Below are 57,671 nucleotides of genomic sequence, written 5' to 3'. Positions count from 1 at the left end.
AATGTATTAGCAAACATTCAAGTAATGGGAGACATAACTATAAATGGAGATTTGATTTTTGTGAATACTTCTGAAACTCAAACAGGAACCTTAGGTCCGTTACAACCAAGTTCTACTATATCTGGAGTTGCAACCGTTGAAAGGTTTATTCCTGCCAAAAGAGCGTTTAGATTTCTGTCTAGTTCTGTTAATGCTACGAATTCTATTAAAACTAATTGGCAAGAAGGAGTTAATAATACCACTACCATTCTTGCTAATAATCTAAATCCACACTCTGGATATGGAACTCATATAACAGGTTCTACAACTGGAGCCAATGGGTTTGACGCAACAATATCTGGAAATCCATCTATGTTTACTTTCAATAATAGTACACAATCATGGGGAGCAATAGCTAACACAGATAATAATACATTACAATCTGGAGCTCCTTATAGAGTAATGATTAGAGGCGACAGAGGAATAAATGTTAATGATAACGATGCTACACCTACTAACACTCGTTTAAGGATGGTAGGTTCCTTAGTAAGTCCTGCAACTAATGTTGAATTTCTAAATTTAAATACTACAAATACAGCATTTAATTTATTAGGTAATCCATTTCAGTCTAGCGTAGATATGACAAGTGTTTTAGCAGCTTCTGCAGGAGTAAGTAATAATCAATATTATGTATGGGATCCAAATATTAATGCACGCGGAGCTTATGTAACGGTAGATTTACCTTCGGGTACAAATTCTAGCTCTGGAAACTCAGCCGCTAATCAATACCTACAACCCAACCAAGCTTTCTTTGTGACATCAAACGGGGATCCATCTCCTTCTGTAGTATTTTCTCAATCGCATAAAACCTCCAATAATCTTACTGAGGTTTTTAGAAATCAAAATAATCAAGAGGATTTGACATTAAGCGTTCAATTGTATAGTAATGAAAATACCAGTCCTCTTTATGTAGATGGTTTTGTTACTAAGTTCAATTCTACTTACTCTAATACAATTAATAATCAAGATTCTAGAAAACTCGGTAACTTAGATGAAAATATAGCATTACTTAACGGAAATGATTATTTGAGTATAGAAAAAAGAAACCTTCCAACCACGGGAGAAACCCTTCAGTTTTTCAGTAACAGTTATAGATCGACGAATTATACATTTAAAATTAATTTATCAGAATTTGAAAATGTTGAAGCTTACTTGGTCGACAATTTTCTACAACAAGAAACTATTCTTAACACAGGAGAAAATAATATATCTTTCTTAATTGATGAGACTATAAATGCAAGTGTAAGTAGTGATAGATTCTCTATCATTTTCAAAGAAAAAACCTTAACTGTTTCAAATGAAGAGAGTATTTTCTCAGTTTACCCGAATCCAATCAAAGAAGATCATCTAAATATAGTTTCTACTCAACTAAAAGGGAGCGAAGTAAATATTACGATAACCTCAATGTTCGGACAAATTCTTTTAAAAGAAAACATGACTTTTTCAGGAAGTACATTAACTCTTCATAACATCTATTCTTTAAGTTCTGGTGTTTACATTTTGTCCCTTGAGAAAGATGGAAAAGTATATACGAAAAGAATTATAAAAGAATAATATTTCTTTTATAACGTTAGATAATAACTAACTAAAACTTACATCATGAAAAGACTCACTTATTTATTCGTTACTGTGTTTTTATTTTGCTTCAGTTGGATGAGTAACGCCCAACAAAAAACAATAATTATTGATGCCGGTCACGGAGGAAAAGATTCTGGACAAGTCGCAGAAAGCCTAAACGAAAAAGATATTACACTGCAAGTTGCGAAAGTTTTTCAACAAGTAGCTGAAGAAAAAGGATATAACGTAGTGCTTCTTCGGGATAACGATAAGTTTGTTTCTTTAAGTGAAAGAACTGAAAAAATAAACGAAATTAAGCCCTATCTTGTCATAAGTCTTCACGCAAATGCTACGACAAACACTAACAAAAGCGGGATAGAACTCTATTTTTCTAAAAATGAAAAATTGAAAGAACAAAACTCAAAATTTATTTCAAAAATGAGTCAGTCTTTAATTGCTCAAACAAAATACAAAGATGTAAAGATTAGAAATGCTAATTTTAAAATATTAAATGAAAGTGAATATCCCGCTATCTTAATAGAGTTAGGATTCATGACAAATGCTAGTGATTTAAATTATATTCGAAGTGAAAAAGGACAAGGTGAAATTGTAAATGCGCTTATAACTAGCTTATAGTCTTCTTTGCAATTAAACATAAAAAAAGCATCAGAAAATAATTCTGATGCTTTTTTTAGTAAAAGATGTTTTTATATTATCCTTTAGTTTGTTGTTTCATCATCATCGTTTGAAGCTTTTGTTGTAAAGCTTGATCTGATTGAAGTGCTGCTCCTATCTCTTGGTAACGATCTAAAGTTAATCCATTATCTGTAATAATATCAGACATTTCTTTTTGCAATTCTGGTTGCATTTTCTCTATCTCAGTAATAACTTTTTTGTAGATATCCATTTCTTCTTGAGTAGCTTCAACTTCTTTATTAGGATTCACTGAAGCTTGCTGAATGGTTTGAAAGCGACTCAACTCTAAACCTTCTTTCTTAATCATTTCTACCATTTCTTGCTGTACTTCTTGATTTTCAATCTGAACTGCTTTATAAGCATCAGCAAATTTATTTAAGTCTGCATCACTCACTTCTGTTTGCGCAAGGGTTACTGCACTAAATAATAAGGTTAATGCAAGGATGAAATTTTTCATGTGATTTGATTTTAACATTAATACATTTTTTATAGTTCGTTTTAAAAATTCAATACTAAGCATAAATATTCTTCTATCCCAAAAATCATTAGTTAAAGCTATTTTTTTGTCAAATTATTAACAGAAGGATAGAAAATTTTAATATTTACTACTCTATTATCGTATATAGAACAATTACAATACCAAATATCCTACTTCGTTATAAAGGAATGTTGCCATGTTTACGATTGGGTCTTAGTACTTCTTTATTTTCTAGCATGCTAAAAGCCTTTAGAAGTTTTCTTCTCGTATCTCTGGGCATAATCACTTCATCAATAAAGCCTCGTTTGGCTGCTTCAAAGGGATTGGCGAATAACTCAGCGTACTCTGCTTCTTTCTCGGCTAATTTCTGTTCAGAATCGTCGGCTTCTTTAATTTCTTTTCTAAAAATTATTTCACTAGCTCCTTTTGCTCCCATAACTGCAATCTCTGCAGTTGGCCAAGCAAAATTTAGATCAGCTCCAATATGCTTTGAATTCATTACATCGTAAGCTCCACCATAAGCTTTACGTGTAATTACTGTTACTTTTGGCACTGTAGCTTCACTTAAAGCGTATAAAAGTTTAGCTCCGTGAAGGATAATTCCGTTCCATTCTTGATCGGTTCCTGGTAAGAAACCTGGTACATCTACTAAGACTAATAATGGAATATTAAAACAATCACAATAACGAGTAAACCTAGCTGCTTTTTTTGAAGAATCTACATCTAAAACTCCTGCTAAACTCATAGGCTGATTGGCTACTACTCCAATACTTCTTCCGCCTAAGCGAGCAAAACCTACGATTATATTTTCTGCATAATCTTTATGAATCTCAAAGAAAGAATCTCCATCAATAATACCACTAATTACCTCGTGCATATCATAAGGTTTATTAGAACTATCTGGAATTAAGGTATCTAATTTCTCCCTAACTTCATCCCCTAATTCATAGGGAAGTTTAGCTGGCTTTTCCTTATTGCTCTGAGGCATATAGCTTATTAGCTTTTTAATATCTTCTAAACAAGCAATATCATTAAAAGAGGTAATATGAGTAACACCCGATTTAGTTGAATGTGTGCTTGCCCCTCCTAACTCTTCTGAAGTAACTTCTTCGTTGGTAACTGTTTTTACAACATTAGGTCCCGTTACAAACATATAACTTGTATCTTGAACCATTAGTGTAAAATCTGTCATAGCGGGAGAATACACAGCCCCTCCAGCACACGGACCCATTATTGCTGATATTTGCGGAATTACACCTGAAGCTTTTACGTTACGATGAAAAATATCGGCATAACCGCCTAAAGAGCGTACCCCTTCTTGAATACGTGCACCTCCAGAATCGTTTAAACCAATCATAGGTGCACCTACTTTTACAGCTAGATCCATTACTTTACATATCTTTTCTGCGTGAGTTTCAGATAAAGCTCCTCCAAAGACCGTGAAATCTTGTGCAAAGATATAAACTAACTTTCCGTGAATTGTTCCGTAACCTGTGATGACTCCATCGCCATAATATTGTTGATTTTCCATACCAAAATCGGTAGTACGGTGTGTAACCAAAATACCAATTTCTTCAAAAGAACCGTCATCTAATAAATATTCTACACGTTCTCTAGCGGTGAGTTTTTTCTTGTCATGTTGCTTTGCAATACGCTTCTCCCCTCCTCCTAAATGTGCTAAAGCAATTTTTTCGTTTAATTTTTCTATATTTTGACTCATACTTTTGTATTCTCTTTTCGACTGAATTTATGCGTTGGGTAATCTAACTTGCTTTTCGTCTTTTAAATATTGCTTTAAAGCGATAAGCGCAGCTAATTGAGCTTCTTCTTTAGTTTGTTCTTCTAATTTTTCTGGTGCGTAATAATTTTTGACAAAATGAGTATCAAAATCACCCGTTCTAAAAGCTTCATGTTCCATCACAAATTTCCCAAAGGGCAAAGTAGTCATTACTCCTTCTACTTCATAATTTGCAATGGCTTCAATCATTAATTGTATAGCTTCTTCTCTAGTATTTCCATAAGTGATAAGCTTAGCTAGCATGGGATCGTAATAGATAGGGACTTCCATTCCTTCTTCAAATCCATTATCAACTCTTATATTTTCCCCTTTCGGAAGTCTATATCTTTCTAAAGTACCTACACTTGGTAAGAAATTATCTAATGGATTTTCTGCATACACTCTCAATTCTACCGCATGTCCACTAATTGTAACGTCTTCTTGTTGAAACGCTAAAGTTTCTCCTCTAGCCACACGAATTTGTTGTTCAACAAGGTCGATTCCTGTCACTAATTCAGTAACGGGATGTTCTACCTGTAAACGTGTATTCATCTCTAAAAAGTAAAAATTCTTTTGCTCGTCTAACAAGAACTCTACAGTTCCTGCTCCCACATAATCACAAGCTTTTGCTACTTTTACTGCAGCTTCTCCCATTTTCTCTCGAATTGATGAAGTTAATACGACAGATGGAGCTTCTTCTACCACTTTTTGATGACGACGCTGTACACTACATTCTCTTTCAACTAAGTGTATGACGTTACCGTGGGTATCGGCTAAAACTTGAATTTCTATATGACGAGGAGAACCTACATATTTTTCGATAAAAACAGAACCATCACCAAAAGCAGATTCTGCTTCACTAATCGCTCTTTTCATTTGGTCTTCGAGTTCGGTCTCTTGTTCCACCACTCGCATCCCTTTTCCTCCACCTCCTGCGGAGGCTTTGATAAGAATTGGAAAACCAATCTCTTTTGCAATTTCTTTCGCTTTATTAGGGTCGGTAATGGCTTCATCAATACCTGGAACCATAGGAATATCATAAGCTTTTACAGCATCTTTTGCTGCTAGCTTACTTCCCATTACTTTAATAGCTTTAGATTTAGGACCAATAAAGATAATGTTGTTATTTTCCACTTCTTCCGCAAAGCCTGCATTTTCACTTAAAAACCCATAACCAGGATGAATCGCATCTACGCTTAATTCTTTTGCTACATTAATTATGGTATCAGTTTTTAAATAAGATTCATTGGAAGGCGCAGGTCCTATGCAAACTGCTTCATCTGCAAATTTTACGTGGGGCGAATTTCTATCGGCTTCAGAGAAGACTGCTACTGTTTTTATTCCCATTTTTTGGGCTGTCTGCATTACTCTTATAGCAATTTCACCTCTATTGGCTACTAATATTTTTTTAATCATCTTGTTCTTAAATTTCGTTTATTTCCGCGAAAGCGACTGGCTTTGCAAAATTATTCCATTTCAATAAGTAATTGATTTTTTTCAACTGTCTCTCCATTGGCGATAGAAATAGATTTTACCACTCCGTCTCTTGGCGCAGTTAAGGTGTTTTCCATCTTCATCGCTTCTAAAACCAACAAATAATCTCCTTCTTTTACCTCATCACCTTCTTTTACATTTACTTCTAAGATAAGTCCTGGCATAGGAGCTTTAATATCATTTACCATTTGTGCATTACCAAGTGACAGTCCCATTTCTTCGATTAACAAATCAAGTTCCGTCGCAATGTCAATTTGATAAGTATTGCCATTAATTTTTACTGTGTATTGTCGTTTTAAAATGTCTTTATCGATAATTTCTGTTTTAAAAGATCGGTGGTTTTTTAAAACATGATATTTATTTTCGGAAATTTCTTGTACATCAAGATTTTGAATGTTATCTAAGGTGAAATTTAGTTCTATATCTTCGTTTACGTTTACACGATAATTTTTATCCATAATAATAGTTGATCTATAATAATGATTGTGGGGTAAATATATAAAAAATGAAAGTTTTTGAGTTGCTTGACTTTATTTTAATTGATTAGAAGGCATGTTTTGAGCCTTAACACCTTAATACTTTAATTTATCGTAACTTTAGCGAAACTTGAAAAACCCTAGAAATGACTTTAAAAAACACAAAATTATTTTCGTTTGTTATTCTAATAGCATTAGGTACGCTCACACTTTCTTGTAAAGACGATAAGTCTAATCCTGAAGAGGTACAAAAAGAGGAAACAACACCACAAAAGGAAAATACAACGCCTGAAAATGATGCTGCAAATCCACCTCATGGTGAAGCTGGTCACAGATGCGATATTCCTGTTGGAGCTCCTTTAAACAGCAAACCTGCAAACCAACAACAACAAATTCAGGTAAATGGAAATCCTGTACAGCAACAAGCTAGAAAAACAGAAAATACCAATCCTCCCCACGGAGAACCTGGTCATGATTGTGGTATTCCTGTTGGTGCTCCTTTGAAAAAATAAATAATAATTGTTTTTAAATAAAAAAAAGCCCAGAATTTCTGGGCTTTTTTTTTTAGAGTATTCAATATTTAATGTGGTAATTTTCCTTTTAACAAACCGTAAAAAAAGGTTCCTATAATTGCTCCTAAAAGGATTAAGAAAATTGATACAAAACCTGCACCTACTAAGGTATACATAGGCCCTGGACAGGCGCCGACTAATCCCCATCCTAAACCAAATATTATACCGCCAAAAAGATAGCGCTTTACACCTTTATCTTTGGGTGTTAATGAAAGACTAGTTCCATCTAAAGCTTTCACTTTTTTCTTTTTGAGCCACTGCACTCCTATCATACCTATGACGACTGCAGACCCCATAATACCGTACATATGGAAAGAACCAAATTGAAACATTTCATAAATTCTAAACCAAGAGGCTGCTTCAGATTTGTACATGACAATTCCAAAAATAATTCCGATAAGTAAATAAACTAATGTTTTCATATTAAAAAATTAAAGGATAAAATAAATGTACCATCACTAAGCCTCCTATAAAAAAACCTACAATGGCTATTAAAGATGGTAACTGAAGATTGCTTAAACCAGAAATACCGTGTCCTGAGGTACAACCTCCCGCATAGCGAGCCCCAAATCCTACTAATATTCCGCCAAGAATAAGAATGCTTATTGTTTTAAGGTTTAAACTTTCTAATGCAAAAATCTCTGTGGGCATGTAGGTTTGGTCTGCTGAGAAAATTCCGTAAGCTTCCAACTGCGGAATTAAAGCATCATTAATATTGACCACGTTAGTCGATAAAAAATTATAAGATAAATAACCTCCAATAGCTGCTCCCAACATCACAACCAAATTCCATCGTTGTGCTTTCCAGTCCCAATTGAAAAAGTCACTCCACTTTTCTGCTCCTCCTATAGAACACATGGTTCTTAAGTTGGATGACATTCCAAACTGTTTTCCTATGATTAAAAGTAATAGCATAATAAAGGCAATAGCGGGTCCTCCAATGTACCAAGGCCAGGGCTCATATATCCAATTCATATTTTATTTTGTTTTATTTTTACAAAGATGTTAAAACAATTTTATTACTAGAGTAACATAAGTCACACATAAGCATAAGTTTTAAATACAAAAAAAACCTACTCTTTTTGAGAGTAGGTTCTTATTCTTAAAGTAAAAAAAGTTTATTTAGCTTCTCCTACTACATCAAAAGTTAAGCTAGAAATCACTTCTCTATGGAAACGAAGTTTTGCTTCATATTGTCCTAATCTCTTAATGTTTCCACCAAGAATTGAGATATATTTTTTATCGATGTCTACTCCTTCTTTAGATAAAGCTTCGCTTACATCTGCAGTAGTAATGCTTCCAAACATTTTATCTCCAGCTCCTGCTTTTGCAGTAAGCTTAAGCTCAATTCCGTTAAGCTTTTCAGATTGTTTTTTAGCTTCATCTATATTCTTTTGCTCTTTATAAGCACGTTGTTTCAACGTTTCAGCTAACACTTTCTTTGCAGATGGTGTAGCTAGCTCAGCGTGTCCTTGTGGGATTAAATAATTTCTTCCGTAACCGTTTTTTACGTTTACAACATCATTAGTAAATCCTAAGTTTTCTACGTCTCTTTTTAAAATCAATTCCATAATGTCGTATTTTTTATTTTAATAAATCACCAACGTATGGCATTAATGCTAAGTGACGAGCTCTTTTTACCGCTACAGCAGTTTTTCTTTGATACTTCAAAGAAGTCCCTGTTAATCTACGAGGTAAAAGTTTACCTTGCTCATTTACAAATGCCATTAAAAAATCTGGATCTTTGTAATCGATATACTTAATTCCTGATCTTTTAAAACGACAATACTTTTTTGTCTTTGACGTCTCGATATTAAGCGGAGTTAAATATCTAATTTCTCCGTCTTTCTTTCCTTTTGCTTGTTGCTCTATAGATGACATAACTTACGCTTTTTCTTTGTTTCTTTTTACTCTCTTCTCTGCCCAAGCTACTGCATGTTTGTCTAGTTTTACAGTAAGGTAACGCATCATACGCTCTTCTCTTCTAAACAATAATTCTAAAGGCTCAATTACTTCTCCATCTACTTGAAATTCGAATAAGTTGTAAAATCCACTCTTTTTGTGTTGAATTGGGTAAGCTAATTTTTTAAGCCCCCAATTTTCTTTGTTGATCATCTTGGCACCTTTAGAAATAAGAAAATCTTCGTATTTCTTAACTGTCTCCTTTACCTGCTCATCAGATAAAACGGGATTCAAGATGAAAACAGTTTCATAATGATTCATAAATAGTTTATTTAAAATTGAGTGCAAAAGTAATTCTTTTTTTTTATTATAACAATATACAGAGGTTTTTTGTTTATTTTTGACTCTCAATTTGTTTAAGAGAGATTTAAAAAAGACCTATGATGGTTTAAAAATCGAAAAATTTATGCTAAATTTAACTTTAGTATTAGTTTTTGTGCTTTATAAATAAGTTTCTATTTTTAGAAATCTAAAAGTGCTTAAATTTCGTATGATTTAAAAAAACAAACATAATTTTATTTTGAAAGATATTAAGTTAAAATGTATCGTAGTAGACGATTCGAGTATACAACGATTATCTATTACTAAATTAGTTAAAGATCACCCTAACCTTGAGCTTGTTGGAGAATATAATAACGGTCTAAAAACTAAAGAGGTTTTAAATAAACTAGAGGTCGATTTAATATTTTTAGATATTGAAATGCCTATTCTGTCGGGGTTTGATTTATTAGATAATCTTGAAATTAAACCAGATATTATTTTCATTACAGGTAAAACCCAGTATGCTTTCCAAGCTTTTGATTATGAAGCTGTCGATTACTTACAGAAACCCGTAGAAATTAAAAGGTTTAATATAGCGGTAAAAAAAGCAATTGATCTTCATTATTTAAAGAACGAAAAACTCTATTCTAGTGATAGTAATTACATTTTTATAAAAAGTAACCTCAAAAACTTTAAGCTTTTCCTAAAGAATGTAAAGTACGTTGAAGCTTTTGGAGACTATGTAAAGGTTTTTACAGATGACCAAACTTATACGGTTCTTTCAACCATGAAAGGTTTTGAAGAAAAACTGCCTAAAAATCAGTTTATGCGTATACATAAGTCGTATATTATAAACTTATTCAGAGTAAAACATTACAATGCTAAAACTATTTGGGTTGATGATTTTGAAATGCCTATTAGCCGAAACCGTAAGAAAACATTAGAAGAAGCTCTATCTGGTATAATTACCCACAGTTAATAAGGATCTACGTTTAAAATTAGCCTTACTTTTTTAAAACTTCCTACAGAATCGTAAGTTTTTCTTACTTTTTCTATAAATTCTTTTGTTTTAGAGATTGAATGCTCTGGAGGAATCTTGATAATGATATTTTTATAATATTCATTTCTTATTCTTGCTACGGGAGGAAACTCTGGCCCTAAAACATTTTCTTTTAAACCTTGAATCAAACCTTTAGCAAACCATGAAGAAGCCTCATTTACTGTATTAAAATCTTTAGCTTTAAAAGTTAGCTTAATCAATCTATAAAATGGCGGATATTTATAATTCTGTCTCTCTTGTAATTGTTCTTTATACATTTCAAGGTAACTATTCGTAGTTACTTGTTGCAAAATTTGATGATTCGGATTGTAAGTTTGAATAAGCACCTTTCCTCTTTGTTTTGTTCTTCCTGCTCGCCCTGCTACTTGCACTAGCATATGAAAACTCCTTTCATGAGCTCTAAAGTCTGGGAAATTTAGAAGACTATCTGCACTCATCACCCCTACTAAATCCACGTTTCTAAAATCTAATCCTTTAGTTAGCATTTGAGTGCCTATAAGAATATCTATTTCTTGCTGCTCAAAAGCAGTTATGATTTTTTCATATCCGTGTTTACCACGCGTGGTATCCAAATCCATTCTTCCTATTTTATGATTAGGAAATAAGGATTTTAGTTCTGTTTCTATTTGTTCTGTACCAAAACCTTTAGTAGTCACCTCTGTACTCTTACAGGCGATACATTGCAATTGCATAGCTATATGATAGCCACAGTAATGACAACGCAAAGAATTGTTGTGCTTATGGTAAGTTAAACTAACATCACAATTAGGACATTGAGGCGAATGACCACATGTATTACATTCTAAGATGGGAGAAAACCCTCTTCGGTTTTGAAAAAGAATAACTTGCTTCCCTTCCGATAAGGTAATTTTCATTTCCTCTAAAAGCGTATCAGAAAATCGACCTTTCATCAACTTCTTTTTGTACTTTTCTTTTACATCTACTAATTCTACTTGAGGAGGCAGTACATTACCATATCGCCTATTTAATGAGACTAAGCCATATTTATGATGCTGTGCGTTAAAGTAACTTTCTAAACTTGGTGTCGCAGATCCTAACAATAAATTTGCTTTGGTAATATTTGATAGCACTACAGAAGCATCTCTAGCATGGTAACGCGGTGCAGGATCATATTGTTTAAATGTAGTTTCATGAGATTCGTCTACGATAATAAGCCCTAAATCTTGAAAAGGAAGAAAAATAGAGGACCTGGCTCCAATCACAATTTTTCCTTTGGTTTGCTCTAACACGTGTTGATAAACCTCCACCCTTTCATTCAGCGAATATTTACTATGAAATACCAATACATCTTCCCCAAAATATTGTTGTAGACGAGATATAAGCTGCGTGGTTAAAGCAATTTCAGGTAAAAGATAGAGGACTTGCTTTCCTTGTGAAATAACGTCTTTAATAAGTTGAATATAGATTTCAGTTTTACCTGAAGAGGTTATTCCATGTAATAAAGTAACTTTATTAGCTTGAAAATTTTCATTTATTTCCGTGTAAGCTTGTTGTTGATTCTCGTTGAGATTAACTTGAAATTTTTCTACTTGCTGCTGAGTATCTGTTCGATCTTTCTGCAAATAATATTCATCTAAAACACCTTTATCTACCAAGGTTTTTATAATCGCCGCAGAGGCTTCACTTTCTTTAATCAATTGCTTTACACTTATAGGTTTTTTAGATTTTGCTAAAAGCGAAAACAAGGTTAACACAACACTACTCTGCTTAGGTGCATTATTTAAAGTTTCTAAAAGTTGTTGTAATTCTTCTTCTTTATTATATAACTCGGCTAACTTTATATACCTAATAAGTTTAGGCTTATATTGCTTATAAAGCTCTTGACTAACTACAGCCACATTCTTTGCTACGAGTTTTTGTAATATGTTGAGTACATTTTTCTTTCCTAAAAGATTGCTTATCTCTTTTATTTTAATGACAGATTGATTCTGCAATGCTTCGTAAACCAAATATTCTTCATCGGTTAAACCTTCTTCATCAATATCAGTTTTGGTGTTTAATTCTACTACTGTTTCGCTTTCCAATAAAAAAGCTCCTGGTAGAGCGGCTTTTAAGATATCTCCTTCTGCACACATATAATATGAAGAAAGCCACTTCCAAAATTTTAACTGCGTTTGGGTCACGATAGGCTTATCATCCAATATTTGCTCTATGAATTTTGCCTTATAGATTTTTGGAGCTTCTTGATGAATATTTGCAGTAATACCTGTATATACTTTCGTTTTTCCAAAAGGAACTGCCACTCGCATTCCTTTCTTTAAGTCACCAATCTCTTCTTCTCGAACCTGATAAGTAAACCTTGACGGAAGTGGTAACGGCAATATGACATCTACAAAGTGATTCATTTTAAATTGAAAGTTTTAAAAGTAAAGGTATAAAGGATTTTAAAGTACAAAATAAAAAAGCACGAATTAATTTAAATTAATTCGTGCTTTTTTTAATTTGATAATAATTATTCTATTAATCTTCGCCACTCCATAGTTTTATAAAAAAACCTATATAGCCACGAACATTTAAAATATTGGGATTATCCTCATCTACCCAAATTTTTGATTTATATATTTTACCATCATCGGGGTTTAAAATAGTACCATCAACATATTTTTCTTGATCTTTCTTAAAATCTTTTAATAATACTAAACCTAAGATTTTTTTATTTTTTTCCTCTCCTTCACATTCTACACACAAGTTATCTTCTTTTTCTTCGTCTAATATCTCTATTACTTTTCCATTTACAATACCATCGTTTTCATAAATTTCTATAATAGAACGCACTTCTCCTGACTCTTTAAGTATCTCCCATTTCCCAAAAACCGATTGACTTATTGCTAACTGTGAAGAAGCTATACAAACAAAAAGTATTAATATGTATTTCATAATATATAAGGGTAAATTAATATGCTATTCAAAATAAATTATTCCCCTAACATTCCTTCTTTTAGATCATCATCTGCAGGTCTATTTGATAACCATATTCCAAATAAAGCTTTTTTAAAGTCTGCTCCTTTAATGGTTCCTTTTTCTTCTCCATTTTTATAAGACACTACTCCTTTGCCAGGTTGATAAGTAATATCAAAAACATCTCCTTTTTTTATTTCTTCTTTAAAAAATCCTATAAACTGATTTATTTTAGATTGAAGCGGACCTACTTTACCATTCGTAGAATTTTCAAAACCCTCTTCTACAGCATCGATCATCTTGCTACTACTTACTAATTTAGAGACAATATGTAACTTTACAGCCATAGCTTCATTACTATTTAAAATTTCATTTGCATTAGATGATTTATTGGTAAGGTAAAGTCCCCCCACATATAAATCTAACCATAGCTTCTCTCTAATTCCTGCTCCGTTTAAAGTTACCTTGTGTTCTCCAAAAGTTTCAGATGTAGGTAAATTTATTCCTCCTACTTCTTTTGTTTGTGCAAATGAGAAGTTTACTGCAAATACTACTGCTAAAATAAAAGCTATTTTATTCATGATAAATAAGTTTAAAATTATTGTGGTTTAAGATATTATTTTTTTTGCTTTAATCTATAAATTGATGCATTTAATTCAAAACCCAGCAATAAAATATTAGCATTTAACCATATATATAACATTAATATTAACAATACTCCAATCGATCCATACAATTCATTATAGCTACTAAAGTTCTCTATATATATCTTAAACAAGAAAGTAGTAATCAAAATTAATACCATAGTAAAAACGGCTCCTATCGAAAAATACCTAGATTGCCTACCTTCTTTAGTTCCGAAGTAATATAAAGTAGCTACGGCATTGTAAATGATAAGAATAAAAACAACATACCTTCCTATTTGGGCCCACATAAGACTATCGGAAAAAACACCTATAGCTTCTAAGTTTTCAATAATATAAGTAAGGTAGAATACTACAATTACCGCTACCAAAAGCATGAAAGCTATAATTAATGAAACTCCTAAGGCAACAAAGTACTGTCTTATTATAGATCGGTTAATGTGGGTATGATAAGAGTACTCAAACCCCGTAAAAATTGCATTAATACCATTGGTCATTAAAAAAATAGATAAGACAAACACAAATGATAATAAACCAGCTCTAGGCGTGTTGAAAATATCAAAAAATATCTCATTAAAAAAGCTAGATGTTTGAGGAGGCAATAGAGAATCTAAGAACGCCAAGAGTTTTAAATGGAAGTCATCAATAAACCAAACAAATGGAATAAGATTTAAGATAAATAACAAAAAAGGAAATATAGCCATGAAAAAGCTAAAAGCTATCGAACTTGCCCGTGTAGAAAAAGTTCCTTTAACGATTCCTACCGTATAAATTTCACCTAAATCGTACAGACTTAAACCTTCTAAACCGGGAAGAATAATAGCTTTGCTCTTTTTCTCTAACCAGTTTAATATAGAAGTGTTTTTATCTTTTCCTTCTTCCTTTTCTGGCATTTACTCAACTGCTTTTAAACTTAAATCTAAATTTGAAACCGAATGTGTTAATGCCCCACTCGATATGAAGTCTACACCACATTCTGCATAATTTCTTATGGTTTCTAAAGTGATCCCTCCACTAGATTCCGTTTGACAGAAATCTCCAATCATATGCACCGCCTTTTTAGTATCTTCATAATTAAAGTTATCGATTAAAATACGATGAACCCCTTTATTTTGAAGTATTTCTTGAATCTCAGTTAGATTTCTTGCTTCAACAATGATTTTTAGATCAAGTTGGTTCTCTTTTAAATAAGCTTGTGTTTTTTGTATGGCTTGGGTAATCCCTCCACAGAAATCAATATGGTTATCCTTGAGCATGACCATATCATACAAAGCAAAACGGTGGTTCTCCCCTCCTCCTATTTTTACTGCCCATTTCTCAATAGCACGAATTCCTGGTGTAGTTTTTCTTGTATCTAAGACTTTTGCTTTAGTATGCTTTATTTTATCTGCATATTCTTTAGTTTTTGTTGCAATAGCACTCATACGCTGCATGGCATTTAAAACTAAACGTTCTGCTTTCAATATAGATTGACTGCTTCCGGTAACGTAAAAAACAATGTCTCCATGCTTTATAGCATCCCCCTCTTTTTTTAAAGTTTCCACTTTTAACCCCTCATCCACATAGTTAAAAACCTGTTTAGCAAAATCCACTCCTGCTATAATTCCCTCATCTTTAACCAATAACTTGGCTTTACCGATTGCTGCTTTAGGAATACAGGCTAGAGAGCTATGATCACCATCTCCTACATCTTCTCTAATAGCGTTTTCTATTATTATTTGTACTTCTTTTTCGAATTGCTCCTGACTAATCATTATTTATTTATTTTAGCAGTACTAAAATATAGTAAAATTTACACTTTTGAATAGACACACACTACAAATCATTGTTATAATCGCCATTTTCTTTATTTCGGTTCGTGGAGTATCTCAAACTTACGTGTATCTAGATGAAAACGGAAAAGAAATTTCTGCTAATAACTTTGATGAAAAATGTAATTCTAATTTACTTTTTCAATGCTTAGTCATTAAACAAACCAAAGAATTTGTGATTTCACAAATACGACTTAAGCAAAAGTTTGGTAAGATAAGTCCGCTAGAAGCGAATCAAATAAAAAAATTACTTAGTAAAGATGGTAAAGAAGAACTAAGTAATGAAAAAATATTACTTATCAGCTATTATGATTCTTTGGCGGATTATCGTGCTTCAAAAGAAATGCACAATTTTCTCGAAGAAAAGTTTATAAATTATTACAAAAAACACATTGATGAATACAAGCGATATTATAAAAAGAATAAGGTAACGTATTTTTCCAAGTTTAATAAAGAAATATTCGAAAAAAAAATTAAGAAATTCAGTAAAAAGAAAAAAAAATGTAAAACAAAATTTGAAAAAAAGTTTGACATCAATGTTGTTTTTATGCACTCTGACAGTAGTAAATTCGAAAAAAATTATTCCGATTTCAAATGGGTTAAAGACAGGGGTGTTATTAATTCAGTTTTTATAAAAAATGACATGCAAGATTCTCTAACTTCTAAAAAAGTTCGATTTTTAGTTCTTAAACCCGACGGAGAATATTTTATATCCAACTATCATTATAACAATAACAGCAAAATCTTAAAAACGCTGCTTAAAAATAAAAATTGGAGCGACTACAAAGAAGATTATAAAAAATCTCTTTACGGAAATATCATGGGCGTAGGTTTATTTAAAAGAGAATCTAGATACCACTATAAAGCACATTGTTTTTAAATATACTTTTATCAATTAATTTGTCTTGTGCCCTAGACTAAAACTTACTATTATGAAAAATTTCTTCTTTAAAGTTATATTTACAACTGTATTTTTTCTCATCTCGGCATACACTATGTCACAAAATAATGTGTATTTAGATGAAAACGGTGAAAAAATTTCTTTTATAGATTTCAAAAAAAAATGCGGAAATCAACTTTTTAAATGTTTAACCTACACTAAAGACAGTATTGCTCTTTCCCAAGTACTATATAAGTACAAATTCGGCAAAATAAGTTCGCAGGAGTATGAACAATTAAGAAAACTTGTTATTAAAGATGCAGGAATTAACATTCAATCGGATCAAGTAATTGTGTTCAAAAAATATGATAGTCTTTTTAGTTATGAAAGAGAGATAGAATTACATAATAAGCATAAAAAACAATATCAAAAAATGAAGGTTGAAGTTGACAGTCTCAATAGATTAAGCTCTAAGAAAAAGGAATATCCCTATGAGCTAGACGACTTTAATAAAGATGTTTTTGATGAAATTGTTTCTCAATGGACAATAGATGTAAATGAATGCATTGACAAATATGAAGAAAAATTTAACCTAAAAATGGTGTTTTTTCATATGGATCAACCTTCTCTAGAGGCAAAATACGAAAATTTTTCATGGTTTAAAGACAGGGGTGTTCTCCAAGATATTTTCTTTAAATATGGAAAATTACATCATACTTTAATTTTAAAACCAGACGGAGAATATTTTTTAGCTGGAGGCTATTTTAAAACCTATTACTATAAAAGTTTATTGAGAAATGAAGATTGGTCAAAACACAAAAGAGATTATCAAAAAACCTTAAGTAGAGAATACCCTGACGGAAAAGGAATCTTTAGGTTTGATTATAATTACCATCAATTCAAATACTGTTTCTAATGCAAATTAAACTTATAGCCGTTGGTAAAACCGACGATTCTTCTCTAAAAGAACTCATTAGCACTTATTCTAAAAGACTTTCTCACTATTGTAATTTTAGTTTCGAAATCATACCCGATTTGAAGAAAACTAAAAATATGGACGAAAGCACACAAAAAGGAAAAGAAGGAGAGCTTATACTGAAGCACGTGAATACATCAGATATTTTAATGCTTTTAGATGAAAAAGGAAAAAGTTTTACGTCAGAAGAGTTTTCAGAAGAAATTCAAAAGAAACTGAATACAGGAATGAAACAACTTATCTTTGTTATTGGAGGACCTTATGGATTTTCCCCCGAAGTATACCAACGTGCCAACCAAAAGATAGCTTTGTCAAAAATGACTTTTTCACACCAGATGGTTCGTCTATTCTTTACGGAACAATTATATCGAGCATTCACCATTCTAAAAAACGAACCCTACCATCACAGATAAAATTTTAGTAAATTTATTATTAAAAAACTTATAACCTATGCGACTTGTATTTGCCACGCACAATAAAAATAAACTGGTAGAAATTAAAAACATGCTTCCAGATTATATAGAATTACTTTCCTTAACAGAAATTGGTTGCCACGAAGATATTGCTGAAACTGTCGATACTATTGATGGAAACGCTATTCTAAAAGCCAAATACGTTACCGAAAAATATGGTTATAATTGCTTTGCAGATGATACTGGTTTAGAAGTAGAATCCTTAAATGGTGAGCCTGGTGTATATTCTGCACGTTACGCGGGCGAAGAAAAAAATAACGATGCCAATATCAAAAAATTACTTAAAAATTTAAAAGATAAGCACAATAGAAGTGCGCGCTTTAAAACCGTTATCGCTTTATCATTAAATGACCATGAAAGTTTATTTACCGGAATTTGTACAGGAGAAATCATTGAAGAAAAAAGAGGAGAAAAAGGCTTTGGTTATGACCCTATTTTTTTGCCAGAAGGAAAAAATAAAACCTTTGCCGAAATGAATAGCCATGAGAAAAATGAAATTAGCCATCGGGCACGAGCTTTTAAACAGCTAGTCAGTTATTTATCAGAATAATAAATAAATTATTTTTATAACATAAGCTGTAAAGGATTGCTTACCTTTGCAGCTTATTTATTTTATATGAACAAATTTGAACAATTAGGGCTTAACGCCGAAATCGTAAATGCAGTAAGTGATATGGGGTTTGAGGCTCCAAGTGATGTACAAGAAAAAGCGATTCCAATTTTATTACAAGAGGAAACCGATTTGGTTGCTCTTGCACAGACCGGAACAGGGAAAACAGCAGCTTTTGGTTTTCCGCTACTCCAAAAAATCAACGCCGATAGTAAACAAACACAGGGACTTATTCTTTCCCCTACAAGAGAATTATGCTTACAGATTACCAACGAAATACAAAATTACTCTAAATATATAAAAGGTCTCAAGACGGTGGCCATTTATGGTGGTTCTAGTATTACAGACCAAGCAAGACAGATTAAAAAAGGAGCTCAAGTAATTGTTGCCACTCCAGGAAGAATGAAAGACATGGTAAGTCGTGGGATGATCGACATCTCTAAAATTGACTACTGTGTTCTTGATGAGGCAGATGAAATGTTAAACATGGGATTCTATGAAGACATTACAGATATTTTATCGCACACGCCAAAAGAAAAGAAAACTTGGCTTTTTAGTGCTACCATGCCTAAAGAAGTAGCTACAATTGCTAAAAAATTCATGAAATCTCCTGTAGAAATTACAGTAGGATCTAAAAATGAAGGAACAAAAAATGTTTCTCATGAATATTATGTAGTTGCAGGTAGAGATCGTTACAATGCTTTAAAAAGATTGGCAGATGCTAATCCAGATATTTTTTCTGTGATCTTTTGTAGAACAAAAAGAGATACTCAAAAAGTAGCCGAAAGATTAATTGAAGATGGTTATAATGCTGCGGCATTACACGGAGATCTAAGTCAGAATCAAAGAGATTTGGTAATGAAAAGTTTCCGTTCTCGTCAAATTCAAATGTTAGTAGCTACAGATGTTGCTGCACGTGGAATTGATGTAGATGATATTACTCACGTGATCAACTACCAATTACCAGACGAAATTGAAACCTACACACACCGAAGTGGTAGAACAGGTCGTGCTGGAAAAAGTGGGGTTTCTATGGTTGTGGTTACGAAAAGTGAATTACGCAAAATTAAAAGTATTGAGCGTATCATTAAACAATCGTTTGAGCAAAAAGATATTCCTAGCGGAGAAGAAATTTGTCAAGTTCAATTATTTCATTTAGCGAAAAGCGTTAAAAACACTGAAATAAATCACGAAATAGACAGCTACTTACCTCAAATTGAAGAAATTTTTGAAGATTTCAGTAAAGAAGAGGTGATCAAAAAAGTGTTTTCTGTAGAATTTACAAGATTTTATAACTACTACAAAAATGCTTCTAGTATCAATAGTCCTAATGCGAGTCATAATGATTATAGAGAAGGAGAAGATACGGGAGAAAGTACTCGTTACTTTATAAACATTGGAGCCAAAGATGATTTTGATTGGATGTCTTTAAAAGACTTCTTAAAAGAAAATCTAGATTTAGGTAGAGACGGTGTTTCTCGTGTAGATGTAAAAGATAGTTTTTCATTCTTTAATACCGATACTTCGGAAAGAGAAAAAGTATTAGCTTTCTTTGAAAACTTCCAACACGATGGAAGAAACATAAACGTTGAAATCACTAAAGATAAAGGTGGTAGAGATCGTAAAAAACGTGGCGGCGGAGGCGGCGGTCATCGCAAAGGTGGCGGAGGCCAAAGACGAAGCGGTGGCGGAGGCTTTAAAAGCAAAGATTCTTCTGGTTCTGGAAGAGGATTCTCTAGAAGAAGCAATGAATCTGGAGGAAAAAGAAAATCGAACATCAAAAGTTCGGTAAGCCGAAGAAGAAATAAAAATTAATTATATTTACGTCTTTTAGAAGTTGTCTTTATGCCTAAGCACCCTATTTTTTTTATCTTAATCATCGTTTTTATTTCTTTTTCCGCGAAAGCACAAGAAGTAGATATTGAGGTAATAAAAGGTAAGGTTCTTAATGCGGCTAATGATTTACCTCTAAAAGACGTAAACATTGTTAACCTTAATCAGGTTAAAGGTACAGTTTCTGGCGAAGAAGGGGATTTTGAACTTAAAGCTGCGGTCAATGACACGCTTTACTTTTCCTACCTCGGTTTTAAATCTATACAAGTCCGTATCACGAATGACTGGACGAAATATGGTGATGTTAAGGTGAAAATGACCGAAATAGGTATTGCTTTAGAAGAGGTTACCATTACACCTTTAAAGCTTACTGGTTATTTAGAGATAGACGCTAAAAACATTCCTATCTACGATAATTCTCGTTACAGTATCTCTGGTCTAGGCTACGGTTATGAGGTTGGTGATAGTCAACCTGGTGCATTTGCCAAAACATTAGCTGCAATTTCTAATCCAGCTGATTTATTATATAATACCTTCGGAAAAAAACCGCGACAAATGAAGAAGTTGCGTAAAATGAAAGAAGATGACGAGATTAGAAATTTACTACAAGAAAAATTTAATCGAGAAACTCTAGTCGCTTTACTTCAAATAAGCCGAATAGATATCGATGAAATTCTAAGAAAATGCAATTACTCGGGGCAATTTATTAAAACTGCCAACGACCTTCAAATCTTAGATGCCATTAGCGGATGCTACGAAGAATACAAAGTACTTAATAGAAATTAGACTTGCTGGTCTGCTATAAAACGCTCTATTATTTGTTCACTGCTTTTAATAGAATTTCTAGCCCAATTAAGCTTAGTCTCATATATCTCTTCTTCGGTAAGCCTCCACTCTACTTCACTCCTTTTTAATTTAGACGTAATACTTTGCAAAATAATAGCTGCTGAAACCGATATATTTAAACTTTCGGTAAAACCTACCATAGGAATTTTCAAGTAACCATCTGCTTGTTCCATAATTTCATTGGAAAGTCCGTCTTTTTCAGTACCAAAAAACAAAGCTGAAGGTTGAGAAACATCAAAATCTTCTAATAAGCAAGCATCATTGTGTGGTGTGGTAGCAATAATTTGATATCCTTTTGCTCGTAAGGTCTCGCAACTGTCTTTTGCAGTGTGATATCTATTTATATTCACCCATTTTTGAGCTCCCATAGCGATCTCACGATCAATACGTTTTCGGTTACGTTCTTCGGTAATATGTACATTTTGTACGCCAAATACATCACAGCTTCGTATAACAGCACTGGTGTTATGCAATTGATAAACATCTTCGGTCGCAACCGTAAAATGATTGGTTCTTTCAGCTAAAACTTTATCAAATAATCCTCGCCTACGCGGAGTTAGATAGCTTTCTAAATGTGCTAAGAGTTCTTTATTCATACTACAAAAATAAAAACCCCTAGCAACTAATCTACCGTTTAAACCAATATTTTGATTATTTTGCTAAAATCAATCGAATCAAATAGTATGAAAAATATTGTCGTGTTAACCGGAGCAGGGATTAGTGCCGAAAGTGGCATTAAAACTTTTAGAGATGATAATGGTCTATGGGAAGGTCACGATGTGATGAAAGTAGCTTCACCAAAAGGATTTGAAGAAAACCCAGCCTTGGTTTTAGATTTTTACAATAAAAGGAGAAAGCAACTGCTAGAGGTAGAACCCAATGCAGCACACTATGCTTTAAAAGATTTAGAAAAAAAATACAACGTAAGTATTATCACTCAGAATGTAGATGACTTGCATGAAAGAGCTGGAAGCTCTAACGTAATTCATTTGCATGGCGAACTTTTAAAAGTACGAAGTAGCTTTGATAAAGATCTTGTATTAAATTGGAAGAAAGATTTAAATCTCGGAGATTTTTGTGAATTTAATTCACAGTTAAGACCACATATAGTTTGGTTTGGAGAGGAAGTTCCTCTCTTAGAAACTGCAGCTTTAGAAGTACAACAAGCCGATATACTTCTTATAATTGGTACTTCAATGCAGGTTTATCCCGCGGCAGGCTTAAAAGACTTTGCTCCATCGCATTGTCAAATGTATTTTATAGATCCTCAACCTGCAATTCGAGAATCTCAAAACTTAAGGATTATAAAAGAGAATGCTTCTACAGGTGTGAAAAAATTGGTTGAGAGCCTATTACAGAATTAAAAGTTTTTTAACTAAAAAAAAGTATATTTGATAGAATATCAAACAACACCCCTCATTTTAATAATAAGTATAACCAAATATTATGAAATTAGAGAAAATTTTAGATAAGTTAAATTCAATTGACAAAAATTACTTTATCAAAGTTATTGATAATATTATATCGAATAATCCAAGTAATACTAAAGAAATTGAAAAAATACTTAGTTCTGCAGATAAAGGTCTAAAATCTGTTGATAATCAAAACATAGCTAAGGTTTTCTCACTAATAGAAAATGAATTTTATGCATATTTAAAATGTGAATTTCAAGACACCTCCTCCCAACTTGATATCCTAATAGATATATTAATTAGAGATGGAAACTGTATAATGAAACAGGATTGGTTTTCTAGGTTATATGAAACTGAAATAAAAAATATTAAAGCAAAAATTAAAAAGACCAACGAGGAATTTCAAAATGAGAAATCAGATATTTCCGAAGAAAGAAAAAGAGATTACAAAATTTATAGAGCTTGTCTAGATACTGCTTATAAAAATGATTTAGAAAACAATAGAGATGCAAAAATAACTTCTGATGAATTATCTATTATTCTAACTCTATCAAATGAATTAAATCTTTCGCAAGAAGAGATTAAATTAATTAACTACTCTATTCTTCCTATAAATAAGTCCGATATAATGGATGTTATTAATAATTTAAAAAATATTGGAGTCATTTTTTATTCTAAAAAAGAGAATACCCTTTTTGTAGCTGATGAAATGGTTAGACTGCTTAGAAAGTTGAGAAAAAAAGAAGTTGCAGATAAATTTCTAAGAAGAACATTAAGAGTATTAAGAGAACCTGTTATTAACCAAATTTCTAGAAAACATAATATAGACAGAGGTTTAAATTATTTAGATAAAATTGAAGAAATAATTAATGAGGGTGTTTCTTTTAGAGGTCTTTTAATGAATGATATTTATAAAAAAGATTCAAACTTGACGGAAAAAAAGAAAGCATTAAATGAATTATGTGATAAAAAATTAAATATTGAAAATTTAAGGGGAAGCACTCTAGATGACAAAATTGAAAGTTTAATAACTCATTTTGAAAATATAGAAAAAGATGAAAATATTCATATTTCTTTAGATGGATTTGAAAAGATGTTAAGTGAGCTAAACATTTCACTTCCTAAACTTAATAAAGAAATAAGGACTCAATTTGAAATTCAAGATGAATTTGTACTAAAAGCGGACCTTCTACTGGATTATAATATTAAACCAAGAGATATTTTAGATTTAGTTACAAAAGATGATTTCAAAAAGTTCATTACTGATAATGGTATTAAACAACGTGGAGATGATATTTTAAACACATTAGAATATTATAAAGATGCTGAAAATTTATATCTTGAAAACTATGATAAAGTAGCATATCGAGATTTAAATACTCTAAAAGAGAATGGTATATCAGTAAAAGAAAGTGAACTCGGGGTTAAATTTGAGGAACTAACAAGGAAAATTTTTATTGAACTTGGTTTTAATGTTGATGAAGAATTAAGAAAATCTCTTAATACAAAAAATGATTTAATTGATATTCTTTTACATTTAGAAAATGGCGATGTTATAATTGTAGAATGCAAAACAAGTAAAGAAAGAGGTTACAATAAATTTAGTACCGTTTCGAGACAATTAAAATCTTATAAAAGCGTCACTGAGAAAAATAACATTAGAGTTTCCAAAATATTATTAATAGCACCTGAATTTAGTGATGATTTTATTACAGATTGTGAAATGAATATGGAACTTAATTTATCGCTATTAACTGCTTCTGCTCTATCTAAAATTTTTGATGCGTTCAAAACTTCGAAATATACGGAGTTCCCTCCTGTACTTTTTAGAGATGTTGTAATAAACGAAGATAGAATTATTAAGGCTCTTAGTAAATAAAGTGAAAAATACAGACACCCCCTTAACTGCAAGCTTACTTAAAATTAATACTAAACCCTCCTATAGGCTTGCTCTTACCAATCAAATTATCGCAGATAATTCTTTATTAGAAGAAGTGATCGTTATTGCAAAAAATAATGAAGATAAGGTTGCTGCAAAGGCAGCTAGAGCTATGGAATTGGTAGGAGTGCAAAATATAGCTCTACTACTCCCTTATGTTGATGATATTTTTATCATATCAAAAACAAATCAAAGGGATGATGTGATAAGACCTATGGCAAAAATAATGGAGTTGCTGGTGACTCATCATTTCAATAAAAAAAAGAAAATTTCACTAAGCATTCAGCAAAAAGAAGAAATCATTAGTATTTGTTTTGATTGGATGATCACCCCACAAAAAATTGCTCCACAAGCTCACAGCATGCTAGCGCTTTACAAGCTAGGAACTGAATTTGATTGGGTTCACCCAGAACTAAAATTAATTTTAGAACAAAATTATGCACAAGGATCTGCAGGATATAAAGCCAGGAGTAGAAAAATTTTAAACTTAATTAAAGTATAGAACTACATCTTAAACCACTTTTCCATCTCCATATCCAATTCTTGAACAGAAATTTTCACCAATTGATTTCCTTGAATATTGTCTCGTTGTCTTTTTTCTAAAACAAGTAACCTACCTACCAATTCATCTATAGTAAAATACTCAGGCATATTACTTAATCCTTGCTTTAAATCGTGATTACGTATCATCGTTATGTTTTAAGGATGAGAAAGATACAACTTTATTCCTATAAATTACAACTGCTTAATTTATAAGCTTTTTAGCGAATATAAAATTACTTGAGCTTTCTATTTTTTTCATTGTTCTTTAGTTTTATCTTTGTTGTTTAAATTTTTAACCACTTATGACTTCTTTACAAGCCATTTCACCTATAGACGGTAGATACCACTCAAAAACTGAAAAATTATCAGCTTATTTTAGCGAAGAAGCTTTAATTAAATATCGTGTAAAAGTAGAAATTGAATATTTTATTTCACTTTGCAATCTACCACTGCCTCAATTAGCAGAAATAGACACAGATCTATATCCTCAACTGAGAAAAATTTATGAAAATTTTTCTAGTATAGATGCACAAGCTATTAAGGAGATCGAGAAAGTTACCAATCACGATGTCAAAGCAGTAGAATATTTTATCAAAGAAAAATTTGATGCTTTAAACTTACAAGCCTATAAAGAGTTTATCCATTTTGGGTTAACTTCTCAAGATATTAATAACACTTCGGTACCACTTTCGCTAAAAGATGCTCTAATAGATGTATACCATCCATTATTAGAAGAAGTTCTTCAAAAATTAAAAGATTTAGCAAAAGATTGGGCTCACATTCCGCTTTTAGCAAGAACTCACGGTCAGCCAGCTTCTCCTACTCGTTTAGGAAAAGAGATTGAAGTTTTTGTAGTACGTCTAGAAGAGCAAATTAAAAGTTTAAAAGAAGTTCCTGCTGCAGCTAAATTTGGTGGTGCAACAGGAAATTTTAATGCACACAAAGTAGCTTATCCTAATCAGGATTGGAAATCTTTTGGTGCTCATTTCGTAGAGCAGGTATTAGGAATGAAACATTCTTTCCCTACCACTCAAATAGAGCATTACGATTTTATGGCAGCAACGTTTGATGCTTTAAAGCGTATCAACACCATATTGATTGATTTAGATCGTGATGTATGGACTTATGTTTCTATGGACTACTTTAAGCAAAAAATAAAGAAAGGAGAAGTAGGATCTTCGGCTATGCCACACAAAGTAAACCCTATTGATTTTGAAAATAGTGAAGGAAACTTAGGTATGGCAAATGCCTTATTTGAGCATCTTTCTGCTAAATTACCTATAAGTCGTTTACAAAGAGATTTAACCGACAGTACTGTTTTAAGAAATATTGGTGTTCCTATAGGACACACGATGATTGCTTTAGCTTCAACTTTAAAAGGTTTAAATAAATTATTGCTGAACGAAAGTAAACTTCATGAAGATTTAGAAAATAATTGGGCCGTCGTAGCGGAAGCTATACAGACTATTTTAAGAAGGGAAGCTTATCCAAATCCTTATGAAGCCTTAAAAGGTTTAACCCGTACCAATGAAAAGATAAACGCTAATAGTATAGCTGACTTTATTGAAACCTTAGAAGTTTCAGAAGATATAAAACAAGAGTTAAAGGCCATTACCCCACAAAATTATACGGGAATCTAAAAAAAAGGGAGCTAAATTAGCTCCCTTTTTTATTTAATCTCTTCTATATTGTTGAGTTTCTTCAAAGACGTGTTCTAAAATGGCTTTGTCTTCATCAGTAAATTCTATATTTCTTCGTTGCATCACTTTTTCGGCAACTTCAAAAGCTTTACTGGTTTTATAGGTTGTGGTACCACTACTTCCGCCCCAGCTAAAACTAGGCACAAAATTACGAGGAAAACCAGCACCAAATATATTTGAGCTTACTCCAATTACAGTTCCCGTATTGAACATCGTATTAATACCACATTTAGAGTGATCGCCCATCATTAAACCACAAAACTGAAGTCCGGTAGGTGCAAAACGTTCGGTTTCATAATCCCATAACCTTACTTCTGCATAATTATTTTTAAGGTTAGAATTGTTACTATCTGCGCCTATGTTACACCATTCTCCTAAAACCGAGTTTCCTAAAAAGCCATCATGACCTTTATTAGAATATCCCATAATAATAGAGTTGTTCACTTCTCCTCCAACTTTACTATGCGGACCTACCGTAGTAGCTCCATAAATTTTAGCTCCCATTTTTAAAGTAGCATGTTCACAAAGCGCAAAAGGACCTCTTACGGCACACCCTTCCATCACTTCGGCATGTTCTCCTATGTAGATTGGTCCGTTTGAAGCATTTAAGGAAGCTATGGTTAATTTTGCTCCTTCCTCGACAAAAATCTGCTCCTTGTTGATACAAAATACACTATCAGGAATTTCAGCGGAAATTCTGTCTTTGGTTAGCAAGTCAAAATCTGCTTGAATGGCTTGGTCGTTTTTTGAAAAAAGATCCCAAGTATGTTCAATCATTAAAGGCTCTTCATTCACTGCTATTTCTTGAAAGCTGTCTAAATCTATTTCCTCTTCTTCTTTAGCTATAAAAGCTATATATGTATCTTTAAAAGTTAAGACTTGTTGTTCTTTTAAGTTTTTTATTTGTTCAACCAGACTTTCTGACGGGCACACCGCCGCATTGATCATCGTGTTGATTTCTAACTCTACCATGGGCCAACGTTCAGAAAGGTATTCTTCGGTAACCGTTGTCGTGGTGGTTTGTAAAAAATTTTCCCACTTTTCTCTTAAAGTTAATATCCCAAAGCGTAGATCTGCTACAGGTTTGGTATAGGTAAATGGAAGTAATTGATTTCTTACTGCGCCATCAAATAATATGTAATTCATCTTAAAGTTTAGTTTTAAACAAATGTAAGGAAGTTTTTATTGGGCAATTTGTATTAATCACAATTTTCAGTTCGCCTGGTATCTGTAATCGAAATGATACTCCACTCTACTGCTGAGGATTTAAACAGTTGAATTTGATTAATTCCGCAGTGAGAAAGTTTTCCGTTAAGGTAAAACTCATAAGTGGTCCAAACACTTGCAAAACCTTTATCTATTTTGGTTTCATAACTCAATATTCTTTCTTCAAATTTCATTTCTTTTGGGATTGAACCAATTGAAGAAACAAATTGAGCTCTAGGTGATGTTTTAATCATAAAATTTCCATCTCTACCTTCTCCAATCGTTTTTAAAACAAGGTCTTCTTGTGTCATTTGCTTTAAGGCCACCGTATCTTGTTGATGAAAGGCTTTGAAAAAATCTTTAACAGATTGCTCTGGTGTATTTTGAGCAAAACCATGTAATCCTAAAAATAATATAAATAAAGTAAGTATTCTCATCGCTTTTGTTTTTGATGTTGACTGACTAATTTACTACTTTTACAACAACTTAAAACAAAAAAGCATGTCTGTTGCAAAAAAAGAATATAAAAGAGTAACGGTAAAATCACTAGTTGATATGAAAGCCAATGAAGAGAAAATCTCTATGCTTACCGCTTACGATTATACGATGGCAAAAATTGTTGATGGTGCTGGGATTGATGTCATTTTAGTAGGAGATTCTGCTTCAAATGTAATGGCGGGTCATGAAACCACTTTACCTATTACATTAGACCAAATGATTTACCACGCTTCTTCTGTGGTTCGTGCTATAGATAGATCTCTTGTGGTGGTAGATTTACCATTTGGAAGCTACCAAAGCGACCCTAAGGAAGCTTTACGTTCTGCCATTAGAATTATGAAAGAAAGCGGCGGTCATGCAGTTAAATTAGAAGGAGGTAAAGAAGTGAAAGAATCTATAAAGCGTATTTTAAATGCTGGGATTCCTGTAATGGGACACTTAGGTTTAACTCCACAATCTATATATAAATTTGGTACTTATACGGTAAGGGCTAAAGAGGAAGAAGAAGCTATAAAGCTAAAAGAAGATGCTAAACTCTTAGAAAAAATAGGTTGTTTCTCTATTGTATTAGAAAAAGTACCGGCAAAGTTAGCACAAGAAGTAGCTGAAAGTGTTTCTATTCCCGTGATCGGAATTGGTGCTGGTGGTGGCGTTGATGGCCAGGTGTTGGTGGTACACGATATGATAGGAATGACACACGAATTTAATCCGCGTTTTTTACGCCGTTATTTAGACTTATATAGTGAAATGACCACAGCCTTTCAACAATACAATAAAGATGTAAAATCATCAGATTTTCCTAACGAAAAGGAACAGTATTAATGGAAACATCTGCCATAGGACCTTTTTTAATCCTTGATGCCTTAACAGGTATTATATTTATTATTGTAGGTCTTATGATGCTAAAATATCCGCCTAAAGAAATTAATTCACTTTACGGATACCGAACTAAAAAATCTATGAAATCTCAAGAAGCTTGGAACTTCGCTCAAATTTACTCCTCTAAATTGATGATTAAAGCTGGGCTGTTCTTAAGTTTAGTAGGTTTGCTAGGATATGTATTCTTTGAGGTTTCATTTTTATTGGAAGTCATTTTAGCGAGTATTGCTTTTACTCTAGGAGTATGTGCACTTTTTTATTATACTGAAAGTGAATTAGATAAAATTAAGTCTTAAATATACAATAGACACAAAATTTATGGGGTTCAATAGCATTGATTAAAAAAATAGAACATAAGACGCTAAGAATTTGTCTGTTAGGCTTTATTATTGGAATTTTAATTTCTTTTTCTCTTTGGACGAATGACAGAATGTTTCCCTTACTTCCCGTAATTGACCTTCCATTTATTCCTGATCTTTTATATTCTTATACAGTATACTTTTTGCTTTTTATGTTATCTGCCACAATTTTTTTTCCTAGAAAAATCTTAATGTGGATCAGTTTAATTTTAATTATACTTTTAGTCGTAGGTGACCAAATGCGTTGGCAACCCTGGGTATATATTTACAGTCTCTTTCTGTTTCTATTTGCCATAAATATAAAGTCTAGCCTACGCCTTTTTTATTTTAAAGCCATTTTATTTACGATATACTTTTGGAGTGGTTTTCATAAACTGAATTTTCATTTTATTGATTACATTTTTCTACCCTTTATGAAAGATGTTTTTTTATTACATCTACCTAATTATAAAATCATTGGCTTTGGTATACCTCTAATTGAAATTTTTGCCGCAATGGGCTTGCTATTTAAAAAGACCCAGAAAATTTCCTTTTTACTACTTACCACCATGCATCTTGTTATTCTCTTGTGGGTAAGCCCATGGGGTGGGAATTCTAACAATGTTATAATTCCTTGGAATTTAGTTATGATAGGGTTAATTTATTTTTGTTTTTACTCTGATTTTAAAAAAGTACGACCTGAGCTAAAAAAGAAATATAATCATAAAATTCATTCTTCAATCTTAATTATTTTTTTCTTACTTCCTTCTTTATGGTTTATTGAAAAATGGCCCTATTACTTTTCTTTTCATATGTATTCCGGTAGAGGAAAAACCATGTCTGTTATCTATGAACAACCTATCATTGAATTGCCTGAAAATTTCTATTTAGAAACAAAAAACCTATCCTCATTCGAGAAACATAAAATTGTAAATTTAAATAGGTGGTCATATCAAGAATTAAATGTCCCCATACCCCCAAGTCTTTCTATTTTCAAACAGTTAAAAAATCATTTTTGTAACTTATCTCCTAACAATTCTCCCCATTTTATAGTATATAGAAGTATTAATTACAACGGCGAATATGATATTTTTACTTGTGACGACCTAGAATTATGATTACATTTGATAAAGCTTTTTCCATTGAGTAAAATTATTTCTACCCCACAAAACTTGCAAGTCATTTATGAAGACAATCACCTTATTGTCATCAATAAACGCGCAGGAGATTTAGTACAAGGGGACAAAACAGGGGATATTCCGTTAAGTGAAACGGTAAAATCTTATTTAAAAGAAAAATACAATAAACCTGGCAATGTTTATCTAGGAGTGGTTCATCGCCTAGATCGGCCAACAACAGGTATTGTTTTATTTGCTAAAACCTCTAAAGCCTTACCCCGACTTAATAAAATTTTTGCTCAAAAAGAAAATCAAAAAACCTATTGGGCGATGGTACAAAATACCCCATCTCCAAAAAATGGTACGCTTATTCACTTTCTTAAACGTAATTCTAAACAAAATAAATCTTACGCGCATATTAATGAGGTTCCCGATAGTAAAAAAGGTACACTTCACTATAAAACCCTTCAAGAACTAGATCGATATACCTTATTAGAAATTGATTTAGAAACGGGCAGACATCATCAAATTCGGAGTCAACTATCTAGTATCGGTTCCCCTATAAAAGGAGATCTAAAGTATGGTTTTAACAGAAGTAATGCAGATGCTAGTATCCATTTACACGCTAGAAAATTAACGCTCATTCATCCGGTTTTAAAAGAAGAAATGACATTTACAGCTCCACTGCCTAAAGATTCGCTTTGGGATGCTGTGAAAGAGAAATCATAAAATAAGCGTTAAATTCTTTCATTACATTAGCATATTCATTGCTTTTCATTTACTTACAGTAAGTAAAATTCCGTAAAAAAATGAGTCAGCATATCAAAGGTATTCACGATAAACAAGCAGAGTTCTATATAAAAAACGGATCGCTTCCTGTTAAAGAGCGTATTCAACAACTTAAAAAACTTAAATCTGAAATTAATTTCCGTGAAAACGAAATTATAGAAGCTTTAAAACTCGATTTTCAAAAACCCGTGTTCGAAAGCATGGTAACCGAAATTATTGTGGTTTATAAAGAATTAGATTTATTTATCAAAAATTTAGAACGTTGGTCCCAGCCTAAAAGTGTACGATCTAGTGTTTTAAATTTTCCTTCTTCAGATAAAATTCACCATCGACCTTACGGAAATGTGCTAATTATCGCTCCGTGGAATTACCCGTTTCAATTAGCTATAAATCCTTTTATTGCCGCCATAGCCACAGGAAATACGGTTACGTTAAAACCGTCAGAATTAACTCCGCATACCTCCACTATTTTAGAAAAAATCATCAAAAAAATCTTTACTGAAGAGCAAGCAACGGTTATACAAGGAGACAAGGAAGTCGCCCAACAACTATTAGATTTAAAATGGAATTATATTTTCTTCACTGGAAGTGTTGCTGTAGGTAAAATCGTGCATCAAGCAGCATCACAACACCTTACCCCTGTCACTTTAGAGTTAGGCGGTAAGAATCCTTGCGTAGTAGAAGCTTCTGCTAAAATTCAACTAACTGCCAAACGCATTGTATGGGGAAAATTTTTAAATGCCGGACAAACCTGTATTGCACCAGATTATATTTTAGTAGAAAAAAGTATAAAACCAAGGTTAATTAAAGCCTTAAAAGAGGAAATCATAGCAGCTTATGGGAAGAATAGTATCACATCACCAGATTATGCGAGAATTATAAATCAATCCCATTTTGAACGTTTAAAAAATCTAATAGAAGAGAATAAAGTGCTTTTTGGCGGCCAAACCGATGCTGACGAAAATTTTATTGCACCCACATTAATCGATGAACCTCAACAAAGTGATAAAATTATGGAAGATGAAATTTTCGGACCAATACTTCCTATTATTTCTTATGAAAACGAGAATGATTTAAAAAAGATCATTCGGTCTTACTCTACGCCATTAGCTTTTTTCGTTTTCACGGAAAATAAATCGTTCGCCAATAAAATTATGGCGCAATTTCCGTTTGGCGGAGGTGTCATTAACGACGTGGTTATTCACTTTGCCAATGAAAAATTACCTTTTGGCGGACTTGGAAACAGTGGAATTGGAGCTTATCACGGTAAACACAGTTTTTATTGCTTTACGCACCAACAAGCCATTGTAGATCGTAAGACTTGGTTAGATATTCCGTTTAGATATGCTCCCTACCACAACAAACTAAAATGGCTTAAAAAATTTAAAAACTGGTTGTAGCTATGCGATTTGAAATTTGTTATTATAGCCAATGAGTTGAATTAAGTTATGTTTTAATCAGTTCTAACTTCAACTTATCTCCTTGCTTTTTTTGAGCCAAACTATTGATGCTATCTTCAGTTAACTGAAAAATTCTAGGGTATCCTCCCGTAGTTTGGGCATCTCGCATAAGAATTATTAAATTGCCATCTGGTGTAAATTGTACGGTACCTGGCAACACAGGCTGTGACAACATTCCCGCTAAGGTATTAGGAAACTGTTCTTGTAGTTGATAAGCCATTCGACTATTGTTTTTAGAAATTGTCAACTCAGCACTCAAAATTTGCTCTTGCAAGACTAAGGGAACTTGATCCCATTCGGGTCCTTTAAAAACCTCTATAACTGATGATGTAAGTTCTTTATTTTTATACTTTACGGAAGCAAAATCTACCAATTTTAAACCTTCATTCTTAGAAATTGCTATTAACTCTCCTTTTTCAACTGAAGAAGTTTTCGTTATTGGATAAAACTGACTCCTACTCTCAAGCCGTACTTCTGTTTGAAAACCTCCAAAAATCGCTAAATACAACCTCGCTCCTTTCGTTATTTGCTTAATGTGAAGTCTATCCCCTTTTTTTACTTTAAATGGTTTTAAAAGGCTTATTTCCTTTCCATTTAAACGAATATTAGCTTCAATCCCCACCAAAACTATAAAGGCATCCTTGGTAAACTCCAATAATGGTCCCAATAGAGTGATTTCCATTACCGCTTTAAACGCTTCATTACCTACTAACAGATTAGCTATTTTTGCAGAATAACGATCCATAGCACCACTTTGCGGAACTCCCAATTGAGCGTACCCAAATCTTCCTCTATCCTGTATTGAGGTTAATAAACCTTTCTCTATCACTTTTACTCCCATTCTTTCACTTTTTCTAATTGGTATTTACCCAATTCGATTTTATTCAAAATGTCCTGGTGTTCTTCTAAATTTACTGCCTTAAATTTTATTTGATCTCCCGCCGAAAATGGTGTCGGTTTTTTTAATGAAGCGTCGAATAATGTCACCGGACAATTACCGATAATTTGCCAACCTCCAGCCGAAATTTGAGGGTATATTCCTGTCTGTTTTTCACCTATTCCAACACTGCCTTTTTCCACCTTTAATCGCGGTGTTTTTTTCCTTGAAATTTGGAGTGATTTTGGTAAACCACCTAAGTATAAAAACCCTGGTAAGAATCCCATAAAATAGAGGGTATAAATTGGGATGGTATGAGTGGAGATAAATTCTTCAACTTCTAATTTCTTTTGAACACAAACTTCTTCTAAATCGAGAGAGAATTTCTTGTGATAACACACGGGAAGAATGTATTTGCTTCCTTCATAAATCTTATCTATATTAGCTTTCTCCAACAAGTCTTTTAACACTGATGTTTCATTATAAATATTATTTATAGTAAACACATAATTTATTATTAATGAATTATATGTGTTATTTACCTCAACAATTTCTTTAACCTTAATTTCTTCTATTTTTTTCTTCGCGAATAGAATTTCAGAAAGAGTGGTTTCATTCATTTTATCTTCCCAGAGAATTAAAATAGCTTGTTTCCCCAACTGCTTAAACTGCAATTTATCTATGTTCATTTATCAACTTTTTTACTGTTTTTTATGGAGTGAACTATATAAATATTCTAAAATTTCTACTGAATTTTCAGTATCACTATGTATACAAATGGTATCAATTTTTTGATTTAAAATCACCCCGTTTATTGTGATAATTTTATCTTCAAAACCCATCATTTTTACCTTCTCCAAAATCTGATTTTTATCGTGTAGAACAGCACCGGTTTTACCTCTAGAAACCAAACTCAAATCTTCTTCATAAGCTCGGTCTGCAAATCCTTCAATTAAGGTTTTTATTTCGTTTTTTGCTCCCTCTTCTATAGCAGATTTAGGCGGAACAAATAGCACTAATTTATCATCAATTTCTTTAACTAAATCAATCATCATGAGTGATTTTTCTTTATCATATTTCAGCTCATTGTAGAGCGCCCCGTGAGGTTTGATATGATGAAGCTTCTCCCCTAGCCTCTCTACTGTATCTTTTACTAGTAAAATTTGAGTTTTAAGCGACTTTCGTAAATTTTTTAAGCTCATATCCATCTTTTTCCTACCAAAGTTCTCTACATCGGGATATGAAGGATGAGCCCCTATCTTTACATTATTTTTAATCGCTAATTGCACCGCTTCCACAACAGTCTGTTTATTACCAAAATGTCCGCCGCACGCAATATTACAAAACGAAATGAGAGGCATTAGCCTCTCATCGTATTTACCTCCTTCTGCTAAATCGCAGTTAAATTTTATCATTGTTATTTATTCTTTCGTTTGTTATATGCATAAATAGCAAAGGTGGTTAACCAATGACCTCCTTCGTAAGAATCGTCTGTAAGGTTAGAGAAAGAGGAAGACAAATGCTTTTCTGCCACAGGTTTAAGATGATTTAAATTATCATATTTAGCTGCAAGACTAAACAACACAGCTGCTCGGCTAAAATTGAGTCCGTCTAAATGGACTAATTTTCCATCTTTACGATCTGAAACTTCTCCTATTTCTAAATCAAAATCCTTATTTGAAATTTCGGGCATAAAATCTTTAAGCCATAACTTAAATGTTTGCTCTGCCAGCACATTTTGCATTAAATGTATTTCTTCTAGACAAGGAGAAAGAAAATCAAAACCTCCTGGCTCCCATGCAATAGGACAATTATCATCTGATAAATAAAAGTCTTTTGCTCTTGTGGCTATTAAATCTTTTAATTTTTGATTCTCTGTAGCTACAGCATAATCATAAGCAAAACTCATCCCAAAGGCTGTATTTTCGTGTTCTCCCGTACGAATAGGATAATTTAATTTAGGTAAAAATGCTTGATAATTGCTTACTATTTTCTTTGTTAGAGGTGCTAAATTTGCCTCTAACTCCTTTGCTATAGGATCTTCCCAAGTATGAATCTCTTGTGCTAATTTTAATAACCAAGCCCAGCCGTAAGTACGTTCGTAAGTTTTATTCTGCTCTTTATTAAAATAGGCTAACTCTTGTTCTATGTTCTCTTTTGAAAGATGATCTTGAAGCAATTGTTTAATTTCTTCCGCTTTAGCGAGATTAGGAAATTGTTTTAACAGACTTATTAAACTCCAATGCGCATGAACCGAAGAATGCCAATCAAAACAACCGTAAAAAGCTGGGTGTAACTCACTAGGTTTCTGTAGGTCGTTTTCTGAAGCTAAAGTTTGCCCTAACTTATTAGGAAACTCTTGCTCCAAACACGCCAAAGGCATCCTTGCTAACTTTTCGGCTTGTTCTAAACTAAGAACCACAGGCTCCACTTCTGTCATTTTAGAAGAGATATCTTCTACAATGCTAGTATCTTTTTCTGATTGCTGTTGATCCTGCAACGTCGTTTCTTCGTGATTTTTATTCTTACAAGCTACCAAAGCTATAAGACTTAATGCGATTGCTATTTTTTTCATAATTTATCCTAACCAGCCATCTCTATCTAAACTTCTATATTGAATGGCTTCACTTATATGTTCTCCGTTAATTTTTTCTGAATTCTCTAGATCGGCTATCGTTCTAGATACTTTTAATATGCGATCATAGGCTCTTGCGGAAAGATTTAAACGTTCCATAGCGGTTTTTAAGAGTTGTTTTGAAGCTTCATCTAACTTACAAAACTCTCGTATTTGCCTAACTCCCATTTGAGCATTGTAATGTATATGTTCTATATCTTTAAACCGAAGCGTTTGATTTTCTCTCGCTTTGGTTACGCGCTCTCTAATTTTTACACTGCTTTCCCCTCTTCGCTCATCGCTTAGCTTTTCAAAAGGAACCGGCGTTACTTCTATATGAATATCTATGCGATCTAATAAAGGTCCGCTTATTTTGCTCAAATACCTTTGCATTTCGGCTGGTGAAGAGGTAACGGGAGCATCTGGATCGTTAAAATAACCACCCGGACTAGGGTTCATACTAGCGACTAGCATAAAACTTGAAGGGTAGGTTACCGTAAATTTTGCTCTAGAAATAGTTACTTCCCGATCTTCTAAAGGTTGACGCATTACTTCTAAAACACTTCGTTTAAATTCTGGTAATTCGTCTAAAAATAAGATCCCATTATGTGACAAAGAAATTTCTCCCGGTTGCGGATATGCTCCTCCGCCAACTAAAGCCACATCGGAAATCGTATGATGTGGACTCCTAAACGGTCGTTCAGCCATAAGACCTACATTTTCCCTTACTTTTCCTACCACACTATGAATTTTTGTGGTTTCTAAAGCTTCGTGGAGTGTCATAGGAGGTAATATACTTGGCAATCGTTTAGCCAACATCGTTTTTCCTGATCCTGGCGGACCAATTAAAATGATATTATGACCTCCCGCTGCGGCAATTTCCATACAGCGTTTGATAGATTCTTGACCTTTTACATCGGCAAAATCAAATTCTGGATGTTTTAAGTTTTGATAAAACTCTTCTCTCGTATTAACAATAGTAGGTTCCAATTTTTTTCCTTGATCAAAGAACTCAATTACTTCAGTAATATTTTCTACTCCATATACATCTAAACCACTAACAATTGCCCCTTCTTTAGCATTTTGTTTAGGTAAAATAAAACCTTTAAATCCTTCTTGTTTAGCTTTTATTGCAATAGGTAAAGCTCCCTTTATAGGTTGTAAACTTCCATCCAAAGAAAGTTCTCCCATAATAATATATTCTTCTATTTTTGGAGCTTTGATTTGTGAAGAAGCAGCTAAAATTCCTAATGCTAGCGTCATATCGTAAGCAGAACCTTCTTTGCGTAAATCGGCTGGTGCCATATTTACAGTAATCTTCTTTCCTGGTAATTTATAGCTATTGTTTTGTAAAGCTGCGGCTATTCTAAAACTACTTTCACGGATGGCGTTATCGGGCAAACCAACTAAATGATAGCCTATTCCTTTATCTATATTTACCTCTACGGTAATGGTGGTGGCTTCCACACCAAAAACAGCACTTCCGTAAACTTTAACTAGCATATAATTACTTTGTCTTAAAAATAAAGAATTATTTACTCATTTAAAGACATCTTATGAAAATTTAAAGAAACTTATTTTAATTGTTACAGCTCAAAACTATGATAATCAAATAAATGAAGCTCTATCTTCATGTTACTTTTTCAATTTTAAACTCAAGGTTTATTGATAATGCTTACTTATCCGATAAAAGAAATGGAAGATTAATGTTTATAATGTGAATTGCATATAAAATAAGAGATTTACACTTATTTAGCGAAAAACTCCTGAAGTAAACTTTTCGTAGACGGATCTAAGTCTTCTTTGATTTCACCCTTATCAATTTGCTGCAAAATACTTGAAGCTAACTGCTTTCCTAGCTCTACACCCCATTGATCATAGCTGTAAATATTCCAAATGACCCCTTGCACAAAGAGTTTATGTTCATATAAAGCGATAAGGCTTCCCAAAGTTTCTGGGCTTAACTGGTCAATTAAAATAGTATTGGAAGGTTTATTTCCCTCAAAACATTTATAAGCTTTTATTTTTTCTTGCTCTTCAACTGAAAGATGACTGATTTCTTTTTCAATCGTTTTTCTAGATTTTCCGCAAAGGAAAGCTTCCGTTTGAGCGAAAAAATTAGCCATTAATTTGTGATGATGCTCTTTATTTCCGTGAACGGATTGTTTAAAACCAATAAAATCACAGGGTACAAGTTTTGTACCTTGATGAATCAATTGAAAAAAAGCATGTTGCGCATTGGTTCCTGGTTCTCCCCAAATGATATTACCGGTTTGATAGTCTACTTTTTTTCCGTTTCGATCTATATTTTTCCCATTACTTTCCATCACGCCTTGCTGTAAGTAAGGTATAAATTTTTGTAAATATTGAGAATATGGGATAACGGCTTCCGTTTCAGTTTCGAAGAAATTATTATACCAAATGCTTATCAAAGCTAAAATCACTGGAATGTTTTCATCAAATGGGGTAGACTCAAAATGCTCATCCATTTGCTGAGCTCCGCCAAGTAATTCCGTAAAGTTTTTATAACCAATTCCGCAACAAATAGCCAAACCTACGGCACTCCACAATGAAAACCTGCCTCCTACCCAATCCCACATAGGGAAGATATTTTCTTCTAAAATGCCAAAGTTTTTAGCTTTTTCGTTATTAGCACTTACGGCTACAAAGTGTCTAGAAATATCATCTTCCGTAAAGTCATTATTTGCAAACCATTTTTTTATAGTGATGGCGTTACTCAAGGTTTCCTGTGTAGCAAAACTTTTAGAGACTACAATAAAAACCGTTCGCTCTACATCTATTTTTTTTAAAACTTCATGTACATGATCACCATCAATATTAGAAACAAAATGAACTTGTAAGTGATTTTGATAAGCTGTTAAAGCCTCCAAAACCATCTGAGAACCCAAATCACTGCCACCAACACCTATATTTACGACATGCTGTATGGTTTTATTGGTTGCTCCTTTCCACTCTCCGTGAATAAGTTTTTCTGAAAAGATCTTCATCTTTTCTAAAGCAGCCTCTACTTCTTTTGGTTTGTTAAGAGATCGCAATTTTGTATGTGCTGCTGCTCTATTCTCGGTAACATTTATAATTTTTCCCTCAAATTGTTTTTTTATCGCATCTTTAAGGTCTACTTCTTTACAAAGTTCTAAGAGTAGTTTTTTAGTTGTGTCATCCAGTCTATTCTTAGAGTAATCGATATAAAACTTATTCCATTTTATATGAAATTTATCTACACGGCCATCGTCTTCCTGAAACATTTCGACCATCTTTTTATTCTTGATCGTTTTAAAATGTTCCTGAAGATTTTCCCAAGCTTGCGTTTGTATGGGGTTAATTTTCTTTAACGCCATTTGCGATAATATTTTGATGGTATGTTATTAAATTAGTGATGGGGCGTTTTAATATTTTCCCCAACAGCAAACCTTTTTCATTTAAAATTTCTTTTATGATATTCTTTGAAAAATGTGCTATAGATCCTACAAAGTGAATTGGGTGTTTCTTAGATTCTTCAAACAATAAGACTCTTTTCTCAATAAACTCTTCAATTCCTTCTTTTAAAATGCGGTAAAAATAAGGGTTTATTTCTTTTTGAGTAAATATAAAAGATGCAAAATGTGCCAAATATGCATTCGGATTTTCGTGATGATATAAATGTTGCTTGATCTTGTCTGGACTTAAATCGAATTCGGCATTAAAGGCAATAGCTATATCTTGAGGCATTTTACGATAAAAATAATCCTGTAATAGCTTTTTACCAAAGAAATTACCGCTAGCTTCATCCATAATAATATAGCCTAAAGAGGCTACAGGATTCACAATTTTCTTTCCGTCATAAAAACACGCATTAGAACCCGTCCCTAGTATACATACTATCGCGGGGGTTTGGGTCACCGCTTGGACGGCAGCCATAGTATCTTCTTCTACTATCACTTCTGCCTGAATGAAAAAGCTTTCTAATACTTTTTTTAGTTTAGACTTGGGAGTTTCTGTTCCGCAACCTGCTCCAAAAAAAGATAAATGATTGATTTTATCTTTTACAACGCAAAGTTCTGTATTAGATTTTAACCTCTCTAATAAAGTTGCTTCTTGAAATACAGAGGGGTTTAAACCTTTCGTTGTGGTTTCTATAATAATATTTCCCGAATTGTCTATAACAACCCAGTCACATTTTGTAGAACCTCCATCTGCTATTAAGTACATGCTTTTATTTAACACTTGCGATATGAGCAGCCAAATCTACTAATTTTGTAGAATATCCAAACTCATTATCGTACCAAGATATTAACTTAAAGAAGTTATCATTTAAACCGATACTTGCTTCGGCATCAAAAACACTCGTACGAGGTTCTGACACAAAGTCTTGAGAAACTACTGCTTCCTCTGTATAGCCTAAAATTCCTTTTAAATCACCTTCAGAAGCTTTTTTTATGGTTGCTTTTAAATCGGTAAAGGAAACTGATTTTTTGGTTCTTACGGTTAGGTCAACCACGGAAACATCGGGCGTTGGGACTCTAAAAGCCATCCCGGTAAGTTTTCCGTCAAGGGCAGGAATCACTTTCCCTACAGCAATTGCTGCTCCTGTAGTAGTCGGAATAATATTAGCTAACGCATTTCTTCCTATTCGGTAATTTTTCTTAGAAGGCGCATCTACGGTAGATTGTGTAGAAGTGGTTGCATGAACGGTTGTCATTAAAGCTTCCTCAATCCCATAATTATCTTCAATTACTTTTGCTAAAACAGCTAAACAATTGGTGGTACAAGAAGCGTTAGAAACTACCGTATCTTCTGGCTGCACATCATTATGATTTACTCCCATCACAAACATAGGTGCATCTTTAGAGGGTGCAGAAATGACCACTTTTTTTGCTCCTGCAGTGATATGTTGACCTGCAGACTCTTTGGTTTTAAAGATTCCTGTACAATCGATCACCACTTCGGTATCAATCGCATCCCATTTTAGTTGCGTGGGATCTTTTTCTGCGCTTACGCGGATTTCTTTACCGTTTACGATAAGATTTCCGTTTTTAGTGGTAATTTCTCCGGGAAATTTTCCGTGAACGGAATCATATTTTAGTAAATAAGCTAAATGTTCTACATCTACTAAATCGTTAATTCCAACAATATTTATATCTTCTCTTTGGCTGGCAACTCTAAAAGTTAATCTACCAATTCTTCCAAAACCATTAATGGCTATATTTAATTTTTTCATTTCTTATATCGATATTATATCGGCAACTTTTAATAAGTCCCAATCAATTTCATTTGTTCCTTCTATTGCTTCTTTAAATGAAGTTACTACAATTTTTTTATGTTTTACCCCTACCATCACATCCTTTTTATTTGCTAAAAGGACATCTACAGCGCCAACTCCTAATCTGCTTGCTAATACTCTATCATAACAACTTGGAGAACCACCTCTTTGAATATGACCTAATACGGTTACTCTCACTTCGTAATCATTAAGGTTACTTTCTATATATTGAGCTAATTCAAAAATATTCTTACCTATTTGATCGCCTTCAGAAACCACTACGATACTCGATGTTTTCCCCGACTTTCTACTTTTTGATAAAGATTCTACCAAACGGTCTTTTCCTAAATTTTCTTCAGGAATTAGAATTTCTTCCGCTCCAGCGCCAATTCCCGCATTTAAAGCGATGTCGCCTGCATTTCTTCCCATGACTTCTACCAAAAATAGTCGGTTATGAGAATTTGCTGTATCTCTAATCTTATCTATTGCTTCAACCACCGTGTTTAACGCGGTATCGTAACCAATGGTAAAATCAGTTCCATTAATATCGTTATCGATTGTTCCTGGAATACCTACAATTGGAAAATCAAATTCCTCATTAAAAACTGAAGCTCCAGTAAATGTACCATCTCCACCAATAACAATTAGTGCATCAATTTCATTATCCTTAAGATGATGAAAAGCTTTTTCCCTCCCTTCCGGAGTCATAAAATCTTTAGACCGAGCTGATTTTAAAAAAGTACCTCCTTTATTAATAATGTTTTTTACTGACCTTGCTCCTAACGGAGTAAAATCACCTTCTACCAAACCTTGATAACCTCTATAAATACCAACGCATTCTTTATCATAAAAAACACAGGCTCTAACTACTGCTCGAATAGCGGCGTTCATTCCCGGTGCATCTCCACCAGAAGTAAGTACGCCTATCTTTTTAAGGTTTGTTTTCATCTTCTCAAAGTTATTTGATTTTATTTTAAAAGCCTATTAAAAATTAGCTAAAAAAAAACCTCTTTTTAGTAAAGAGGCTTTTTTCTTATTTATTTTTTTTGATATAGCTATTAACTTCATTCTCTAAATAAGTAAGCGGTAGCGGACCTTGAGAAAGAATGACATCATGAAAATCTCTAATATCAAATTTCTCTTTGAGTTCTTTTTTTGCCTTCCCTCTAAGTTCTAAGATTTTAAGCATTCCTATTTTATATGCCGTTGCTTGTCCCGGCATGACAACATGTCTTTCAACCATTTTTATACAGTCACTTTCTTCATTAGGTGTATTGCTTTTATAATAAGCTATGCCATCTTCTCGAGACCATTTTTTAGCGTGAATTCCTGTATCTACTACCAATCGGCATGCGCGCCAAAGTTCCATAGCTAATCTTCCAAAATCTGAATAAGGATCTTGATAAAAACCTATTTCTTTTGGTAAAAACTCAGTGTAAAGTCCCCACCCTTCTACATAAGCTGTATAGAAATTAAATTTTCTAAACGTGGGAATACTATCTAATTCTTGTGCGATAGCGATTTGCATATGGTGCCCCGGAATTCCTTCGTGGTAAGCCAACGCTTCCAATTGATATTTAGGCATAGCTTTCATATTATACAAATTTGCATAATAAATTCCTGGTCTTGATCCATCTAATGCCGGAGCTTGATAAAAAGCTTTTCCTGCACTTTTCTCTCTAAAAGCTTCTACGGCTTTTACTTTAATATCGGCTTCGGGGAGCGTATGGAATAACTCTCCCAATCTTCCCTTCATCGTATTGATAGTTTTCTTTGCTTCCGCTAAGTAAGCCGTCTTCCCTTCTTCGGTTTTATCATAATAGAACTGCGGATCGTTACGCATGAACTCAAAAAAATCTTCCAAAGAACCTTTAAAACCAACTTTGTCTTTAATGGCTATCATTTCTTTATGAATTCTCTTTACTTCTCGTAATCCTATATTGTGAATTTCTTCGGCAGTTAAATTGGTAGTGGTCACTCGTTTTAAACTGTTGTTATAAAATTCATCTCCCTTAGGAAATTTCCAAACACCAGCTTTAGATGTTGCTCTTTGATTTTGATCTTGTAGAGTTTCAATTAAGGTTTTGTAAGCCGGAGCTACATGAGTTAATAAAGCTTTTTTAGCTTCTTCCTTTAACTGTTTTTTCTCTTCTTGGCTAAGTTTTAAGTCCTCAACTTTTTTGCTAAAATCTTCCCATAACGTGCTCTCTTTCTTACCTCTTTCAAATGGAAATCCTTTTATCACATTTTGTGCATCATCGATAACTTTAGTGAAAACAAATTTAGGAGGTAAAATTCCATTTTTTTCTCTAATTTTTAAACGTTCAGAAATATCTTCAAACGCTTTTTTCATTCCGTTTAAACGAGAAATATAAGCTTTCGCATCTTCTACTGAATCTATTTGATGCATGTTAATGAGAAATGCAGGTAATTCTGCCTGATACCCATGCATTTGATTAACTGGGTAGTCATAAAAACGATACTTATAATCTGCAATATCATTTTCCAGTTTATCTTTCATCAACTCGTAACTGAGTTGATTTTCTTTTGATAACTGAGATGTATCAATACTGTCTTTTAAATAAGTTAGTCTTATTTTATTCTTTTCTAAATCTTTAGGGTATTTTTCATTCGAAAAATCGTCCCATTGATCATTTTTTTCTTTTTTACCAAGACGAGTCAGCATCATAGGTGAATCATCTACATCTTCTTTAAAAGTTTTCTCGAAGAACTTTTCTATCTTTTCATTTTCTGAATTGTTACTTTGCTGAGATGTTTTTTCCTCTTTTTCTTGGCAAGAGAATAAAATTATAGCACTTAAAATTAAAACATACTTCTTCATAAAACTACTTTTTTAACCACTGAAATTCTACTGAAGAATCGCCGTAAACCGTATGGGTTTGTTTTTTAAAATCTTCTTTTTTAGCCTTGAAAATATTGGGTACATACGTTTGCGGATTTAAGTCGATTAACGGAAACCAAGTACTCTGAATTTGAATCTGTAACTTATGTCCTTTTTTAAACGTGTGGTGTATGTCTTGAAGTTTAATATTTACTGCAGTCTTTTCATTAGCTGTGAAAGGTTTTGGATTTTCAAAACTATCTCTAAATCTACCACGAAGCACTTCACTACGCACCATCATATGGTAATTACTCATTTTTAAATATTCTTGAGTTTCTTCAGTATCTTCAGCCTCATTAGGGTAAACATCGATTACTTTTACAACCCAATCTGCAGCGGTTCCTGTAGTTGCTACTTTTAATTTAGCCATAATTTCTCCTGCTAAAGTCATATCTTCTTCAAGCACTTCAGTTTCAAAAACTAGAACGTCTGGTCTTCTTGCTGAAAAACGCTGATCGTCTGTCATATATTTTCTTGGTGTAAATACCATTTTAATATCTTCAGAATAAGGAACAGGTTTTTTAGGATCACTCACAAATTCTACCTTTTGATTAGGTTTGGGTAGTGTATTTAGTTTTTGGTTTTCTCCTAAATAATACTTTTTATTGGTTATTTCTTTTGGAGGCCAGTTTTCATAAGTTTTCCACTCTCTTGAACCTGTATCATACATAGTTGCTTCCGCTAAAGCAGATTCTTTATGCTTTCCGTTCCCTTTTAAAAAGTGATTAAAAAACCTAGTTTCTACGTTTTTTTGGTAGTTGAGAGAAATATCATCTCCAAAATATACATTCCCTATCGCTTGTCTTTTTTTATTTCTAGCCCAGTCACCATGACTCCACGGTCCGAAAACTAAAGTGTTGTAATTTTTATTATTGGCTTCTATATTTTTATAAGTTTCAAAAGGTCCGTAAAGATCTTCTGCATCAAAAAGTCCTCCTACCACCATAACGGCAGGCTTAATCTTTACTTCTCCTAAATGTTGAATGATTCCTCTTTTTTGCCAAAATTCATCGTAATTTGGATGGTCTTTTAACTGCTGCCAAAATATATTATCTTCTTTATAGTATTCATCTAACTGACTGATAGGTGTATTCTCTAAGAAGAATTGGTATTGATCTTTGCTATCTAACTTTGGAAATTGAAACCAGTTTTTATTTGTTGGACCTTCTTGCTGATAACCAAAAAGTGCTGTTGCTCTCCAATAGCTTAATAAATAAGCACCATTGTGATGAAAATCATCAAAAAAGAAATCACCAATACATGCTTGTGGAGATGCAGCTTTTAAAGCTGGATGTTCTGAAAGTAAAGAGTATGTAGCATAGAAACCAGGATAAGAAATTCCCCAAGTCCCTACTCTACCATTGTTATTTTCTACATTATTAACTAACCATTCTATAGTGTCATAGGTATCGCTAGCTTCATCAATTTCTTTTCCTTTTTTATTAGGAATGTAAGCACGCATATTATCATAAGTTCCTTCACTCATCCAACGTCCACGTACATCTTGATAAACGATTATATTTCCTTCTTTCATTAAAAACTCATTAGGTCCTATTTTTGAACGAAATTGATTTTCACCATAAGGACGAGAACTATAAGGCGTTCTTTGCATGATGATAGGGTATTCTTTAGAAGTGTCTTTTGGAGAGTAAATGGTAGTATGCAATTTTATACCATCTCTCATTTCTATATCAACTTCTTGTTTTATGTAATGATCTTTTATGTTATAGTCATCTTCTTGCGCATACACTTGAAAAGATAAAACACTTACAAACAACAGGACTAATAAATTTAATTTGGTTTTCATTCAATTATTTTTTTAAGAAATCGCTTAAAGATACTATAATTTATGCAGAGAAAAAGTCAATTGAAATCTTGTAAATATCTAAATAGCTCTATTTCAAAAATATAAAATTTAAAAACATAGCTTATAATTTTTTAAATAATGTCTAAATTAGTCGGTACGAAAACCATTAATTTAATATTATGAAAAAATACTTTTCTATTTGCTCTTTATCACTTCTTTTAGTTTTAACCACCATAAGCTGTGGTCGCCAAGTAACTCGCATGAGTGAGGATACCGTTACTGATATTAGCGGAAAATGGAACGACACAGACTCTCGACTTACGGCTGAAGAAATTACTCAAGAGATGATGATGCATTCTTGGTATAATACTTACACGGCTCAGAATGTAGGAGACCGACCTGTCATTATTGTTGGAATGATTACCAATAAATCTCATGAACATATTGCAACAGAAACTTTTTCTAAAGATATCGAGAAAGCTATTATTAATAATGATAGAATGAGATTGGTACAAGCTGGTGCAATGCGAGAAGAATTAAGAGCAGAAAGAGCCGATCAACAAAATTATTCTTCTGCCTCTTCTATGAAACAATTTGGATTAGAGCAAGGAGCAGATTTTATGTTACAAGGTACTATCAACTCTATTGTAGATGAGTATAAAAGAGATAAAACTGTTTATTACCAAGTTGACTTAGAACTTACCAATATTGAAACCAACGAAAAAGTATGGATTGGTGACAAGAAGATTAAAAAAATGATTAAATAAGCATTTTTCTATGCTAAAATTAACACGCAAGTGGTTAACTTATTGCTCTGCAGGAATTCTAATTTGTATTTTGAATTCTTGCGGAGTTACTTATAATGACAGGATTATAGGTTTAGAACAAAATCTTGTCAATCAAAATTTTTCAGCAGCACTTCAAGTAATTGAAGATAATAAGTTTCTTAGTAAAAATAGAAACGAGTTACTCTATCTTATGGAAAAAGGTAAGGTAGAACATATGTTTGGTAATTTTGAAAAAAGTAATGTACTCTTCGAAAAAGCTTATACGCTTATAGAAAATCAAATTCAATCTAATGTTGGGCAGGCGATTGCTTCTAACCTAACCAATCCTATGGCAAAACCATACAAAGGAGAGGATTTTGAAAAAGTGACTATACATTATTATATGGCACTTAATTATTTTCAACTTGGTATGCCTAATGAAGCTTTAGTAGAGGCTAAAAGGATCAACATAAAGTTGAATCAACTCAACCAGCGTTATAAAAAAAACAAAAATAAATATACAGAAGACGCCTTTGCTCAAATACTCCAAGGTTTATTATATGAAGCGACAGGAGATATTAATAATGCGTTTATAGCTTATCGGAATGCGGCTAATTTATACTTAGAAAATGATGGTGTTTACTATGAAGTTCCTTTACCCTATCAATTACAAAAAGATTTACTGAGAACCGCTAAGGTTCTAGGTTTTACTGAAGAGTATAATTTTTATCAGAATAAATTTAAAATTCCGGAAAGTGAAATTGTGTATCAACCGGCAGAAGCTATAATTTTCTGGGAAAACGGTCTAGGACCAGCAAAAGATCAAACCCAACTCACCTTAGTAGAAAATGCATTTGTTTCAATTAATGATGAGTATGGTTCATTTTTCTTACCCATTCCTCCAGGGTTAAATGTAGGAATTACTTCTTTAGCTATTCCTAAATATATAGAGAGGGAAAGTTATTATGTAACAGGATCTGTTTCTACAAATGACCAAGAAATTCCATTTGAAACTGTAGAAGATTATTACCCCATTGCTAGGCAGTGTTTACAAGACCGAATGTTAAGAGAGGTAATAGATATGGCTGTTAGATTAACTACCAAAAAAGCAACCAGTGCTGGCCTGAGTTCTCTGGCTAAACAATTATTAGGTGAAGATGCTAAAGATATAGTTAAAGTTAGCGCTGATGCTGCTGGAGCTATCACCGAAAAAGCTGACACTAGAAACTGGCAAAGTCTACCCGCCACCATAAGCTATGCAAGGGTTAGTCTAGAAAGTGACAAAGAAAATATTTTCACACTTAATAGATATCGCAATTCTAAAGTAGATAAAGATACCATACATATTGATTATAAAAGAGGTTTACAACTTGTTAGCTTTTTTGATGTGGGTAAAACTGCGCCAAAAGTTATTGAACCTACTTTAAAGGAAAATAAAAAAACGGAAGAGTTTTTGATGAAATCTAACTAACTACAACCTTAAATGTTTTTAAAATGAAATTCTTACCTTCTATTGCTTTAAGTTTTATATTTCTATCTAGCCTTACTTTCTCTCCTTCTATAATTGAAGATACTTTTCAAGAATGGACATCGACGAACTGTTACGATAATATTCTTTTTAAATTAAAGAAAGTGAATAATGTAGGAAAGCGTCAATTATGGGAATTACAATTTAAAAACAACTATAATCAACTCGTTACGTTTAATTATGCCTTAACGGAAAATGAAACTGATTTCCTAACCAATAAAAGAAAAACATTAGAAGCACAATCGATAAGCAAGCCAATAGAGCTTTATACTAATACTAGAGATTTTTATGTTTTAGTAGACCAATTAAGTTTTTCGGTGAGTGGTGTTCCTTTAATTCCTTGTAAAAAGCAAAATTAATTGTATCTAAAAAGTTATAAAAAAGCCTCTAAATTAAATTTAGAGGCTTTTTTATATTAAGTATAAATGACTATTTAAAATTTGCTATTCCTTCTTTTAGCCAAGCTTCGTATTCATCTACATCTGGCATATAAGATGCAGGTTGATTTAACATTTCTTCATTATGGTCAATTAAAACATAGTAAGGTTGTGCATTTACACCATAACGTTCAATTTGAAAATCACTCCACTTATTACCCACAGTACGTATTCTTTTACCCGTAGTTTCACTTGTGTATTGTTCTTCTTCAGGTAATTTTTCTTTTATATCCACGTAAAGTGAAATAATAACCAAATCATTTTTTAATTTTCCTAAAATTTGTGGTTCACTCCACACTCTTTCTTCCATTTTACGACAGTTAATACAAGCTTTTCCTGTAAAATCTATCATTACTGGCTTTCCTTCTTTTTTAGCGTAAGCCAAACCTGCTTCATAATCCAGAAAAGCAAGAATGTCATGTGGACCTAATTCTGCATGCTCGGGAAAATCAGATTCATTAAAAGTGGTAGAATTTCCTCCCGTCTTAGTGAATCCAACTCCGTAAGGTGATTCGCTATAATTCATTGGTGGTGGGAAACCACTAATTAACTTTAAAGGTGCTCCCCAAAGACCTGGGATCAAATAAATGGTAAAAGACAAAATCACTAATCCTAAAGACAATCTCCCCACTGAAATATGAGTGATTGGAGAGTCGTGTGGTAAAGTAATTTTTCCGAAAAGGTAAAGTGCAAGTGTACCAAATACCGCTATCCAAATGGCTAAAAATACTTCTCGCTCTAACCAATGTGCATCTAAAACTAAATCGGCTTGCGACAAGAATTTAAAAGCTAAAGCAAGTTCTAAAAATCCTAATACTACTTTTACAGTATTTAGCCAGCCTCCAGATTTTGGTAAAGTATTCATCCATCCTGGGAACATCGCAAACAATGCAAATGGAATTGCTATGGCTAATGAAAAACCTAACATTCCTATAATTGGTGCTAATCCTCCTTTAGATGCTGCTTCTACTAATAATGTTCCTACAATAGGCCCTGTACAACTAAATGATACGATGGCTAAAGCCAATGCCATAAAGAAAATTCCAACAATCCCTCCTCTATCCGCTTGACGGTCTACTTTATTAGCCCAAGAATTAGGTAGCATAATTTCAAAAGCACCAAGAAATGATGCGGCAAAAACCAACAATAAGACAAAGAAAATAATATTAAAAGTAACGTTAGTTGAGAGTGCATTTAAAGCATCTGCTCCAAAAATAGCAGTAACCAGCGTACCTAAAAGCACATATATGATAACGATAAAAAATCCGTAAATCAATGCATTTCTAACTCCTTTTGCTTTGGTTTTACTTTGTTTAGTAAAAAAACCAACCGTCATAGGAATCATTGGGAATACACAAGGTGTTAATAATGCTACAAAACCAGAAAGAAATGCTACCCAAAAAATAGTGAAAATGCCACGATCTACTTTGGCTTCTTCTTTTTGTAATCTTTCTGAAACTACAGGCTTATCTTCGCTTGCTTCTTCTTTTTTAGAATTATCGTCTAAACTATAAGCTTCAAATTCATCAAAATTGGTGAAAACTTTGGCTTTCTTATTTGTTAAATCAAAAGCGAGGTAATATTCTTCATTAATACAAACTTCCTTACAGGCTTGATAAAATAATTGAACTTTAATTAAATCTAACTCCTTATTAATAAGTTTGATAGTTTGTGTAAACGTAGCATTTTTAGAAAAGTAAACTTCATCAACTCCAAAAGTTTCATTGAATGCTCTTTTGGTTTCACTTTCTTTTGCATCTCCTTCTGCTTCATAGTTTTCCTCAGCATCTACAAATTCAAACATCATAGGAATTGGTCCTCCGTCTGGTGTAAACTGTGAATAAATATGCCATTCTTCTTCAATTTCTGCATTGAAAATCAATTCATATTCTTCATCAGAAATCTGATTAACACTTCCTTCCCATTTTACGGGTTTTTTTACTTCTTGAATGCCAGATCCTGGAAATTGAGCAAACGATTGCCCAAAACTTATAAGAGCAATAAATAGGGTTAAAAATAGTCTCATGTGGTTAAGGTAAATTTAAGTATAGTTTGGGTTGGTTTAATTCTATATTTTTCGTTGGTTCTATGGTTGACAATCCAAATAATATCATTCTCATTACATAAAACCCAGATGTTTTCTTTTTCCGTTACCGGAATTTTCTCATTTATTAAGTAATCGCTTATTTTTTTCTTTCCTTTCATTCCAAAAGGATAAAAATAATCTCCCGACTTCCATTTTCTCAATTGAAGCGGGAATTTAAGAAGTTCTAATGGAAAATATGCAACATTTTTATCAAACTCTTTCATTTGACTCACTTTATTTTGCTTTAACTTCCCTAAGTTAAAATCAATATCTTCTAAATAATTTATCTCTAGAGTTTTTGAGCTAGATTCACTTATTTCTTGTAAAATAAGGATATCTCGATCTTTTACTAATTGGTGTGTTTTAGAATATACACGTTTTCCAGATTGAGCTTCTATAAGTTGATAGACATCTTCCCACTCGGTAAAACCAAAATCTTTAAGCAATTGATAGATCACAGCTTTTGTATTGGGAGTTTTCTTAAGTTCTGTGATACTTAAATGATACCCAAATTGTGTTTCGGTTACAATTTTTGAAAATAGTATAGTGATGTAATCTTCCAGTAATGCTTCAGACTGCTGTAAATGTTCCTGTGTTTTAAGAAAAGAGTTCATTAAATTAGAGTTTTCCTCTTTTAACAAAGGGTATATCTCATTTCTTATTTTATTGCGAAGGTATTTATTAGATTGATTACTGCTATCCTCCCGCCACTCTATGTTGTTATCTTGAGCATAACTCACAATCTCTTCTCTAGAGAAAGGCAATAAAGGTCGGTATGTACGATCATTATTCTCTGGGATTCCTGTAAGCCCAGAAAACCCTGTTCCTCTTGTAAAATTGATTAAAAAAGTTTCCCAACTGTCATTAGCGTGGTGTGCTGTTAAAATATAAGAATAGCCAAGTTGATTACACAGTTCATCAAACCAAGCATAACGTAAATCGCGTGCCGCCATTTGTATGGAAAGTGAGTGTTCTTCGGCAAATTTTTGAGTATCAAAATGTTGAACGTAAACTGGAAAATTCAATTCATCAGCTAATTTTTCAACGAATTCTTCATCAGCTTTGCTTTCTTTTCCGCGTAAGCGAAAATTGCAATGAGCTAAAGCAACTTCTACATTATTTTGAGCTAACAAATGAGCTAACACCACACTATCCACCCCGCCGCTAATAGCCAAAATTACTTTTTGCTGCAATAAAAAAGAAAACTTTTCTTGTATATGGGTAGAAAAACGGTGTTGCATTAAAGCCTAAGAGTTTTTTGCTTCCCAAAGATAACATTTCCTTAGAAAATTTGACCTACCAAAGTCAAACTCTTATCGCTTCTTTTAAAGCTTTAACTTTTACCAAACATTCTTCATATTCATTTTCTGGAATCGATTGAATCGTTATAGCGCTTCCTACAGAACACGAGGTATATTTTTGATGATCATTGTATAAAATGCTACGAATAACAACATTAAAATCAAAATCTCCACCGGGAGTAAAATAACCAATACTCCCGCTATACAGACCGCGCTTGGTTTCTTCTAATTCTTCAATAATTTTCATGGCAGAAACCTTGGGAGCTCCCGTCATACTTCCCATAGGAAAAGTTGTTTTAAGCACCTCAACTGGTGTAACATCTTCTCTAATTTGCGAACTTACTGTAGAAATAAGTTGATGAACTTGCTTAAACGTGTAAAGTTTACAAAGTTCATCTACGTTTACGCTTCCGCGGAAAGCTGTTTTTGAAAGATCGTTTCTCACCAAATCTACAATCATAACATTTTCGGCAATCTCCTTGGGGTCTATTCGAAGATTTGTTTTTAATGTTTCATCTTCATCAGGGTTATTTAAACGTTTCGCAGTTCCTTTTATAGGCTGAGAAATGATTTTTCTCTCCTTTTTTTTAATGTAACGTTCTGGGCTTGCAGATAAAGCATAATGTTCTTCTAAACGAAGGAATGCCGCAAAGGGCGGACTTGAGATTTCATTAAGTTCTAAGTAACTCTGTAAGGGATCTATTTCTTGATTTTCAATATAAAACTCCTGACAGAAATTAGCTTCATAAATATCGCCTCTTTGTATGTGATCTTTCATTTTACCTACTTTTTCTAGGTAGTTCTCTTTAGAAATTCTGGGTGTAAATATTGTAGTTTCTTTTGAAATAGTTGACCGAGTTATTAATGCTTTTATAGAATTATAATCTTCCTCTATTTCATCATCAACCATTTTTAGATAAAGAAATTCAGCTCTATTATCCTTAACCTTAATAATTTTTTTAGGTTGAAAAAAGTAAAGATCTGGAAAATGAAGACCATCAAAGTTTTTTGAAGTAAGATTTTCTGTAGCTTCTTTTAAATCGTAGCTAAGGTATCCAAAAAGATAATCTTGAGTAGTGATTTGATATTCTTCGAGTTTATCAAAAGCTTGTTTTGCATCGGTTTTTAAAGCCGTAAAAGCCTCTACAGCCAGTATTGCTTCATACTCTATTTGATTATTGTATGTGTTAGAATCTAACCAAATTATCTCTTCATAAGACTGACTCCACTGTAGCAATCTCTGTTTAAATTCTAAGACATTTTCTAAAATAAACGTTTTAACCGTGCGCACTTAACCTTCTATTTCTTGTATAAAATTAGATAACGTATCTATGATCCCCAATTGCAGAGTTTCATCAATAGTTTTTTGACTATTTACATCAAAATTTTCATTAAATGAGGGAAAACTAAAACTAGAAACTACTTCTGCTCCAAACCTTGGTAATACAGATTCTGTATACGCTAATGCAGATGCAGCTCCTCTTCTACCTGGAGAAGTACTCATTAATAATACTTTTTTCCCTGCTAAAAACTTTAGCTCCATTCGAGAAAGCCAATCCAGTATATTTTTAAAGAAACTAGAAATGGTTCCGTTATGTTCGTTAACCGAAATTATTAGGGCGTCTGCTTTATCGATCTTATTTTTTATTCGGGTTAAATTGAGAGGGAAACCTTCATTTATCTCTGAATCTATCCCGTACATTGGCAATTCATAATCGGTTAACCGAATTATTTCTACTTCATGACCCACAATTTGATTCGCGACTGAAGATACCAACGCATGATTTATAGACTTTGAACTACTTGAACCTGCAAAAACTAAGATTTTACGCATAAGATATATATATAAAGTTTAAAATAACTTCATTTTGCTTGAATACGCAAATCTATTCCTTTTAAAATACTTAATTTTATAGGTTAGAATTATATTAGATGGATTTTAGATTACGTGTCTTTACGGAAGTAGCAAAAACTCTAAGTTTTTCTCAGGCTTCAAAAAATTTATACCTCTCTCAACCTGCCGTTTCTAAGCATATTAAAGAGTTAGAAAAGCAATATGAAGTGAAGTTATTTGAAAGACAAAAAAACGGAATTACAATTACCCCAGCTGGACGAGACCTTGTATTCTATTCCGAAAAGATCTTAATTCTATACAATGAAACTGAAAATCATTTTTTAAAACTTCAAGATAAACTACCTAAGAAAGTAGACATTGGCGCTAGCACAACTATAGCTCAATATATCGTCCCTCCTACCTTAGCCGAATTAAAGAAACATTATCCAGATACTCAGTTTTCTCTTACGAATGATAACTCTACACAAATCGAACGCAAAATTGAAAAACATTTACTGTCATTTGCACTTATAGAAGGTAACAATCACAACCCATTATTAACTTATGAGAAATTCTTAGATGACGAACTGGTATTGGTTACTAGAGTTAAAAAAGAAATGCCCTCTACTATAAACTTAAAAGACCTTTGCAAGCTTCCATTAGTTATTAGAGAGGAAGGTTCTGGAACTCGATCAATTTTAGAAACTCGTTTAGCAGAAGCTGGGATTAATAAAAAGGATTTAAATATAGATATGGTTTTGGGTAGCACCGAAAGTATAAAATCATATTTATATGCTACTTCTAGTTATGCTTTTGTTTCAATTTTTTCAATTTTTGAAGATTTAAAGCACCAACAATTACAAGTCGTTGATATTAAAAATTTTGATATGAAACGTCCTTTATATTTTACTTCGCTACAAGGGGAACGCTCTTTATTTATCAATCAAATAAAAAAATTCTTTTACACCACTCATAACAACAGGTTATAACCTATCACTTTTTTGATTGATCTATAAGCTATAATTTACTTGACCTTTGTAAGCATAAAACAAACAATCATGCTTACAAAATTAAAGCCTATTTACATAAAAGCAGTATTTATAATCGCCGCTATCTTATGTCTAACTTCATTTGTATCTTCTCCTATCGCATTATTAATGGGATTTTTACTTACCAATCTATTGTACAACCCTTTCCCTAATTTAAGTAGACAAATCGTTAAATGGCTTTTAAAACTTTCGGTTATAGGTTTAGGGTTCGGAATGGATTTAAATAAAAGTTTAGAAGTTGGTAAAGAAGGTTTGTTATTAACCATTATCACCATTAGCTCCACATTAATTTTAGGTTATTTTATAGGTAAAGCTTTAAAGTTAGACAGGGTAATCTCTTATTTAATTGCATCAGGAACTGCGATTTGTGGTGGTAGTGCCATCGCTGCGGTATCTGCTGTGATTAAAGCCAAAGAAAAAGAGATTTCTATTGCCTTAGGGGTAGTCTTTTTTTTAAATGCTCTAGCTATTTTTGTTTTCCCGCTCTTAGGTCACCAATTAGATTTATCTCAAAAAGATTTTGGTTTATGGAGCGCTATTGCAATACATGATACAAGTTCTGTTGTAGGTGCTGCGTTAGCTTACGGGGAAGAAGCTTTAGATATAGCTGTGACTGTTAAATTAAGTAGAGCCTTATGGATTATTCCTTTATCTATATTCTCTATGTTTCTTTTTAAAGGAAAAGCTAACTCCATTAAGATTCCTTGGTTTATTTTATTGTTCGTAATAGCGGTAATTGCAAATTCTTATCTCAATTTACCTGATTGGATGAGTTTTAGTATTCCTCAAATTTCTAAGCAGTTATTAATTTTAACCCTATTCCTTGTTGGTGCCGGACTAACATTTACCTCCATAAAAGAAAGCGGAGCCAAACCTATAATTTTAGGGGTTTCTCTTTGGGTAATTATCTCTATAGTATCCTTAGTATACATTATGTATTTTATTTAATCTTCTAAAAATAAAAAAATCCGAATCAATATGATTCGGATTTTTTTTTAGAATAGAAAGGTAATTATAACTCCCTATTTATATGTACTATACATGTAAAGCACGATTACCTGTAGCTGCTAATGCTGCTTCTTTTACCGCTTCGGCATAAGTTGGGTGTGCGTGGCTCATACGAGAAATATCTTCAGCGCTAGCTCTAAACTCCATTGCAGTTACCGCTTCAGCTATTAAATCTGCTACACGGGCTCCTACCATATGAACTCCTAAAACCTCATCGGTTTCTTTATTGGTTAGGATTTTTACAAATCCGTCTGTATCTCCACTTGCTCTAGAACGTCCTAAAGCACGCATAGGAAATTGACCTGATGTATATTCTATCTTATCTTCTTTTAATTGCTCTTCAGTTTTCCCTACAGAAGCTACTTCTGGCCAAGTATAAACTACTCCTGGAATAAGGTTATAATCTATATGTGGTTTTTGTCCTGCAATAGTTTCAGCAACAAAAACACCTTCTTCTTCGGCTTTATGTGCTAACATCGCACCTTTTATCACATCTCCAATAGCATAGATATTCTCTACATTAGTTTGTAAATGTTCATTCACCTCTACTTGTCCGCGGTCATTTAATTTTACTCCTGCATTATCTGCTGCTAAACCATTGGTAAAAGGTTTTCTTCCTACAGAAACTAGGCAGTAATCTCCTTTAAACTCTACCTCTTTCCCTTTTTTATCAGTAGCTTTTACTACAACCTCATCACCAGTATTTTCTACAGAAGTTACTTTATGAGAAACTGCAAACTTTACTTTTTGCTTTTTCATCACTTTAGTAAGTTCCTTACTTTGGGCAGCATCCATAGTTGGGATGATACGATCCATATATTCGATTACCGTTACATCTGCCCCTAATCTTTTATATACTTGACCTAACTCTAAACCTATAACCCCACCACCAATAACAAGCATGTGTTTAGGTACTTCTTTTAATTTTAAAGCTTCGGTAGAAGTAATAACTCTT

Annotated in this window: 58 protein-coding genes (2 of these 58 only partly in view); 24 read left to right on the top strand and 34 right to left on the bottom strand. The window is 32.9% G+C overall.

Features of this window, described 5'->3' with window-relative positions; genetic code table 11:
* On the top strand, nt 1-1,593 hold the 3' portion of the coding sequence (locus LX95_RS11715) for a T9SS type A sorting domain-containing protein (RefSeq protein WP_170116613.1). Its footprint begins 789 nt before the window's first position; 1,593 of the gene's 2,382 nt are visible here — the last part of the coding sequence; its start codon lies off the left edge, out of view; the stop codon is at nt 1,591-1,593.
* 45 nt (nt 1,594-1,638) lie between these two features.
* Nucleotides 1,639-2,232 (top strand): N-acetylmuramoyl-L-alanine amidase family protein, encoded by a 594-nt coding sequence (locus LX95_RS11710; RefSeq protein ID WP_111541642.1) that lies wholly within the window; start codon nt 1,639-1,641, stop codon nt 2,230-2,232.
* Nucleotides 2,233-2,308: 76 nt separating this feature from the next.
* On the opposite strand, the gene LX95_RS11705 is transcribed toward LX95_RS11710, so the two are convergent.
* The 4 genes from LX95_RS11705 to LX95_RS11690 form a co-directional block, all read right to left on the bottom strand.
* Complete coding sequence (locus LX95_RS11705; protein WP_170116612.1) at nt 2,309-2,749, bottom strand: DUF4168 domain-containing protein; 441 nt, start codon at nt 2,747-2,749, stop codon at nt 2,309-2,311.
* 199 nt (nt 2,750-2,948) lie between these two features.
* A complete protein-coding gene (locus LX95_RS11700; protein ID WP_111541640.1) occupies nt 2,949-4,490 on the bottom strand; it encodes an acyl-CoA carboxylase subunit beta in 1,542 nt (513 codons plus the stop codon).
* Between the two features lie 27 nt (nt 4,491-4,517).
* A complete protein-coding gene (accC, locus tag LX95_RS11695) occupies nt 4,518-5,960 on the bottom strand; it encodes an acetyl-CoA carboxylase biotin carboxylase subunit (protein WP_111541685.1) in 1,443 nt (480 codons plus the stop codon).
* Between the two features lie 53 nt (nt 5,961-6,013).
* Entirely contained in the window at nt 6,014-6,499 is a 486-nt protein-coding gene (locus LX95_RS11690; protein WP_111541639.1) for an acetyl-CoA carboxylase biotin carboxyl carrier protein subunit, read from the bottom strand.
* Nucleotides 6,500-6,663: 164 nt separating this feature from the next.
* Between LX95_RS11690 and LX95_RS11685 the strand changes: the two genes are divergently transcribed.
* Nucleotides 6,664-7,029 (top strand): hypothetical protein, encoded by a 366-nt coding sequence (locus LX95_RS11685; protein ID WP_111541638.1) that lies wholly within the window; start codon nt 6,664-6,666, stop codon nt 7,027-7,029.
* 68 nt (nt 7,030-7,097) lie between these two features.
* Here LX95_RS11685 and LX95_RS11680 read toward each other — a convergent pair whose 3' ends face one another.
* From LX95_RS11680 to rpsF, 5 genes are all read right to left on the bottom strand, one after another.
* Nucleotides 7,098-7,511 carry a DUF6691 family protein gene (locus LX95_RS11680; protein ID WP_111541637.1) on the bottom strand — a complete coding sequence of 138 codons (414 nt, stop codon included), beginning with the start codon at nt 7,509-7,511 and terminating at the stop codon, nt 7,098-7,100.
* A 1-nt stretch (nt 7,512) separates the two neighbouring features.
* Nucleotides 7,513-8,064 (bottom strand): YeeE/YedE family protein, encoded by a 552-nt coding sequence (locus LX95_RS11675; protein WP_111541636.1) that lies wholly within the window; start codon nt 8,062-8,064, stop codon nt 7,513-7,515.
* Between the two features lie 143 nt (nt 8,065-8,207).
* The gene (gene rplI, locus LX95_RS11670; RefSeq protein ID WP_111541635.1) at nt 8,208-8,660 is read right to left on the bottom strand and encodes a 50S ribosomal protein L9; all 453 of its coding nucleotides are present in this window, start codon (nt 8,658-8,660) and stop codon (nt 8,208-8,210) included.
* Between the two features lie 13 nt (nt 8,661-8,673).
* Entirely contained in the window at nt 8,674-8,970 is a 297-nt protein-coding gene (gene rpsR, locus LX95_RS11665) for a 30S ribosomal protein S18 (protein WP_111541634.1), read from the bottom strand.
* A 3-nt stretch (nt 8,971-8,973) separates the two neighbouring features.
* Entirely contained in the window at nt 8,974-9,312 is a 339-nt protein-coding gene (gene rpsF, locus LX95_RS11660; RefSeq protein WP_111541684.1) for a 30S ribosomal protein S6, read from the bottom strand.
* Nucleotides 9,313-9,571: 259 nt separating this feature from the next.
* On the opposite strand from rpsF, the gene LX95_RS11655 reads away from it, so the two are divergent.
* Nucleotides 9,572-10,291 carry a LytR/AlgR family response regulator transcription factor gene (locus tag LX95_RS11655; protein WP_111541633.1) on the top strand — a complete coding sequence of 240 codons (720 nt, stop codon included), beginning with the start codon at nt 9,572-9,574 and terminating at the stop codon, nt 10,289-10,291.
* Here LX95_RS11655 and priA read toward each other — a convergent pair.
* The 5 genes from priA to nadC form a co-directional block, all read right to left on the bottom strand.
* Nucleotides 10,288-12,738, bottom strand: coding sequence for a replication restart helicase PriA (gene priA, locus LX95_RS11650; protein WP_111541632.1), 2,451 nt, complete (start codon nt 12,736-12,738; stop codon nt 10,288-10,290). The genes LX95_RS11655 and priA overlap by 4 nt on opposite strands.
* Nucleotides 12,739-12,853: 115 nt before the next feature.
* Nucleotides 12,854-13,270, bottom strand: a complete 417-nt coding sequence (locus LX95_RS11645) for a DUF2147 domain-containing protein (RefSeq protein WP_245924769.1) — start codon at nt 13,268-13,270, stop codon at nt 12,854-12,856.
* Nucleotides 13,271-13,308: 38 nt separating this feature from the next.
* On the bottom strand, nt 13,309-13,872 hold the full coding sequence (locus tag LX95_RS11640; RefSeq protein ID WP_111541631.1) for a chalcone isomerase family protein: 564 nt from the start codon (nt 13,870-13,872) through the stop codon (nt 13,309-13,311).
* 35 nt (nt 13,873-13,907) lie between these two features.
* Nucleotides 13,908-14,828, bottom strand: coding sequence for a YihY/virulence factor BrkB family protein (locus LX95_RS11635; protein ID WP_111541630.1), 921 nt, complete (start codon nt 14,826-14,828; stop codon nt 13,908-13,910).
* Nucleotides 14,829-15,689 carry a carboxylating nicotinate-nucleotide diphosphorylase gene (nadC, locus tag LX95_RS11630; RefSeq protein ID WP_111541629.1) on the bottom strand — a complete coding sequence of 287 codons (861 nt, stop codon included), beginning with the start codon at nt 15,687-15,689 and terminating at the stop codon, nt 14,829-14,831.
* Nucleotides 15,690-15,735: 46 nt separating this feature from the next.
* Here nadC and LX95_RS11625 point away from each other — a divergent pair, with 46 nt between their 5' ends.
* The 6 genes from LX95_RS11625 (at nt 15,736) to LX95_RS11600 (ending at nt 21,304) form a co-directional block, all read left to right on the top strand.
* On the top strand, nt 15,736-16,626 hold the full coding sequence (locus LX95_RS11625; protein ID WP_111541628.1) for a hypothetical protein: 891 nt from the start codon (nt 15,736-15,738) through the stop codon (nt 16,624-16,626).
* A 52-nt stretch (nt 16,627-16,678) separates the two neighbouring features.
* Entirely contained in the window at nt 16,679-17,542 is an 864-nt protein-coding gene (locus tag LX95_RS11620; RefSeq protein ID WP_111541627.1) for a hypothetical protein, read from the top strand.
* The gene (rlmH, locus tag LX95_RS11615) at nt 17,542-18,015 is read left to right on the top strand and encodes a 23S rRNA (pseudouridine(1915)-N(3))-methyltransferase RlmH (RefSeq protein ID WP_111541626.1); all 474 of its coding nucleotides are present in this window, start codon (nt 17,542-17,544) and stop codon (nt 18,013-18,015) included. Before LX95_RS11620 ends, rlmH begins: the two co-directional genes overlap by 1 nt.
* Nucleotides 18,016-18,052: 37 nt before the next feature.
* Entirely contained in the window at nt 18,053-18,625 is a 573-nt protein-coding gene (locus tag LX95_RS11610) for a non-canonical purine NTP diphosphatase (RefSeq protein ID WP_111541625.1), read from the top strand.
* A gap of 66 nt (nt 18,626-18,691) precedes the next feature.
* Nucleotides 18,692-20,500 (top strand): DEAD/DEAH box helicase, encoded by a 1,809-nt coding sequence (locus LX95_RS11605; RefSeq protein WP_111541683.1) that lies wholly within the window; start codon nt 18,692-18,694, stop codon nt 20,498-20,500.
* Nucleotides 20,501-20,530: 30 nt separating this feature from the next.
* Complete coding sequence (locus tag LX95_RS11600) at nt 20,531-21,304, top strand: carboxypeptidase-like regulatory domain-containing protein (RefSeq protein WP_111541624.1); 774 nt, start codon at nt 20,531-20,533, stop codon at nt 21,302-21,304.
* Here LX95_RS11600 and LX95_RS11595 read toward each other — a convergent pair.
* Nucleotides 21,301-21,960 (bottom strand): TrmH family RNA methyltransferase, encoded by a 660-nt coding sequence (locus LX95_RS11595; RefSeq protein ID WP_111541623.1) that lies wholly within the window; start codon nt 21,958-21,960, stop codon nt 21,301-21,303. The two genes, LX95_RS11600 and LX95_RS11595, sit on opposite strands and share 4 nt — an antisense overlap.
* Nucleotides 21,961-22,047: 87 nt before the next feature.
* Here LX95_RS11595 and LX95_RS11590 point away from each other — a divergent pair, with 87 nt between their 5' ends.
* The 3 genes from LX95_RS11590 (at nt 22,048) to LX95_RS11580 (ending at nt 25,217) form a co-directional block, all read left to right on the top strand.
* Nucleotides 22,048-22,728 (top strand): SIR2 family NAD-dependent protein deacylase, encoded by a 681-nt coding sequence (locus tag LX95_RS11590; RefSeq protein ID WP_111541622.1) that lies wholly within the window; start codon nt 22,048-22,050, stop codon nt 22,726-22,728.
* A gap of 82 nt (nt 22,729-22,810) precedes the next feature.
* Nucleotides 22,811-24,655: a hypothetical protein gene (locus LX95_RS11585; RefSeq protein ID WP_111541621.1), complete on the top strand. Its 1,845-nt coding sequence runs from the start codon at nt 22,811-22,813 to the stop codon at nt 24,653-24,655.
* A 1-nt stretch (nt 24,656) separates the two neighbouring features.
* A complete protein-coding gene (locus tag LX95_RS11580) occupies nt 24,657-25,217 on the top strand; it encodes a hypothetical protein (RefSeq protein WP_111541620.1) in 561 nt (186 codons plus the stop codon).
* A gap of 2 nt (nt 25,218-25,219) precedes the next feature.
* On the opposite strand, the gene LX95_RS11575 is transcribed toward LX95_RS11580, so the two are convergent.
* Nucleotides 25,220-25,405: a hypothetical protein gene (locus tag LX95_RS11575; RefSeq protein WP_111541619.1), complete on the bottom strand. Its 186-nt coding sequence runs from the start codon at nt 25,403-25,405 to the stop codon at nt 25,220-25,222.
* A gap of 155 nt (nt 25,406-25,560) precedes the next feature.
* On the opposite strand from LX95_RS11575, the gene purB reads away from it, so the two are divergent.
* Nucleotides 25,561-26,898, top strand: coding sequence for an adenylosuccinate lyase (gene purB / locus LX95_RS11570; RefSeq protein ID WP_111541618.1), 1,338 nt, complete (start codon nt 25,561-25,563; stop codon nt 26,896-26,898).
* Nucleotides 26,899-26,931: 33 nt separating this feature from the next.
* On the opposite strand, the gene LX95_RS11565 is transcribed toward purB, so the two are convergent.
* Together LX95_RS11565 and LX95_RS11560 are read right to left on the bottom strand one after the other, a co-directional pair.
* The gene (locus LX95_RS11565; RefSeq protein WP_111541617.1) at nt 26,932-28,104 is read right to left on the bottom strand and encodes a GlmU family protein; all 1,173 of its coding nucleotides are present in this window, start codon (nt 28,102-28,104) and stop codon (nt 26,932-26,934) included.
* 53 nt (nt 28,105-28,157) lie between these two features.
* Nucleotides 28,158-28,601: a nuclear transport factor 2 family protein gene (locus LX95_RS11560; protein ID WP_111541616.1), complete on the bottom strand. Its 444-nt coding sequence runs from the start codon at nt 28,599-28,601 to the stop codon at nt 28,158-28,160.
* A 64-nt stretch (nt 28,602-28,665) separates the two neighbouring features.
* Between LX95_RS11560 and panB the strand changes: the two genes are divergently transcribed.
* The 5 genes from panB (at nt 28,666) to LX95_RS11535 (ending at nt 33,186) form a co-directional block, all read left to right on the top strand.
* Nucleotides 28,666-29,484, top strand: a complete 819-nt coding sequence (panB, locus tag LX95_RS11555) for a 3-methyl-2-oxobutanoate hydroxymethyltransferase (protein WP_111541615.1) — start codon at nt 28,666-28,668, stop codon at nt 29,482-29,484.
* A complete protein-coding gene (locus LX95_RS11550; protein ID WP_111541614.1) occupies nt 29,484-29,837 on the top strand; it encodes an SdpI family protein in 354 nt (117 codons plus the stop codon). Before panB ends, LX95_RS11550 begins: the two co-directional genes overlap by 1 nt.
* Nucleotides 29,838-30,313: 476 nt before the next feature.
* Complete coding sequence (locus tag LX95_RS14545; protein WP_146240783.1) at nt 30,314-30,997, top strand: hypothetical protein; 684 nt, start codon at nt 30,314-30,316, stop codon at nt 30,995-30,997.
* A gap of 24 nt (nt 30,998-31,021) precedes the next feature.
* Nucleotides 31,022-31,726 carry an RluA family pseudouridine synthase gene (locus LX95_RS11540; RefSeq protein ID WP_111541612.1) on the top strand — a complete coding sequence of 235 codons (705 nt, stop codon included), beginning with the start codon at nt 31,022-31,024 and terminating at the stop codon, nt 31,724-31,726.
* Between the two features lie 80 nt (nt 31,727-31,806).
* Entirely contained in the window at nt 31,807-33,186 is a 1,380-nt protein-coding gene (locus LX95_RS11535) for an aldehyde dehydrogenase (RefSeq protein ID WP_111541611.1), read from the top strand.
* Nucleotides 33,187-33,232: 46 nt separating this feature from the next.
* On the opposite strand, the gene LX95_RS11530 is transcribed toward LX95_RS11535, so the two are convergent.
* From LX95_RS11530 to LX95_RS11480, 11 genes are all read right to left on the bottom strand, one after another.
* The gene (locus tag LX95_RS11530; RefSeq protein WP_111541610.1) at nt 33,233-34,087 is read right to left on the bottom strand and encodes a 5-oxoprolinase subunit C family protein; all 855 of its coding nucleotides are present in this window, start codon (nt 34,085-34,087) and stop codon (nt 33,233-33,235) included.
* Entirely contained in the window at nt 34,078-34,812 is a 735-nt protein-coding gene (gene pxpB, locus LX95_RS11525; protein ID WP_111541609.1) for a 5-oxoprolinase subunit PxpB, read from the bottom strand. Before pxpB ends, LX95_RS11530 begins: the two co-directional genes overlap by 10 nt.
* 12 nt (nt 34,813-34,824) lie before the next feature.
* Entirely contained in the window at nt 34,825-35,538 is a 714-nt protein-coding gene (pxpA, locus tag LX95_RS11520; protein WP_111541608.1) for a 5-oxoprolinase subunit PxpA, read from the bottom strand.
* Between the two features lie 2 nt (nt 35,539-35,540).
* Nucleotides 35,541-36,698: a DUF2891 domain-containing protein gene (locus LX95_RS11515; protein ID WP_111541607.1), complete on the bottom strand. Its 1,158-nt coding sequence runs from the start codon at nt 36,696-36,698 to the stop codon at nt 35,541-35,543.
* 3 nt (nt 36,699-36,701) lie between these two features.
* Nucleotides 36,702-38,240, bottom strand: coding sequence for a YifB family Mg chelatase-like AAA ATPase (locus tag LX95_RS11510; RefSeq protein WP_111541606.1), 1,539 nt, complete (start codon nt 38,238-38,240; stop codon nt 36,702-36,704).
* Between the two features lie 245 nt (nt 38,241-38,485).
* Nucleotides 38,486-40,096, bottom strand: a complete 1,611-nt coding sequence (gene pgi / locus LX95_RS11505; protein ID WP_111541605.1) for a glucose-6-phosphate isomerase — start codon at nt 40,094-40,096, stop codon at nt 38,486-38,488.
* A complete protein-coding gene (locus LX95_RS11500; RefSeq protein ID WP_111541682.1) occupies nt 40,077-40,946 on the bottom strand; it encodes an N-acetylglucosamine kinase in 870 nt (289 codons plus the stop codon). The genes pgi and LX95_RS11500 overlap by 20 nt, the downstream gene beginning before the upstream one ends.
* Nucleotides 40,947-40,950: 4 nt before the next feature.
* Nucleotides 40,951-41,955 carry a type I glyceraldehyde-3-phosphate dehydrogenase gene (gap, locus tag LX95_RS11495; protein WP_111541604.1) on the bottom strand — a complete coding sequence of 335 codons (1,005 nt, stop codon included), beginning with the start codon at nt 41,953-41,955 and terminating at the stop codon, nt 40,951-40,953.
* Nucleotides 41,956-41,958: 3 nt separating this feature from the next.
* Nucleotides 41,959-42,945 (bottom strand): 6-phosphofructokinase, encoded by a 987-nt coding sequence (gene pfkA / locus LX95_RS11490; RefSeq protein WP_111541603.1) that lies wholly within the window; start codon nt 42,943-42,945, stop codon nt 41,959-41,961.
* Between the two features lie 85 nt (nt 42,946-43,030).
* The gene (locus LX95_RS11485) at nt 43,031-44,839 is read right to left on the bottom strand and encodes a DUF885 domain-containing protein (RefSeq protein ID WP_111541602.1); all 1,809 of its coding nucleotides are present in this window, start codon (nt 44,837-44,839) and stop codon (nt 43,031-43,033) included.
* 4 nt (nt 44,840-44,843) lie between these two features.
* Complete coding sequence (locus LX95_RS11480) at nt 44,844-46,706, bottom strand: CocE/NonD family hydrolase (protein ID WP_111541601.1); 1,863 nt, start codon at nt 46,704-46,706, stop codon at nt 44,844-44,846.
* Nucleotides 46,707-46,885: 179 nt separating this feature from the next.
* On the opposite strand from LX95_RS11480, the gene LX95_RS11475 reads away from it, so the two are divergent.
* The 3 genes from LX95_RS11475 to LX95_RS11465 are packed head-to-tail and all read left to right on the top strand — an operon-like array spanning nt 46,886 to nt 49,360.
* Nucleotides 46,886-47,473, top strand: a complete 588-nt coding sequence (locus LX95_RS11475; protein WP_111541600.1) for a penicillin-binding protein activator LpoB — start codon at nt 46,886-46,888, stop codon at nt 47,471-47,473.
* 10 nt (nt 47,474-47,483) lie between these two features.
* Nucleotides 47,484-48,944, top strand: coding sequence for a COG3014 family protein (locus tag LX95_RS11470; RefSeq protein ID WP_111541599.1), 1,461 nt, complete (start codon nt 47,484-47,486; stop codon nt 48,942-48,944).
* Nucleotides 48,945-48,967: 23 nt separating this feature from the next.
* Nucleotides 48,968-49,360 (top strand): hypothetical protein, encoded by a 393-nt coding sequence (locus tag LX95_RS11465; RefSeq protein ID WP_111541598.1) that lies wholly within the window; start codon nt 48,968-48,970, stop codon nt 49,358-49,360.
* 70 nt (nt 49,361-49,430) lie between these two features.
* Here the strand turns inward: LX95_RS11465 and LX95_RS11460 are convergent, their stop codons facing one another.
* The 4 genes from LX95_RS11460 to LX95_RS11445 all read right to left on the bottom strand — a co-directional run bounded on the left by LX95_RS11460 (nt 49,431) and on the right by LX95_RS11445 (nt 54,659).
* Entirely contained in the window at nt 49,431-51,464 is a 2,034-nt protein-coding gene (locus tag LX95_RS11460) for a protein-disulfide reductase DsbD family protein (protein ID WP_111541597.1), read from the bottom strand.
* Nucleotides 51,461-52,765, bottom strand: coding sequence for a tRNA lysidine(34) synthetase TilS (gene tilS, locus LX95_RS11455; protein WP_111541596.1), 1,305 nt, complete (start codon nt 52,763-52,765; stop codon nt 51,461-51,463). The genes LX95_RS11460 and tilS overlap by 4 nt, the downstream gene beginning before the upstream one ends.
* Before the next feature lie 64 nt (nt 52,766-52,829).
* Nucleotides 52,830-54,116, bottom strand: a complete 1,287-nt coding sequence (locus LX95_RS11450; RefSeq protein WP_111541595.1) for an anthranilate synthase component I family protein — start codon at nt 54,114-54,116, stop codon at nt 52,830-52,832.
* Nucleotides 54,117-54,659, bottom strand: a complete 543-nt coding sequence (locus LX95_RS11445; protein ID WP_111541594.1) for an NADPH-dependent FMN reductase — start codon at nt 54,657-54,659, stop codon at nt 54,117-54,119.
* A 98-nt stretch (nt 54,660-54,757) separates the two neighbouring features.
* Here LX95_RS11445 and LX95_RS11440 point away from each other — a divergent pair, with 98 nt between their 5' ends.
* Nucleotides 54,758-55,648, top strand: a complete 891-nt coding sequence (locus tag LX95_RS11440; protein WP_111541593.1) for a LysR family transcriptional regulator — start codon at nt 54,758-54,760, stop codon at nt 55,646-55,648.
* A 69-nt stretch (nt 55,649-55,717) separates the two neighbouring features.
* On the top strand, nt 55,718-56,656 hold the full coding sequence (locus LX95_RS11435; RefSeq protein WP_111541592.1) for a YeiH family protein: 939 nt from the start codon (nt 55,718-55,720) through the stop codon (nt 56,654-56,656).
* 87 nt (nt 56,657-56,743) lie between these two features.
* On the opposite strand, the gene lpdA is transcribed toward LX95_RS11435, so the two are convergent.
* A protein-coding gene (gene lpdA / locus LX95_RS11430) for a dihydrolipoyl dehydrogenase (RefSeq protein WP_111541591.1) crosses the window boundary here: on the bottom strand, nt 56,744-57,671 show its 3' portion. 479 nt of this gene lie beyond the right edge of the window; 928 of the gene's 1,407 nt are visible here — the last part of the coding sequence; the start codon falls outside the window, past its right edge — the gene reads right to left on this strand; the stop codon is at nt 56,744-56,746.

Origin of the sequence: Mesonia algae (assembly GCF_003253545.1) — a bacterium.
In the GTDB taxonomy this organism is placed as follows: domain Bacteria; phylum Bacteroidota; class Bacteroidia; order Flavobacteriales; family Flavobacteriaceae; genus Mesonia; species Mesonia algae.
The sequence above is the reverse complement of the archived record's forward strand: the minus strand, read 5'-3'. Positions and strand labels throughout refer to the sequence as shown.

What these genes read in the sequence shown, in the direction of transcription:
- LX95_RS11710 (WP_111541642.1), top strand. Translation starts at nt 1,639, where the DNA reads ATGAAAAGACTCACTTATTTATTCGTTACTGTGTTTTTATTTTGCTTC.
- LX95_RS11705 (WP_170116612.1), bottom strand. Translation starts at nt 2,749, where the DNA reads ATGAAAAATTTCATCCTTGCATTAACCTTATTATTTAGTGCAGTAACC.
- LX95_RS11700 (WP_111541640.1), bottom strand. Translation starts at nt 4,490, where the DNA reads ATGAGTCAAAATATAGAAAAATTAAACGAAAAAATTGCTTTAGCACAT.
- LX95_RS11690 (WP_111541639.1), bottom strand. Translation starts at nt 6,499, where the DNA reads ATGGATAAAAATTATCGTGTAAACGTAAACGAAGATATAGAACTAAAT.
- LX95_RS11685 (WP_111541638.1), top strand. Translation starts at nt 6,664, where the DNA reads ATGACTTTAAAAAACACAAAATTATTTTCGTTTGTTATTCTAATAGCA.
- LX95_RS11680 (WP_111541637.1), bottom strand. Translation starts at nt 7,511, where the DNA reads ATGAAAACATTAGTTTATTTACTTATCGGAATTATTTTTGGAATTGTC.
- LX95_RS11675 (WP_111541636.1), bottom strand. Translation starts at nt 8,064, where the DNA reads ATGAATTGGATATATGAGCCCTGGCCTTGGTACATTGGAGGACCCGCT.
- rplI (WP_111541635.1), bottom strand. Translation starts at nt 8,660, where the DNA reads ATGGAATTGATTTTAAAAAGAGACGTAGAAAACTTAGGATTTACTAAT.
- rpsR (WP_111541634.1), bottom strand. Translation starts at nt 8,970, where the DNA reads ATGTCATCTATAGAGCAACAAGCAAAAGGAAAGAAAGACGGAGAAATT.
- rpsF (WP_111541684.1), bottom strand. Translation starts at nt 9,312, where the DNA reads ATGAATCATTATGAAACTGTTTTCATCTTGAATCCCGTTTTATCTGAT.
- priA (WP_111541632.1), bottom strand. Translation starts at nt 12,738, where the DNA reads ATGAATCACTTTGTAGATGTCATATTGCCGTTACCACTTCCGTCAAGG.
- LX95_RS11645 (WP_245924769.1), bottom strand. Translation starts at nt 13,270, where the DNA reads ATGAAATACATATTAATACTTTTTGTTTGTATAGCTTCTTCACAGTTA.
- LX95_RS11640 (WP_111541631.1), bottom strand. Translation starts at nt 13,872, where the DNA reads ATGAATAAAATAGCTTTTATTTTAGCAGTAGTATTTGCAGTAAACTTC.
- LX95_RS11635 (WP_111541630.1), bottom strand. Translation starts at nt 14,828, where the DNA reads ATGCCAGAAAAGGAAGAAGGAAAAGATAAAAACACTTCTATATTAAAC.
- nadC (WP_111541629.1), bottom strand. Translation starts at nt 15,689, where the DNA reads ATGATTAGTCAGGAGCAATTCGAAAAAGAAGTACAAATAATAATAGAA.
- LX95_RS11620 (WP_111541627.1), top strand. Translation starts at nt 16,679, where the DNA reads ATGAAAAATTTCTTCTTTAAAGTTATATTTACAACTGTATTTTTTCTC.
- rlmH (WP_111541626.1), top strand. Translation starts at nt 17,542, where the DNA reads ATGCAAATTAAACTTATAGCCGTTGGTAAAACCGACGATTCTTCTCTA.
- LX95_RS11610 (WP_111541625.1), top strand. Translation starts at nt 18,053, where the DNA reads ATGCGACTTGTATTTGCCACGCACAATAAAAATAAACTGGTAGAAATT.
- LX95_RS11605 (WP_111541683.1), top strand. Translation starts at nt 18,692, where the DNA reads ATGAACAAATTTGAACAATTAGGGCTTAACGCCGAAATCGTAAATGCA.
- LX95_RS11600 (WP_111541624.1), top strand. Translation starts at nt 20,531, where the DNA reads ATGCCTAAGCACCCTATTTTTTTTATCTTAATCATCGTTTTTATTTCT.
- LX95_RS11595 (WP_111541623.1), bottom strand. Translation starts at nt 21,960, where the DNA reads ATGAATAAAGAACTCTTAGCACATTTAGAAAGCTATCTAACTCCGCGT.
- LX95_RS11590 (WP_111541622.1), top strand. Translation starts at nt 22,048, where the DNA reads ATGAAAAATATTGTCGTGTTAACCGGAGCAGGGATTAGTGCCGAAAGT.
- LX95_RS11585 (WP_111541621.1), top strand. Translation starts at nt 22,811, where the DNA reads ATGAAATTAGAGAAAATTTTAGATAAGTTAAATTCAATTGACAAAAAT.
- LX95_RS11575 (WP_111541619.1), bottom strand. Translation starts at nt 25,405, where the DNA reads ATGATACGTAATCACGATTTAAAGCAAGGATTAAGTAATATGCCTGAG.
- purB (WP_111541618.1), top strand. Translation starts at nt 25,561, where the DNA reads ATGACTTCTTTACAAGCCATTTCACCTATAGACGGTAGATACCACTCA.
- LX95_RS11565 (WP_111541617.1), bottom strand. Translation starts at nt 28,104, where the DNA reads ATGAATTACATATTATTTGATGGCGCAGTAAGAAATCAATTACTTCCA.
- LX95_RS11560 (WP_111541616.1), bottom strand. Translation starts at nt 28,601, where the DNA reads ATGAGAATACTTACTTTATTTATATTATTTTTAGGATTACATGGTTTT.
- panB (WP_111541615.1), top strand. Translation starts at nt 28,666, where the DNA reads ATGTCTGTTGCAAAAAAAGAATATAAAAGAGTAACGGTAAAATCACTA.
- LX95_RS11550 (WP_111541614.1), top strand. Translation starts at nt 29,484, where the DNA reads ATGGAAACATCTGCCATAGGACCTTTTTTAATCCTTGATGCCTTAACA.
- LX95_RS14545 (WP_146240783.1), top strand. Translation starts at nt 30,314, where the DNA reads ATGAAAGATGTTTTTTTATTACATCTACCTAATTATAAAATCATTGGC.
- LX95_RS11535 (WP_111541611.1), top strand. Translation starts at nt 31,807, where the DNA reads ATGAGTCAGCATATCAAAGGTATTCACGATAAACAAGCAGAGTTCTAT.
- LX95_RS11530 (WP_111541610.1), bottom strand. Translation starts at nt 34,087, where the DNA reads ATGGGAGTAAAAGTGATAGAGAAAGGTTTATTAACCTCAATACAGGAT.
- pxpB (WP_111541609.1), bottom strand. Translation starts at nt 34,812, where the DNA reads ATGAACATAGATAAATTGCAGTTTAAGCAGTTGGGGAAACAAGCTATT.
- pxpA (WP_111541608.1), bottom strand. Translation starts at nt 35,538, where the DNA reads ATGATAAAATTTAACTGCGATTTAGCAGAAGGAGGTAAATACGATGAG.
- LX95_RS11515 (WP_111541607.1), bottom strand. Translation starts at nt 36,698, where the DNA reads ATGAAAAAAATAGCAATCGCATTAAGTCTTATAGCTTTGGTAGCTTGT.
- LX95_RS11510 (WP_111541606.1), bottom strand. Translation starts at nt 38,240, where the DNA reads ATGCTAGTTAAAGTTTACGGAAGTGCTGTTTTTGGTGTGGAAGCCACC.
- pgi (WP_111541605.1), bottom strand. Translation starts at nt 40,096, where the DNA reads ATGGCGTTAAAGAAAATTAACCCCATACAAACGCAAGCTTGGGAAAAT.
- LX95_RS11500 (WP_111541682.1), bottom strand. Translation starts at nt 40,946, where the DNA reads ATGTACTTAATAGCAGATGGAGGTTCTACAAAATGTGACTGGGTTGTT.
- gap (WP_111541604.1), bottom strand. Translation starts at nt 41,955, where the DNA reads ATGAAAAAATTAAATATAGCCATTAATGGTTTTGGAAGAATTGGTAGA.
- pfkA (WP_111541603.1), bottom strand. Translation starts at nt 42,945, where the DNA reads ATGAAAACAAACCTTAAAAAGATAGGCGTACTTACTTCTGGTGGAGAT.
- LX95_RS11485 (WP_111541602.1), bottom strand. Translation starts at nt 44,839, where the DNA reads ATGAAGAAGTATGTTTTAATTTTAAGTGCTATAATTTTATTCTCTTGC.
- LX95_RS11480 (WP_111541601.1), bottom strand. Translation starts at nt 46,706, where the DNA reads ATGAAAACCAAATTAAATTTATTAGTCCTGTTGTTTGTAAGTGTTTTA.
- LX95_RS11475 (WP_111541600.1), top strand. Translation starts at nt 46,886, where the DNA reads ATGAAAAAATACTTTTCTATTTGCTCTTTATCACTTCTTTTAGTTTTA.
- LX95_RS11470 (WP_111541599.1), top strand. Translation starts at nt 47,484, where the DNA reads ATGCTAAAATTAACACGCAAGTGGTTAACTTATTGCTCTGCAGGAATT.
- LX95_RS11465 (WP_111541598.1), top strand. Translation starts at nt 48,968, where the DNA reads ATGAAATTCTTACCTTCTATTGCTTTAAGTTTTATATTTCTATCTAGC.
- LX95_RS11460 (WP_111541597.1), bottom strand. Translation starts at nt 51,464, where the DNA reads ATGAGACTATTTTTAACCCTATTTATTGCTCTTATAAGTTTTGGGCAA.
- tilS (WP_111541596.1), bottom strand. Translation starts at nt 52,765, where the DNA reads ATGCAACACCGTTTTTCTACCCATATACAAGAAAAGTTTTCTTTTTTA.
- LX95_RS11445 (WP_111541594.1), bottom strand. Translation starts at nt 54,659, where the DNA reads ATGCGTAAAATCTTAGTTTTTGCAGGTTCAAGTAGTTCAAAGTCTATA.
- LX95_RS11440 (WP_111541593.1), top strand. Translation starts at nt 54,758, where the DNA reads ATGGATTTTAGATTACGTGTCTTTACGGAAGTAGCAAAAACTCTAAGT.
- LX95_RS11435 (WP_111541592.1), top strand. Translation starts at nt 55,718, where the DNA reads ATGCTTACAAAATTAAAGCCTATTTACATAAAAGCAGTATTTATAATC.